Source organism: Mycobacterium asiaticum (assembly GCF_001673365.1).
GTDB classification, from domain to species: Bacteria; Actinomycetota; Actinomycetes; order Mycobacteriales; family Mycobacteriaceae; genus Mycobacterium; species Mycobacterium asiaticum_A.
This window is the reverse complement of sequence record NZ_LZLS01000132.1, coordinates 1-56,865: the sequence shown is the minus strand read 5'-3', so window position 1 is coordinate 56,865 and position 56,865 is coordinate 1. Positions and strand designations below refer to the sequence as shown.

58 protein-coding genes and 1 pseudogene (1 of these 59 only partly in view) are annotated in these 56,865 nt (G+C 65.2%); 36 read left to right on the top strand and 23 right to left on the bottom strand.

Features of this window, described 5'->3' with window-relative positions:
- A protein-coding gene (locus A5634_RS14255; RefSeq protein ID WP_065144685.1) for an N-acyl-D-amino-acid deacylase family protein crosses the window boundary here: on the bottom strand, window positions 1–278 show its beginning. It extends 1,459 nt beyond the left edge of the window; only the first 278 of its 1,737 coding nucleotides appear in the window; the start codon lies at window positions 276–278; its stop codon lies off the left edge, out of view.
- Window positions 279–324: 46 nt separating this feature from the next.
- On the opposite strand from A5634_RS14255, the gene A5634_RS14250 reads away from it, so the two are divergent.
- The 3 genes from A5634_RS14250 to A5634_RS14240 are packed head-to-tail and all read left to right on the top strand — an operon-like array spanning window position 325 to window position 2,107.
- Complete coding sequence (locus A5634_RS14250; protein WP_065144684.1) at window positions 325–699, top strand: VOC family protein; 375 nt, start codon at window positions 325–327, stop codon at window positions 697–699.
- Between the two features lie 19 nt (window positions 700–718).
- Window positions 719–1,240, top strand: a complete 522-nt coding sequence (locus A5634_RS14245) for a mycothiol transferase (protein WP_065144683.1) — start codon at window positions 719–721, stop codon at window positions 1,238–1,240.
- Window positions 1,241–1,249: 9 nt separating this feature from the next.
- Entirely contained in the window at window positions 1,250–2,107 is an 858-nt protein-coding gene (locus tag A5634_RS14240) for a hypothetical protein (protein WP_065144682.1), read from the top strand.
- A 12-nt stretch (window positions 2,108–2,119) separates the two neighbouring features.
- On the opposite strand, the gene A5634_RS14235 is transcribed toward A5634_RS14240, so the two are convergent.
- The 5 genes from A5634_RS14235 to A5634_RS14215 all read right to left on the bottom strand — a co-directional run bounded on the left by A5634_RS14235 (window position 2,120) and on the right by A5634_RS14215 (window position 7,722).
- Entirely contained in the window at window positions 2,120–2,827 is a 708-nt protein-coding gene (locus A5634_RS14235; protein ID WP_065144681.1) for an anti-sigma factor, read from the bottom strand.
- On the bottom strand, window positions 2,824–3,387 hold the full coding sequence (locus A5634_RS14230) for a sigma-70 family RNA polymerase sigma factor (protein WP_065144680.1): 564 nt from the start codon (window positions 3,385–3,387) through the stop codon (window positions 2,824–2,826). The genes A5634_RS14235 and A5634_RS14230 overlap by 4 nt, the downstream gene beginning before the upstream one ends.
- Before the next feature lie 33 nt (window positions 3,388–3,420).
- The gene (locus tag A5634_RS14225) at window positions 3,421–4,215 is read right to left on the bottom strand and encodes a DUF1295 domain-containing protein (protein WP_065144679.1); all 795 of its coding nucleotides are present in this window, start codon (window positions 4,213–4,215) and stop codon (window positions 3,421–3,423) included.
- Window positions 4,216–4,384: 169 nt separating this feature from the next.
- A complete protein-coding gene (locus A5634_RS14220) occupies window positions 4,385–7,216 on the bottom strand; it encodes an RND family transporter (protein ID WP_065144730.1) in 2,832 nt (943 codons plus the stop codon).
- 83 nt (window positions 7,217–7,299) lie between these two features.
- Window positions 7,300–7,722 (bottom strand): MmpS family protein, encoded by a 423-nt coding sequence (locus A5634_RS14215; RefSeq protein WP_065144678.1) that lies wholly within the window; start codon window positions 7,720–7,722, stop codon window positions 7,300–7,302.
- Window positions 7,723–7,979: 257 nt separating this feature from the next.
- Here A5634_RS14215 and A5634_RS14210 point away from each other — a divergent pair, with 257 nt between their 5' ends.
- The 3 genes from A5634_RS14210 (at window position 7,980) to A5634_RS14200 (ending at window position 12,250) form a co-directional block, all read left to right on the top strand.
- Entirely contained in the window at window positions 7,980–8,666 is a 687-nt protein-coding gene (locus A5634_RS14210) for a TetR family transcriptional regulator (RefSeq protein ID WP_065144677.1), read from the top strand.
- 201 nt (window positions 8,667–8,867) lie between these two features.
- Window positions 8,868–9,287, top strand: coding sequence for an MmpS family transport accessory protein (locus A5634_RS14205; protein WP_065144729.1), 420 nt, complete (start codon window positions 8,868–8,870; stop codon window positions 9,285–9,287).
- Between the two features lie 71 nt (window positions 9,288–9,358).
- On the top strand, window positions 9,359–12,250 hold the full coding sequence (locus tag A5634_RS14200) for an RND family transporter (protein WP_065144728.1): 2,892 nt from the start codon (window positions 9,359–9,361) through the stop codon (window positions 12,248–12,250).
- A gap of 10 nt (window positions 12,251–12,260) precedes the next feature.
- Here A5634_RS14200 and A5634_RS14195 read toward each other — a convergent pair whose 3' ends face one another.
- The 4 genes from A5634_RS14195 to A5634_RS14180 form a co-directional block, all read right to left on the bottom strand.
- The gene (locus A5634_RS14195; RefSeq protein ID WP_065144727.1) at window positions 12,261–12,584 is read right to left on the bottom strand and encodes a hypothetical protein; all 324 of its coding nucleotides are present in this window, start codon (window positions 12,582–12,584) and stop codon (window positions 12,261–12,263) included.
- A 320-nt stretch (window positions 12,585–12,904) separates the two neighbouring features.
- Window positions 12,905–13,378, bottom strand: a complete 474-nt coding sequence (locus tag A5634_RS14190) for a DUF5078 domain-containing protein (RefSeq protein ID WP_065144676.1) — start codon at window positions 13,376–13,378, stop codon at window positions 12,905–12,907.
- Between the two features lie 63 nt (window positions 13,379–13,441).
- Window positions 13,442–14,368, bottom strand: a complete 927-nt coding sequence (locus A5634_RS14185; RefSeq protein WP_065144675.1) for a crotonase/enoyl-CoA hydratase family protein — start codon at window positions 14,366–14,368, stop codon at window positions 13,442–13,444.
- A gap of 32 nt (window positions 14,369–14,400) precedes the next feature.
- Entirely contained in the window at window positions 14,401–15,030 is a 630-nt protein-coding gene (locus A5634_RS14180) for a DedA family protein (protein ID WP_065144674.1), read from the bottom strand.
- 129 nt (window positions 15,031–15,159) lie between these two features.
- Here A5634_RS14180 and A5634_RS14175 point away from each other — a divergent pair, with 129 nt between their 5' ends.
- Entirely contained in the window at window positions 15,160–16,533 is a 1,374-nt protein-coding gene (locus A5634_RS14175) for a DUF2254 family protein (protein ID WP_081290418.1), read from the top strand.
- Here A5634_RS14175 and A5634_RS14170 read toward each other — a convergent pair.
- On the bottom strand, window positions 16,530–18,587 hold the full coding sequence (locus A5634_RS14170) for a prolyl oligopeptidase family serine peptidase (RefSeq protein WP_253861622.1): 2,058 nt from the start codon (window positions 18,585–18,587) through the stop codon (window positions 16,530–16,532). The two genes, A5634_RS14175 and A5634_RS14170, sit on opposite strands and share 4 nt — an antisense overlap.
- A gap of 65 nt (window positions 18,588–18,652) precedes the next feature.
- Here A5634_RS14170 and exaC point away from each other — a divergent pair, with 65 nt between their 5' ends.
- The 5 genes from exaC to A5634_RS14145 all read left to right on the top strand — a co-directional run bounded on the left by exaC (window position 18,653) and on the right by A5634_RS14145 (window position 23,017).
- On the top strand, window positions 18,653–20,176 hold the full coding sequence (exaC, locus tag A5634_RS14165; RefSeq protein ID WP_065144671.1) for an acetaldehyde dehydrogenase ExaC: 1,524 nt from the start codon (window positions 18,653–18,655) through the stop codon (window positions 20,174–20,176).
- A gap of 132 nt (window positions 20,177–20,308) precedes the next feature.
- Window positions 20,309–20,587: a putative holin gene (locus tag A5634_RS14160; RefSeq protein WP_065144670.1), complete on the top strand. Its 279-nt coding sequence runs from the start codon at window positions 20,309–20,311 to the stop codon at window positions 20,585–20,587.
- A 148-nt stretch (window positions 20,588–20,735) separates the two neighbouring features.
- On the top strand, window positions 20,736–21,236 hold the full coding sequence (locus A5634_RS14155; protein WP_065144726.1) for a hypothetical protein: 501 nt from the start codon (window positions 20,736–20,738) through the stop codon (window positions 21,234–21,236).
- 106 nt (window positions 21,237–21,342) lie between these two features.
- A complete protein-coding gene (lpdA, locus tag A5634_RS14150; protein WP_065144669.1) occupies window positions 21,343–22,740 on the top strand; it encodes a dihydrolipoyl dehydrogenase in 1,398 nt (465 codons plus the stop codon).
- A gap of 4 nt (window positions 22,741–22,744) precedes the next feature.
- Window positions 22,745–23,017: a hypothetical protein gene (locus A5634_RS14145; protein ID WP_065144668.1), complete on the top strand. Its 273-nt coding sequence runs from the start codon at window positions 22,745–22,747 to the stop codon at window positions 23,015–23,017.
- Here A5634_RS14145 and A5634_RS14140 read toward each other — a convergent pair.
- On the bottom strand, window positions 23,014–23,586 hold the full coding sequence (locus A5634_RS14140) for a carboxymuconolactone decarboxylase family protein (protein WP_065144667.1): 573 nt from the start codon (window positions 23,584–23,586) through the stop codon (window positions 23,014–23,016). The genes A5634_RS14145 and A5634_RS14140 overlap by 4 nt on opposite strands.
- Window positions 23,583–25,001: an acetate metabolism transcriptional regulator RamB gene (gene ramB, locus A5634_RS14135; protein ID WP_065144666.1), complete on the bottom strand. Its 1,419-nt coding sequence runs from the start codon at window positions 24,999–25,001 to the stop codon at window positions 23,583–23,585. The genes A5634_RS14140 and ramB overlap by 4 nt, the downstream gene beginning before the upstream one ends.
- A 151-nt stretch (window positions 25,002–25,152) precedes the next feature.
- Here ramB and A5634_RS14130 point away from each other — a divergent pair, with 151 nt between their 5' ends.
- The 3 genes from A5634_RS14130 (at window position 25,153) to A5634_RS14120 (ending at window position 28,473) form a co-directional block, all read left to right on the top strand.
- Window positions 25,153–25,947, top strand: coding sequence for an acyl-[acyl-carrier-protein] thioesterase (locus tag A5634_RS14130; protein WP_065144725.1), 795 nt, complete (start codon window positions 25,153–25,155; stop codon window positions 25,945–25,947).
- A 285-nt stretch (window positions 25,948–26,232) separates the two neighbouring features.
- Window positions 26,233–27,519 carry an isocitrate lyase gene (aceA, locus tag A5634_RS14125; RefSeq protein ID WP_065144665.1) on the top strand — a complete coding sequence of 429 codons (1,287 nt, stop codon included), beginning with the start codon at window positions 26,233–26,235 and terminating at the stop codon, window positions 27,517–27,519.
- Window positions 27,520–27,618: 99 nt separating this feature from the next.
- Entirely contained in the window at window positions 27,619–28,473 is an 855-nt protein-coding gene (locus A5634_RS14120) for a 3-hydroxybutyryl-CoA dehydrogenase (protein ID WP_081290417.1), read from the top strand.
- Window positions 28,474–28,502: 29 nt separating this feature from the next.
- Here A5634_RS14120 and pcaA read toward each other — a convergent pair whose 3' ends face one another.
- Complete coding sequence (gene pcaA / locus A5634_RS14115) at window positions 28,503–29,366, bottom strand: cyclopropane mycolic acid synthase PcaA (protein ID WP_065144664.1); 864 nt, start codon at window positions 29,364–29,366, stop codon at window positions 28,503–28,505.
- A 142-nt stretch (window positions 29,367–29,508) separates the two neighbouring features.
- A complete protein-coding gene (locus A5634_RS14110) occupies window positions 29,509–30,225 on the bottom strand; it encodes a TetR/AcrR family transcriptional regulator (protein WP_065144663.1) in 717 nt (238 codons plus the stop codon).
- A gap of 146 nt (window positions 30,226–30,371) precedes the next feature.
- On the opposite strand from A5634_RS14110, the gene A5634_RS14105 reads away from it, so the two are divergent.
- The 6 genes from A5634_RS14105 (at window position 30,372) to deoC (ending at window position 34,575) form a co-directional block, all read left to right on the top strand.
- The gene (locus A5634_RS14105; protein ID WP_081290426.1) at window positions 30,372–31,721 is read left to right on the top strand and encodes a DUF445 domain-containing protein; all 1,350 of its coding nucleotides are present in this window, start codon (window positions 30,372–30,374) and stop codon (window positions 31,719–31,721) included.
- A gap of 86 nt (window positions 31,722–31,807) precedes the next feature.
- On the top strand, window positions 31,808–32,227 hold the full coding sequence (locus A5634_RS14100) for a helix-turn-helix domain-containing protein (protein ID WP_065144662.1): 420 nt from the start codon (window positions 31,808–31,810) through the stop codon (window positions 32,225–32,227).
- A 250-nt stretch (window positions 32,228–32,477) separates the two neighbouring features.
- Complete coding sequence (hbhA, locus tag A5634_RS14095; protein WP_065144661.1) at window positions 32,478–33,086, top strand: heparin-binding hemagglutinin HbhA; 609 nt, start codon at window positions 32,478–32,480, stop codon at window positions 33,084–33,086.
- A 107-nt stretch (window positions 33,087–33,193) separates the two neighbouring features.
- Window positions 33,194–33,484 (top strand): DUF2516 family protein, encoded by a 291-nt coding sequence (locus tag A5634_RS14090; protein ID WP_065144660.1) that lies wholly within the window; start codon window positions 33,194–33,196, stop codon window positions 33,482–33,484.
- A gap of 3 nt (window positions 33,485–33,487) precedes the next feature.
- The gene (locus A5634_RS14085) at window positions 33,488–33,913 is read left to right on the top strand and encodes a DUF2599 domain-containing protein (protein WP_065144659.1); all 426 of its coding nucleotides are present in this window, start codon (window positions 33,488–33,490) and stop codon (window positions 33,911–33,913) included.
- The gene (gene deoC / locus A5634_RS14080) at window positions 33,913–34,575 is read left to right on the top strand and encodes a deoxyribose-phosphate aldolase (RefSeq protein WP_065144658.1); all 663 of its coding nucleotides are present in this window, start codon (window positions 33,913–33,915) and stop codon (window positions 34,573–34,575) included. Before A5634_RS14085 ends, deoC begins: the two co-directional genes overlap by 1 nt.
- Window position 34,576: 1 nt before the next feature.
- Here the strand turns inward: deoC and A5634_RS14075 are convergent, their stop codons facing one another.
- The 3 genes from A5634_RS14075 to A5634_RS14065 are packed head-to-tail and all read right to left on the bottom strand — an operon-like array spanning window position 34,577 to window position 36,993.
- Window positions 34,577–35,617: an LmeA family phospholipid-binding protein gene (locus A5634_RS14075; RefSeq protein WP_065144657.1), complete on the bottom strand. Its 1,041-nt coding sequence runs from the start codon at window positions 35,615–35,617 to the stop codon at window positions 34,577–34,579.
- Window positions 35,614–36,435 carry a carbon-nitrogen hydrolase family protein gene (locus tag A5634_RS14070; RefSeq protein ID WP_065144656.1) on the bottom strand — a complete coding sequence of 274 codons (822 nt, stop codon included), beginning with the start codon at window positions 36,433–36,435 and terminating at the stop codon, window positions 35,614–35,616. Before A5634_RS14070 ends, A5634_RS14075 begins: the two co-directional genes overlap by 4 nt.
- Before the next feature lie 30 nt (window positions 36,436–36,465).
- Window positions 36,466–36,993, bottom strand: a complete 528-nt coding sequence (locus A5634_RS14065) for a DUF2505 domain-containing protein (protein WP_065144655.1) — start codon at window positions 36,991–36,993, stop codon at window positions 36,466–36,468.
- 40 nt (window positions 36,994–37,033) lie between these two features.
- Between A5634_RS14065 and A5634_RS14060 the strand changes: the two genes are divergently transcribed.
- Window positions 37,034–38,128 (top strand): UDP-N-acetylmuramate dehydrogenase, encoded by a 1,095-nt coding sequence (locus A5634_RS14060; RefSeq protein ID WP_065144654.1) that lies wholly within the window; start codon window positions 37,034–37,036, stop codon window positions 38,126–38,128.
- Between the two features lie 54 nt (window positions 38,129–38,182).
- A complete protein-coding gene (locus tag A5634_RS14055) occupies window positions 38,183–39,544 on the top strand; it encodes a L,D-transpeptidase (protein WP_155769546.1) in 1,362 nt (453 codons plus the stop codon).
- Here A5634_RS14055 and A5634_RS14050 read toward each other — a convergent pair.
- Complete coding sequence (locus A5634_RS14050) at window positions 39,541–40,281, bottom strand: SDR family NAD(P)-dependent oxidoreductase (protein ID WP_065144652.1); 741 nt, start codon at window positions 40,279–40,281, stop codon at window positions 39,541–39,543. The genes A5634_RS14055 and A5634_RS14050 overlap by 4 nt on opposite strands.
- A 181-nt stretch (window positions 40,282–40,462) precedes the next feature.
- Here A5634_RS14050 and A5634_RS14045 point away from each other — a divergent pair, with 181 nt between their 5' ends.
- The 6 genes and pseudogenes from A5634_RS14045 (at window position 40,463) to regX (ending at window position 46,678) form a co-directional block, all read left to right on the top strand.
- Window positions 40,463–41,779 (top strand): ROK family transcriptional regulator, encoded by a 1,317-nt coding sequence (locus tag A5634_RS14045; RefSeq protein WP_155769545.1) that lies wholly within the window; start codon window positions 40,463–40,465, stop codon window positions 41,777–41,779.
- Between the two features lie 66 nt (window positions 41,780–41,845).
- Window positions 41,846–43,180, top strand: coding sequence for a D-inositol-3-phosphate glycosyltransferase (gene mshA / locus A5634_RS14040; protein ID WP_253861620.1), 1,335 nt, complete (start codon window positions 41,846–41,848; stop codon window positions 43,178–43,180).
- Window positions 43,177–43,699: pseudogene (locus tag A5634_RS14035) on the top strand (YbjN domain-containing protein); the annotation flags it as partial. The gene mshA and the pseudogene A5634_RS14035, both read left to right, overlap by 4 nt.
- Before the next feature lie 150 nt (window positions 43,700–43,849).
- Window positions 43,850–44,605, top strand: coding sequence for a phosphoglyceromutase (locus A5634_RS14030; protein WP_065144650.1), 756 nt, complete (start codon window positions 43,850–43,852; stop codon window positions 44,603–44,605).
- 134 nt (window positions 44,606–44,739) lie between these two features.
- Window positions 44,740–45,975: a sensor histidine kinase gene (locus tag A5634_RS14025; RefSeq protein ID WP_155769544.1), complete on the top strand. Its 1,236-nt coding sequence runs from the start codon at window positions 44,740–44,742 to the stop codon at window positions 45,973–45,975.
- A 19-nt stretch (window positions 45,976–45,994) separates the two neighbouring features.
- Window positions 45,995–46,678: a two-component sensory transduction protein RegX gene (gene regX / locus A5634_RS14020; protein ID WP_065144720.1), complete on the top strand. Its 684-nt coding sequence runs from the start codon at window positions 45,995–45,997 to the stop codon at window positions 46,676–46,678.
- Between the two features lie 157 nt (window positions 46,679–46,835).
- Here the strand turns inward: regX and A5634_RS14015 are convergent, their stop codons facing one another.
- From A5634_RS14015 to A5634_RS14005, 3 genes are read right to left on the bottom strand one after another with little or no spacing between them, the layout of a single operon-like run.
- Window positions 46,836–48,713 (bottom strand): GMC family oxidoreductase N-terminal domain-containing protein, encoded by a 1,878-nt coding sequence (locus tag A5634_RS14015; protein WP_065144648.1) that lies wholly within the window; start codon window positions 48,711–48,713, stop codon window positions 46,836–46,838.
- Window positions 48,710–49,051: a hypothetical protein gene (locus tag A5634_RS14010; protein ID WP_065144647.1), complete on the bottom strand. Its 342-nt coding sequence runs from the start codon at window positions 49,049–49,051 to the stop codon at window positions 48,710–48,712. Before A5634_RS14010 ends, A5634_RS14015 begins: the two co-directional genes overlap by 4 nt.
- A complete protein-coding gene (locus A5634_RS14005; protein WP_065144719.1) occupies window positions 49,048–49,989 on the bottom strand; it encodes a hypothetical protein in 942 nt (313 codons plus the stop codon). The genes A5634_RS14010 and A5634_RS14005 overlap by 4 nt, the downstream gene beginning before the upstream one ends.
- 90 nt (window positions 49,990–50,079) lie before the next feature.
- On the opposite strand from A5634_RS14005, the gene A5634_RS14000 reads away from it, so the two are divergent.
- A complete protein-coding gene (locus tag A5634_RS14000) occupies window positions 50,080–50,799 on the top strand; it encodes a FadR/GntR family transcriptional regulator (protein WP_065144646.1) in 720 nt (239 codons plus the stop codon).
- A gap of 12 nt (window positions 50,800–50,811) precedes the next feature.
- On the opposite strand, the gene A5634_RS13995 is transcribed toward A5634_RS14000, so the two are convergent.
- Complete coding sequence (locus A5634_RS13995) at window positions 50,812–51,588, bottom strand: hypothetical protein (protein ID WP_065144645.1); 777 nt, start codon at window positions 51,586–51,588, stop codon at window positions 50,812–50,814.
- Window positions 51,589–51,715: 127 nt separating this feature from the next.
- On the opposite strand from A5634_RS13995, the gene A5634_RS13990 reads away from it, so the two are divergent.
- The 6 genes from A5634_RS13990 (at window position 51,716) to A5634_RS13965 (ending at window position 56,773) form a co-directional block, all read left to right on the top strand.
- Window positions 51,716–52,735: a Ppx/GppA family phosphatase gene (locus A5634_RS13990; RefSeq protein WP_065144644.1), complete on the top strand. Its 1,020-nt coding sequence runs from the start codon at window positions 51,716–51,718 to the stop codon at window positions 52,733–52,735.
- Entirely contained in the window at window positions 52,732–53,748 is a 1,017-nt protein-coding gene (locus A5634_RS13985; protein WP_065144643.1) for a hypothetical protein, read from the top strand. The genes A5634_RS13990 and A5634_RS13985 overlap by 4 nt, the downstream gene beginning before the upstream one ends.
- Before the next feature lie 27 nt (window positions 53,749–53,775).
- A complete protein-coding gene (locus A5634_RS13980) occupies window positions 53,776–54,618 on the top strand; it encodes a sugar phosphate isomerase/epimerase family protein (protein ID WP_065144642.1) in 843 nt (280 codons plus the stop codon).
- Complete coding sequence (locus A5634_RS13975) at window positions 54,618–55,463, top strand: thioesterase family protein (protein ID WP_065144641.1); 846 nt, start codon at window positions 54,618–54,620, stop codon at window positions 55,461–55,463. Before A5634_RS13980 ends, A5634_RS13975 begins: the two co-directional genes overlap by 1 nt.
- 31 nt (window positions 55,464–55,494) lie before the next feature.
- Complete coding sequence (gene proC, locus A5634_RS13970) at window positions 55,495–56,373, top strand: pyrroline-5-carboxylate reductase (RefSeq protein ID WP_172831697.1); 879 nt, start codon at window positions 55,495–55,497, stop codon at window positions 56,371–56,373.
- 139 nt (window positions 56,374–56,512) lie between these two features.
- A complete protein-coding gene (locus A5634_RS13965) occupies window positions 56,513–56,773 on the top strand; it encodes a cell division/environmental response transcriptional regulator (RefSeq protein ID WP_065144639.1) in 261 nt (86 codons plus the stop codon).
- The last annotated feature ends 92 nt before the right edge of the window (window positions 56,774–56,865 follow it).

The window sequence follows — 56,865 nt, the reverse complement described above, 5'->3', positions numbered from 1 at the left end:
TTGCCCACCACGACGGTGGTGACGCCGTGCGCCGACGAGGGTGTCAGCCGGTCCGACCAGATGGCCTGCCCGTCGTAGTGGGTGTGCAGGTCGACGAAGCCGGGGGTGACCAGTAGCCCGGTCGCGTCGATTTCCCGGCGCGCGCCGCCACTGACGCTGCCCGGCCGTCGCTCGATGGCGGCTATGACTCCGTCTTGCACCGCGACGTCGCCGACGTACGGGTCACCTCCGGAGCCGTCCACGATGGTGCCGTTGCGGATGAGCAGGTCATAGGTCATCTAATTAATCTACGACCGTGTCGGTGGGTCGTGCCAGGATCGACCCGTGATTGACCACATAGGCATCAACTGCGCCGACTACCCCAAATCCCAGCAGTTCTACGACACCGTGCTGGGTGTGCTGGGCTTCTCCAGGCAGCTGGATTACGGGGTGGCGATCGGCTACGGCATAGCTGGCAAACCAGACTTCTGGATCGCCGAGGGCGCCCAGATGGGTCCTAACAGGGAAGTTCACATTGCCTTCCAAGCCGCCGACGAGGCCGCGGTGCGGGCATTTCACGACGCGGCGGTGGAACTGGGCGCCGAGTCACTGCATGCGCCGCGGCTGTGGCCGGAATACCACCCCGGCTACTTCGGCGCTTTCGTCCGCGACCCGGACGGCAACAACGTCGAAGCGGTCTGGCACGGAGACGGTCCGTAGGGTCCGTAGGGTCGGTTGTATGGCTGATACAGATTCCGATGCTGCTGCCCGGGAGTTGCTGCGCGACGCTTTCACCCGGCTGATCGATCACGTCGGCGAGTTGACCGAAGGTCTCACCGACGAGATCGCCGATTACCGTCCAACCGCCGATGCGAACAGCATTGCGTGGTTGATCTGGCACAGCGCGCGGGTGCAGGACATTCAAGTCGCCCACATCGCAGATATCGAACAGGCCTGGACCCGCGACGGCTGGGTGGAGCGGTTCGGTCTCGACCTGCCGCCCGACGACACAGGCTACGGTCATGGGCCCGAGGAGGTAGCCAAAGTGCGGGCACCGGTCGACCTGCTGCTGGGCTACTACCACGCGGTCCACTTGCTCACGATGGAGTACGTCGGTGGCGTGACCGCTGGCGAACTGGCTCGGATCGTGGACACCAACTGGGAGCCACCCGTGACCGCCAGTGCCCGGCTGGTCAGCATCATCGACGACTGCGCGCAACACCTGGGCCAGGCCGCCTACCTGCGAGGCATCGCACAGTAGGTTTCAGGCGTGCGATTTTTGGGCGCGGTGCTGTGCTGGTTGATCGCCACCGCGGCGCTGGCGGTGGCCGTCCCGGCGACATGGGCGCAGCTCAACGTCGTCGACGAAGGCGGCTACACCGCGCTCGCCGAGCAAGCGGCCCACGACCCAGCGTTGCAGTCGGCGATGGCCGCCGAACTCACCACCCGCGCGATGGCGCTCATCAACGAGCATGGCCGCGGTGCCGCGGTCGACAGCGCGACGGTCCACGACGTGGCCGCAGCGTTCACGGCCAGTTCGGCATTTCCGCCGTTGTTCGCCGAAGCGAACCGGGCTGCCCATACCTGGTTGTTCAGCGAGCCGCGATCGGGCCAGAACGGTGAGCAGTGGGTGGTCGACCTCGCTCCGATGCTCAAAGACACCTCGATCCAGCAGCTGCTGGACACCTACCACGTCAAACCGCCCGCGACGCTGCAGGTTCCGCTGACGATGTCGGTGGGCCAGTCAGTGCGCCAAGGCCAATTGCATCGTGCAGCGGTATGGAACCCCTGGGTCAGCACCGGCGCGGTTGCTCTCACCGGCGTTTTCGCGGTGCTGACCCTGGTCGTGGCCCGCAGCCGCGGCCGCGCCCTGACCGCGCTGGGCGTTTCCGCGCTGCTCGTTGGCGCGGCAGGCTGGGTCGGGATCGAGGTGGGTGGGCGCGCGATAGGTGATGCGCTCAACGCCACCACCGGGGACATCAGAACGGTTGCCGACGCGATGGTCGGGCACGCCGAAGGCGACTTGCACCTCTGGCTGAACGTGACGCTGATCGCGGGCGCGGCTGTGGTGGTGCTCGGTGTGCTCGCCGCGATGCTGGGCAGCCTGTTCAGGAAAAAGACGGCCTAGCGATTTCGGGCGCTATCTGAGCGGCAGCTGAGCCAGGATCGGGGTGGTCGGCTGTGGCGATCCGGCGCCCGGTTCGACCGTGAAAGCCAGCATTCTGCCTGTGTCGAGGTTGCTTAGCGTCGCCATCGTGGTCGGCTGCACTGCGCCTGGGCCCATGGTCCCCGCGGACTTGGGGCCGTCGGCGCCGATCAGCCACATCTGGTAAACGGTGCCCGCCGACGGTGGCGGCACATCATTCATCACCAGCACGCCGGCATTGCGGTCGCGTGAGAACATCACGGTCGCCGTGCCCGGGCCCAAGGAACTGCTGACCGACCTCATATCCGGGGCGGACATCACCTGCTCGGCGACCGTTTGGGTGGTGTGCGGTCGAGCCAGCACGCCCAGGCCGAAGCCCGCCAACCCGATGGCAACTGCCGCTGCGGCAGCCAATACCGTTGTGCGCCAAGGTGATTTACGACGACGGCCCGGACTCGCCTGGTCGGCGGCGTCAGCGAGCACGGCCGCGCGTAGGTGCTCCGGCGGTTCGGCTGTGTTCGCCGCGGCCAGCACCGCCATCGTCTCGCGGACGGCGCGCACTTCATCGGTGAAGGCCGCGGCCACCGTCGCGGGAGCGGCCGCTACCCGCCGGTCAACGTCGGCGCGCTCCGCATCGGACATGGCGTGCAGCGCGTATGGCGTCGCCAGTTCCAGCAGCTCGAAGTCGGTCGGTTCGGTCATGACACGTCCAGGCAATTGCGTAGGCCGCGTAGCGCATCGCGCATGCGCGACTTGACCGTGGAAAGGTTGGCGGACAACCGCTGTGACACTTCGGCATACGTGAGCCCGCCGTAGTAGGCCATTTCGATGCACTGGCGCTGCGCGTCGGTCAGTGCCTCCAAGCATCGCAGTACCCGGCGGCGTTCGTCGCCGATGATCGCCGAGTCCGCGACGACGTCGACGTCCGGCTCGAGATTAGCTATGCCATAACGTGATTCGCGTTGAGTACCCGCCTGCTCGCTGCGTACCCGGTCGATGGCACGCCGGTGCGCCATGGTCAGCAGCCAAGCCTGCGCGGAACCCCGGGCGGAATCGAACTCCGATGCCGTCCGCCACACCTCGAGGTAGATCTCCTGGGTGGTTTCCTCGCTGTAACCGGCATCACGCAGCACCCTGGTCACCAGTCCGTACACGCGGGTTTTCGTCTGGTCGTAGAACGCGGCGAACGCGGCGTTGTCCCCGCGGGCGACCCGGCGCAGCAATGCGTCCAGGTTGCCGCTGGGCTGCGACGGTCCGGTCATCGATCGGTAGCCTAACGTCAGCTTGCGTGCCAGTCATGACCGACGTACCGATCCAGGCGGACGCGGTACGAAATATGCTGTACGCCTTTGGTATTCAGCGTAACCCGGGCGGCTCTTCAGGTACTTCTCGGTGAGCCGGGCTCCGCTGACGTCGACCAGGAAGTAGGTCATCACCAGTGGTGAGACCACCGTGGTCAGCGGCACCCACCCGGTGACGGTGATCAGCCACAACCCCCACCACACACAGGCGTCGCCGAAATAGTTGGGGTGGCGCGTCCAGGCCCACAGACTGCGGTCCATGATCCTCCCGCGATGGGACGGATCGGACTTGAACTTCCGCAACTGCTGGTCGCCCACCGCCTCGAAGATGAAACCGAGCAGCCAGACCGCCAGCCCCAGCGCAGTGACGGGAAGCAACGGTGTCGGGGTCGGGCCGGAGACCGCCGACAGCTGCAACGGGAAGGAAACGAACATCGTCAGGAAGCCCTGCAACAGGAAGACTTTGCGTATCACCTGGCCCACTGTGGCGCCGCGCAGTAAATCGGCGTAGCGGCGATCCTCGCCGGCACCGGCCGTCTTGCGGTGGATGTGCCGACTCAGCCGCAGGCCCCAGACCGATACCAGTGCCAACAGCACCCAGCGCCGGGTCGCGTCTCCGTTGCCGAGCAGGGCGCATACCGCTGCCACGGCGACGAAACCGACTCCCCACGCAATGTCGACGACGTTATAGCGGCCGATCTTGCGGCCGACTGCGAACGTGACCGCATGGACCGCGGCGACCGCCGCAAGGGAGCCCCCCGTCACCGCCAGGATGTCTGCTTCGCTCATCGCACACCCCTGCGCTCGACTCCGAACACCTCGTCAAACCCTAGCTGCATCAACTTATCTCGACGTAGCGCTGCTACCCGACGTCTGTGACTTTTGCTGCATACCTGTTATTCGGAGTGGCCCGCCGCTCGGACGGCGGCCAGCTTCAAGTTCGGCGCAAGGCGAGCGCCTAGCGTTCGCCGCTCAGCGCCAGCGATCGATCGGTGGGGTGTCGCTCGGGGGGTAGTGCCGGGTTGCGGGCGGGACGGGTGCGTACCCGCATCGGCCACCAGAACCACCGGCCGAGCAGTGCGGCGATGGACGGCGTCATGAACGCACGCACGATCAACGTGTCGAACAGCAGACCCAACCCGATGGTGGTACCCACCTGGCCGATCATCCGCGCGTCGCCGATGATCATCGACGCCATGGTGAAGGCGAACACCAGGCCCGCATTGGTCACCACTTTGCCGGTCCCGCCCATCGACCGGATGATCCCGGTATTGAGGCCGGCGTGTATCTCCTGTTTGAAGCGGGACACCAACAGCAAGTTGTAGTCAGATCCCACCGCCAGCAGCACGATGACCGACATCGCGAGCACCAGCCAGTGCAGGGGCACGCCAAAGATGTGCTGCCACACCAACACTGAGAGGCCGAACGAGGCGCCCAGCGAAATCGCCACCGTCCCCACGATGACCGCGGCGGCCACAAAAGCGCGCGTCAGGATCAGCATGATGATGAAAATCAGGCACAGCGACGAGATGCCCGCGATCACCAGATCCCATTTGGCGCCGTCGGAGATGTCCTTGAAGACGGCGCCCGTCCCAGCCAGGTAGATCTTGGCGTCCTCCAACGGCGTTCCCTTGAGGGATTCTTCTGCCGCGGTACGGATCTTGTCGATGCTGGCGATTCCTTCGGGGGAGGCCGGGTCGCCGCGGTGCAGGATGATGAACCGCGCCGCACGCCCGTCCTCGGACAGGAAGTTCTTCATCGCCCGCTTGAAGTCCTCGTTCTTGAACACCTCGGGCGGCAGATAGAACGAGTCGTCGTTCTTGGCGGCGTCGAACGCGTGGCCCATTGCCGTTGCGTTGTCGCTCATTTCGTCCATTTGGGAGAAGATGCCGGACATGGTGCTGTGCATCGTCAGCATCATGGTCCGCATGCTCACCATGGTTTCGATCATCGGCGGGAACGTCGCGATCATCTGCGGCATCAGCACGTCGAGTTGTTTGATGTCACCGACCAGAACGTTCAGCTTCTCGTCGATGGCGTCGATACCGTCGAGGGCGTCGAACAGCGACCGGAAGGTCCAGCAGACCGGAATATCGAAACAGTGCTTCTCCCAATAGAAGTAGGCGCGAATCGGCCGGAAGAAGTCGTCGAAGTTGGCGATCTTGTCGCGCAACTCGTTGGTGATCGCCTGCATCTCTTCGGTGTCGCCGACCATCTTGTGGGTGACCCCAACAAGTTTGGTCATCAGGCCGTACATCTGTTGCATCAGCCCGATCGTCTTGGTCATCTCGTCGGCCTGCTTGAGCATGTCGTCCATCCGCTCACGCTGATATCGCAGCGCTTGCATTTGACCGGCGTTTTGCATGCTCATCTGGAACGGGATCGAGGTGTGGTCCATCGTCGTTCCGTCGGGCCTGGTGATCGCCTGGACGCGAGAAATCCCCGGCACCCGGAAGATGCCTTTGGCCAGCTTGTCCAGTATCAGGAAGTCGGCCGGATTGCGCATGTCGTGATCGGACTCGATCATCAGAATTTCCGGCTTCATCCGAGCCTGGGAGAAGTGCCGGTCGGCGACCTCGAAGCCCTGGTTGGCGGGGATGAAGGAAGGCAGATAGGCGCGGTCGTCATAGCTGGGCCGATAGCCGGGCAGCGTGACCAGGCCGATCAGCGCGATCGCGAAGGTGACCGCCAGGATGGGTAGCGGCCAGCGAACCACCGCGGTGCCCACCCGTCGCCAACCCCGCACCGACAGCACGCGTTTGGGGTCGAAGACCCCGAACCGGCTGCCCACCACGAGGACGGCGGGGCCCAGGGTCAGCGCGACGATTACGGCGACCAACATGCCCACCGCGCAGGGAATGCCCAGCGTCTGGAAATAGGGCATCCGGGCCATGCTCAGGCAGAACGTCGCACCCGCGATTGTCAGACCGGATCCCAGGATGACGTGGGCGGTGCCGTGCCACATGGTGTAGAACGCCGACTCGCGGTCCTCACCGGCCTGCCGAGCCTCCTGATATCGGCCGATGATGAAAATTCCGTAGTCGGTCCCGGCCGCGATCGCCAACGAGGTCAGCAGGCTGACCGCGAACGTCGAAAGTCCGATCAGGTCGTTGTGCCCCAATACCGCCACGGCACCTCGCGCCGCCGCCAATTCGATGCCGACGGTGAGCAGCAGCAGGATCACGGTGAACGGTGACCGATAGATGAACATCAGCATGATCAGAATCACCAGGACCGTGGTGATGGTGATCTTGGCCATCGATCTGTCGCCGCTCTTATGCAGGTCGGCGGCCAGGGCCGAAGCCCCGGTGACATAAGCCTTGATGCCCGGGGGCGCCGGGACGCTGTCCACGATTGCGCGCACGGCTTCCACGGATTCGTTGGCCAGCTGCTCGCCCTGGTTGCCGGCGAGGATGACTTGGACCGTCACCGCCTTGGCGTCGTTGCTCTGCGCACCCGCGGCGGTCAGTGGATCGCCCCAGAAGTCCTGGATGCTCAGCACGTGTTTCTTGTCTTCGCGCAGTTTGCGAATCACGGTGTCGTAGTACCGGTGTGCGTCGTCGCCGAGCTGTTTGTCGCTTTCCAGGACGATCATCCCGAAACTGTCGGTGTCGCCCTCCTTGAAGGCGCTACCGATGTGCCGCAACGCCACAAACGACGGTGCATCCTTCGGGCTCAATGAGACCGCGCGTTGCTGGCCCACGATTTCCAGCGATGGGACGAACACGCTGAGCAGCACCACGACCACCAGCCAGAACAGGATGATCGGCACGGCGAGCGCATGGATCATCCTCGGGATGAACGGGCGGTGGGTTTGGCCTGCAGCGCTTTCGGGGCTTTCAGGGGCGGCGGGTGCGCCGTAATAGGTGGTGCTCACGCGGATTTCACCAGACAGAAGGTAAATGCGTTGACCTGGTTGGAGATTCGCTCGGCCTTGACCACGTCGTCGATCAAGATCCGGCACCCGATGCTATTGCTGTCGCCCTGGGCCATCAGATTGCCCACCATCGCCGCCTTCGTGGTGCTGATGTGCAGCGACCAGGGTAGAACTGCTCCGTCGACGTGCTGCGGGTCCGCATTGACGTCGAAATAGCTGATGTTCGCCACCGTCCCAGGGGGCCCGAACACCTCGTAGACGATCCGCTTCGGGTTGAACGGGTCAGGGTTTTTCAGGTTGCTGTCCGCATAGGACTCCCGCTTCTCCGAGCCGAAGTAGCCGTGGACGCGGATGACCACGAACGCGCCGGTGGCCAACACGACCAGCACGACGAGTGGGATCCACGTCCGCGACAGCAACTTGAAAATTTCAGGACCCTTTCAACCGGTTGGTCCGTTCGGAGCGGACGTTACCCGCCCCCGGAAGTCGTCTGGAAATTGTTCGATCGGTAGATCGCCGCACTGCGCGATGCGGCAGCGCACGGCAGGAACGCAACCAAGGCTTACCTAAGTAAATCACGGTTGCGACACGGCACCCCCGGCTCCTTCCATTCGGGACATGATTGTAACGCCCATCACGTGCGTAACAATCCGTTTGCGCCCACAAATCACGCCATGTGCGTTATCCTTCGCCGGTGGCGCAACTCAGCTTCCGGCGCGCCCGCACCGAGGAGAACAAGCGGCAGCGTGCTGCAGCGCTCATGGAAGCTGCCCGGTCCCTGGCGTCGGAAACCGGTGTCGCCTCGGTGACCTTGACCGCGGTCGCGAGCCGCGCCGGGATCCACTACTCGGCGGTTCGCCGCTACTTCACCTCCCATAAGGAGGTGCTACTGCACCTGTCGGCCGAAGGATGGGAGCGTTGGTCGGACACCGTATGCAGGCAGTTGGACGAGCCCGGTCCGATGTCACCGGCCAGAGTGGCCGAGACATTGGCCAACGGACTGGCGGCCGACCCGTTGTTCTGTGATCTGCTGGCCAACCTGCACCTGCATCTCGAGCACGAAGTCGACGTCGACCGGGTGGTAGAAGTCAAGCGGACGAGCACCGCGGCGGTACTCGCGCTCACCGAGGCGGTCGAACGCGCCTTACCGGTACTGGGACGGTCCGGTGCATTCGACATGCTGCTGGCGTCGTACTCGCTGGCCGCCACGCTGTGGCAGATCGCCAACCCCCCGGAGCGGCTCACCGATGCCTACGCCGAGGAACCGGAAGTGTTACCGCCGGAGTGGAATCTGGACTTCGCCTCCGCGCTCACCCGGCTGTTGACCGCCACCTGTCTCGGTCTGATTTCGGGGTCGCCATGACGCCACGGCGAGCGCCCCGCAGTGAACGGCACCGGATCGTAACTTGCGTCACGTTACCGGTGCGTCTTGAATGCTTAGTGCAGCAAAGCATTGCCTGGTGTCTGTGTTGCGGACGACTTCTTCTCCCGCAGTGGGGAACGGCGATCGCGCCCTTAGCAAGCGAAAGGTGATCGGGTGGCAAAGTTTTCGCCTGCCAACGCGGTGAAGCGAGGCTGGATCGTCCTGGTGATAGCGCTCGTGATCGCGGTCGCGGCGTTTTGCGTGCTTCGTCTGCGCACGGTTTTCGGCGAGCACGACAACCGCGGCATCACCAGTGGAGGCGCCGACGACATCAAGCCGTTCAATCCCAAAAAAGTGGTCTACGAGGTGTACGGGCCGCCGGGAAGCGTGGCCGACATCAACTACCTCGACATCAATGCCCAGCCCCAGAAGGCCAGCCACGTGCCGTTGCCCTGGACCCTTTCTGTCGTCACCACCTTGCCGTCGGTGAGCGTCAACGTGATTGCGCAGGTCAATACCGACCAGGTCGGCTGTCGGATCATCGTGAACGACGAAGTCAAAGATGAAAGGTCGGCGAGCGGAGTGAATGCGCAAACCTTCTGCATTGTGAAATCCGCATGAGCACCCTGCCGGACAGTGCGGCGCCGAACCCGAATGCGGAACTCCCGACGAGTCCGCGTTTCGCCCACGCGGTGTACAAGTTCGCCGGCTTGATCGTGCTGGCCTGGGTCGGGCTCATCGTGGTGCTCAGCATTTTTGTCCCGTCGCTCGACGTCGTCGGCAAGGAACATACGGTGTCGATGAGCCCCAAAGAGGCGGCATCGATGCAGGCGATGATGCGCGTGGGCAAGGTCTTCAACGAGTTCCACTCCGACAGCTCGATCATGATCGTGCTGGAGGGCGACAACCCACTGGGTGACGACGCGCACCATTACTACGACCAGTTGATCAAGAAACTCGAGGCGGACCACAAGCACGTCGAACACGTCCAAGACTTCTGGGGTGATCCCCTCACGGCGGCCGGATCCCAAAGTACCGACGGCAAATCCGCCTACGTGCAGGTCTACCTGGTCGGCAATCAGGGCGAAACCAAAGCCAACGAGTCCGTCAAAGCGATTCGCCAGCTCGTCGACGAGACCCACCCGCCGGCCGGACTGCACGTTTATGTCACCGGTGCGGCCGCACTCAACGCCGACCAGTCGTCCGCCGGCGAAAAAGGCGTCATCACGGTCACCCTCATCACCTTTGTCGTGATCATCGTGATGCTGTTGTGGGTCTACCGATCCATTATCACGGTGTTCATCACGCTGGTCATGGTGATCATCGAGCTGATGGCGGCCCGGCAGGTGGTGGCGCTACTGGCTCATAACGACATCATCGGGCTGTCGACGTTCGCGGTGAACCTGCTGGTATTGATGGCCATCGCAGCCGGAACCGACTACGCGATCTTTGTCCTCGGTCGGTACCAGGAGGCGCGAACCCTCGGCGAGGATCGAGAAACGGCCTTTTACACCATGTTTCACGGCACCGCGCACGTGGTGCTCGGGTCCGGATTGACCATCGCCGGGGCGATGTATTGCCTAAGCTTCACCAGGCTGCCCTATTTCCAATCACTCGGTGTGCCTTGCGCCGTGGGCATGCTTGTTGCCGTCCTCGCCGCGCTCACCCTCGGTCCGGCCATATTGGCCGTGGGCAGCCGTAGCCGTTTCCACCTCTTCGACCCCAAGCGCGCGATGCGTACCCGAGGCTGGCGGCGGGTCGGCACCGCGATCGTGCGCTGGCCCGGCCCAATCCTGGCGGTCGCGATCGGCATCGCCCTAATCGGGCTGCTCGCGCTGCCCGGCTACAAGACGCAGTACGACAGCCGCCCGTACCTGCCGGCGAGCACACTAGCCAACGTCGGGTACGACGCCGCCGAACGGCATTTCTCCAATGCTCGGATGAATCCGGAATTGCTGCTGGTCGAAAGTGATCACGACATGCGCAATCCCGCCGACATGTTGGTCATCGACCGGATCGCCAAGGCAGTCTTCCATCTGCCCGGTATCGCACGCGTACAGGCGATTACGCGCCCGCTGGGCAAGCCGATCGAGCACACGTCGATTCCGTTCCAGATCAGCATGCAGAACACCACGCAGGTGGAAAATCAGCAGTACATGCACAAACGCATGGACGACATGCTCAAGCAGGCCGACGCGATGCAGCAGTCCATCGACACGATGCAGCGGATGTACAACATCACCTCACAGATGGCAGCGGTCACCCACCGGATGGACGGCCTGACCAACGAGATGAACGACATCACCGCCAAGCTGCGCGATCAGATCGCCAACTTCGACGACTTCTTCCGGCCCATCCGAAGCTACTTCTACTGGGAAAGACACTGCTACGACATCCCCGTCTGCTACACGTTGCGGTCGCTGTTCGACGCTCTGGACGGCATCGATCAGCTCAGCGAAAAGATCGACCAGCTCGCTGAGCAGATCGACCAGCTCGATGTGTTGTTGCCGCAAATGCTGGCGCAGATGCCGCCGATGATCGAGACGATGAAGACGATGAAGACGATGATGCTGACGATGCACAGCTCGATGTCTTCGCTGTATGACCAGATGGACGTGATGAGCCAGAATTCCACGGCCATGGGGCAGGCGTTCGACGCCGCCAGAAACGACGACTCCTTCTACATCCCGCCGGAAGTTTTCGACAACCCCGATTTCAAGCGCGGCTTGAAGATGTTCCTATCGCCCGACGGGCACGCGGTGCGGTTCATCATCTCCCACGAGGGCGATCCCGCCACACCCGAAGGCATTTCGCATGTTGACCCGATCAAGAACGCGGCGAAGGAAGCCATCAAGGGGACTCCCCTGGAGGGCGCCAAGATCTACCTCGGCGGCACCGCTGCGGTCTACAAGGATATGCGCGACGGGTCCAAGTACGACCTGATGATCGCCGGCATCTCCGCAGCGAGCCTGATCCTGATCATCATGCTGATCATCACCCGAAGTCTGGTCGCCGCGATCACCATCGTGGGCACGGTGCTGCTCTCGTTGGGCGCCTCATTCGGGCTTTCGGTGCTGGTGTGGCAGGACATCCTGGGCTTCGAACTGCACTGGATGGTGCTGGCGATGTCGGTGATCTTGCTATTGGCGGTGGGATCGGACTACAACCTGTTGCTGGTCTCCCGGTTCAAGGAAGAAATACATGCCGGACTTAAGACGGGAATCATTCGTTCGATGGCGGGCACGGGCGCGGTGGTGACATCTGCGGGCCTGGTGTTCGCTGCCACCATGGCGTCATTCGTCTTCAGTCCGTTGATCGTGATGGGCCAGGTCGGTACGACGATCGGGCTGGGTCTGCTGTTCGACACCTTGATCGTGCGTTCGTTCATGATGCCGTCGGTGGCGGCGCTGATGGGTCGCTGGTTCTGGTGGCCAACGCAGGTTCGCACCCGCCCGGCCAGCCAGATGCTTCGACCGTTCGGGCCGCGCCCGGCGGTTCGTGCCTTGCTGGGGGAGAGCGGACAGCGTGATTCTGACACCGCGAACACGGATCGATTCCCGGCCGCCGCGCGGCCGCACTACTGAGCCGACGGCTCTATAGGTCCACCACGTCGCGCATGATGTCGCTGGCTTCGGACACCGGGGCTCCGCAGGTCAGGCAGTAGGCGTCCGACGTACGCCGGAGTTGGCCGACCTGGACCAGGACTTCGGCTTCGGCGCGCCACAGGCAAGCGATGCAGAGAATCTCGACGATGTTCCCGAACGGGTCGACGTGCGGACGATTGCATTCATCTACCGCGTGCCGATGGATGATGTGGGTCGCTCGGTTGTTGCAGCCGGTGTCGGATTGACAGGTGATCGTCTGCCAGTCGAGAGCCGCCAGCGTGCCAGGGATCCCGTTGCCAGTAGTTTGGCTCATGCGATGACCTCCAGCTTCCGGAACGCAGTCGCATCCATCGCTTTGCTCAATCAGCGAATGTTTGGCTGGCCGGAGGTCCATTATGGGTAGATTTGGCCCGCCGCGGCAAGGGCCGATTGCATGTATTTATCTGCGGTCGGGGGGTTATGGCACCCTAACAAAACCGTACTTTTGCGCGCTAGCAGTCGCTAATCTGCTGGTCATCGGTCCGACCTCTTCGCCAAACTGGCGCCGAACGGATGAAAATTTAGTCTCCATTCCGCGGACAAAATTCAAATAATCTGCTAGCTGCCGCGTCCGAGTGGCAGCCGGAGCGACGCTCAGCCGACCCAATCCCACACCGACATGTCGCCGGCGGGGTAGCCGTTGCAGACGTCGGTGGCCTTGGCGACCACGCCCTTGTTGTGGAAGAAAATCTTTGCCCAGTTGCCCCACTGACGGGCCATGCCCTCGTAGAAAACGTCCGTGGCGGTGTCTTCGGAGTACTGCCTGCGGTCGGCTGGGCTCAGCGAGTAGAACCAGTGGATCCGGTCGATCGCGCCCTGCTGGACGGCGGGCGGACGGTTGTGCATGTCGATCATGTACCGCTGGTAGTAGACGGGGCTGGTGTCACGGGCGGCCGCGAGGTACTGCTCGGCGTCGCAGGTGGTCGCGATCTGTCGGCGCGGAATTGGGAAGTCGTCGGTCGAGTCAGCTTTCGCGGCGGCCGGGAAGGTGGCGGCCACCAGGCCGAATGCAAACAAGAGCGCGACGAAAACAGCGCCCGCACGCAGGGCGTTACTCAACCGAGACATATTGATTACCGTAACACTTTCGCAGTTGTGACCAATGCCGGACAGAATCCCTAGCCGATCTTACTACCCATCGCTATCAGGAACTATCACGTGTGACGGGTTCGGCCGTAACTCTGGCGGAGCCTGGCTGTAGTCCCCGAACGGGCCGTCTCGGCGCTCGACGGCGGCCCGCACGCCGTCGGTTCCGGCCGTCCGGATGAAGTCGAGCGCGTCGGGGGTGTTGCGCATCAACCCGTCGAGGATGCCGCCCAGAAGTTGGGTGGAGGCAAGACCCATGTTCTCGTAGGCCTGGTTGACAATCAGCTTCTGCGCGCGCAGCTGCGACAACGGGATCTGGGCGAGTTCGGCAGCGATCTCAGCGACCCGAGCCTCCAGCCGGTCAAACGGCACCGCCTCGTTGATCAGCTCGACTTCGGCGGCCTGCACGCCGGTCAACGGACGACCGGTCAGCGAGTGCCATTTCACCTTGGCCAGGCTCAAACGGTAAAGCCACATGCCGGTCAGGTAGGCCCCCCACATGCGGCTGTACGGGGTCCCGATCACGGCATCCTCGCTGGCGATCACCAAGTCGGCGCACAAGGCATAGTCGCTGGCACCGCCGACACACCAGCCGTGCACCTGGGCAATCACGGGTTTGGACGCCCGCCAGATGGCCATGAACTTCTGGGTCGGCCCGGTCTCGCGGGCGCTGACCATCGCGAAGTCCTTGCCCGGATCCCACTGACCGTCGCTCATCATGGCCTCGCCCCAGTGCTGGAAGCCGCCGCCGAAGTCGTAACCGCCGGAAAAGGCCCGGCCGGCGCCCCGCAGCACAATCACCTTGATGTCATGATCCCGTTCGGCCAGCCCGATCGCCGCCTCGATCTCATCGGGCATGGGCGGAACGATCGTGTTGAGCTGCTCGGGGCGGTTGAGGGTGATGGTGGCCACCGGCCCGGCTGTGCGGTAGAGGAGGGTTTCGAAGTCGGGCTGCTGCTGGGGGATAGGCATAAGCCGAAGCGAAGCCGCGACGCACTCAGGTGTCAAGCCGCCTGCTGGCTGGCGCGGCGTTTGATCAGCCAACCGGCCAATGCGGCGACCACCACCACGACAAGTGCTGCCAGTACGTACTTCTCGTAGTGCTGGAACCACGCGTAGAGCCCGACGATGTGATTGCCGGCCAGATAGCCCGCCAAGACCCAGGCGCAAACCCAGATGGCGGACCCCAGCGCGTTGTAGGTCGAATACCGCCGCCACCCCATCTCGGCCAGACCGGCGGCGATGCCACTCGCTTGACGCAGTCCGTCGACGAACCGACCCAGCACCACTACCGTCTCGCCGCGGCGTTCGAAGAAGCGCTCGGTCGCGGCGAGCCGCTTCTCGGTGAAGAACACGTAGCGGCCGAAGCGCAGCACCAGCTCACGCCCGCCGAACCGGCCGATGGCGTAGCCCGTGTTGTCGCCTACCACCGCCGCCAAGAACCCGGCGATCAGCACCAGAACAAGATTCAGATGACCGGCTCCCGCGAAGATGCCTGCCGCGACAAGGGTCAGTTGGCCGGGAAGGACGATTCCGACGCCCTCGAGCCCGACCATCAACAGCACCGCTGCGTAGCCGTAACGATCGAGGGTGGGCGCAACCGACTGGAACACGCCGGGCAGCTGCGAGGACATATGTCTCAGGGTGCCCAAACTCGCTCGGCCTAGACGTTAAGCCTGTCACCCTGCCTGGTTCGCCGCGCCGCCGATCGGGTACTTGCCAAAGGCAACGCGTCCGCGCGGAGACAGGGGTGACGAGGGCTTATGCGTCGAACTTCGAGTCTGACGGGCCGCAGTAGCGGGGCGCGTCCCAGGCGCGAGAGCGGGTTGCGCCGGGCGTTGCAGGAGTTTCTGGCCGTGCCGCTGATGATCATCGTCGGCTTCATCGTGCTCTCGGTCGTCACCGGGGTGCTCGACGGTACCGATGTGGGATGGCTACAGCCGGTGCAGCGGGTGCTGGGCAAAATCGCTCCGCCCCAAGAGAACCAGTCGATGCTGCGCACGGTCGCTCCCGGAATGATCACCTTGATGACGATCACTTTCGTCTTGCTGCTCACGCTGGTCCACCGGATGTCCGACGTGTTCACCTGGGTGGTGGTGGAGCAGTTCCTGCGCCGCCGCGTCAACCAGACCTTCTTCGGCTACTTCGCCGGGCTGTCGACCTACTACGTCGTCGTGCTGACACTGGTGGACCCGGATGCGGCCGTGTTCAGCACCGTCGCCGCGCTGATTCTCAGCGTGCTCGCGCTGATCGGGCTGGTCGTATTCGGTTATCTGGTGCTCGACCAACTGCGTCCCCCGTCGGTGGTGGAACGAATCGTGCAACTGACCATCGCCACCCACGCCGAGCAGCTCACGTGGTTGCGGCGGGTCCGGACAGAACCGTTACTGGGGCACCTGCCGGCGGATACGGTGCGTGCCGAATGCACCGGCTACCTCGTCGACATCGACTTCAAAGCTCTCGAACGCGCGCTGCGCGACAGCGGTGACGAAGCCGAAATCGAGTTCACCGTTCGACTGGGCACCCACCTGGTCACCGGAACGCCGCTGGCCACAGTGCGTGCCGAGCGCGACGTGGAACGCAAGCGGTTGGCCGACGCTCTAATGGACGCCCTGCGCTGTGGCCGGGAACGGCAACTCGACCGCGAGCCGTCCTATGGCGTGCATCAACTCTCCAGCATGGGCTGGGCCGCTGCCACCCAACGGGATCCCGAAGCGGCCCTGGTGACGATCGACGGGCTGCACGCCCTGCTGGCCACCTGGGCCCGCGAGTCCGCGACGGGAGTTGTACCCGAGGCAGACCGGCTTGCACTGGTATACCGCGACCTCACCGTCGCCGAGGTGTTGTCGGCGTTGGTGAATATTGCGGTGGGTGCCGTCAACGGCGGCCAGCACCAGACCTGCGCCCAGGTGCTGAGCGTCTTTGCGATGTCCATCCCGACGCTGTCGCCCGAGCACCAGCGCACTGCGACGGCGCAGGTGCGGCGCACGCTGGCGACGTTGGACCACCATCCGCGCACCACCGCGCTCGAGCGTGCGTTGGCCGAATTGCGTGACGTGCTAGGCGAAACCGATGCCGACATAGCCGCAGAGCTCGATCAGGTCGAGTCGCGACTGAACGATCAACTGCCTGCCTAGCTTGAAGTGGCAACACCCGTCGCAGACAGCATTCGCCACAGGAACGAGTAGCTCAACGCCGACTTGAACGCCAACTGTTCGTTGTCGGCCGCACCGCCGTGTCCGCCCTCGATGTTCTCGTAGTACCAGACCCGGTGACCGGCGGCTTCCAGTGCAGCAGTCATCTTGCGGGCATGACCGGGGTGTACCCGGTCGTCGCGGGTGGAGGTGGTCAGCAAGATCGGCGGATAGCTGCGTTCCGCCGAAATGTTCTGGTAGGGCGAGTATTCGGAGATGAACGCCCAGTCGTCAGGATTGTCGGGGTCGCCATATTCGGCCACCCACGAGGCACCGGCCAGCAGCAGGTGATAGCGCTTCATGTCCAACAGCGGCACGCTGCAGACCAGTGCCCCGAACTTCTCCGGGTACTTGGTCAGCATGATTCCCATCAGCAATCCGCCGTTGCTGCCGCCCTGAGCGCCAAGTTGGCCGACGGTGGTGATGCCCCGCGCCACCAGATCGTCGGCGACCGCGGCGAAATCTTCGGCGACCTTGTGCCGGCCCTCTCGCATCGCCTGGGTGTGCCAACCCGGGCCGTACTCGCCGCCGCCGCGGATATTGGCCAGCACGTAGGTGCCGCCGCGGGCCAGCCACAGCCGCCCCAGCACTCCGCTGTAACCCGGCGTGTTGGACGTCTCGAAGCCGCCGTAGCCGTAGAGCAGTGTCGGGCCGGGTCCCTCGATTCCGGCGGGACGCACGACGAAGTAGGGGATGGACGTACCGTCCGCCGATGCCACGAAATGTTGTGCCACCGAGATGTTTTCGGCATCGAAGAACGACCGCGCGGACTTGATCGGTTCCAGGGCTCCCGGGCCGGTGCCGCGCAGCAGCCGGGAAGGTGCGGTGAAACCGCTTGAGTCCAGGAAGAACTCGTCGCCGGTGTCGTCGGCGGCGGTGACGACGGTGTTGGTCGATTCGGGCAGGTCCCGGACGGGTTCGCGGCGCCAGTCGCCACCTGGTTTGGGCGGCGTGACGATCTCGACGCGACTGGCCACGTCGGCCAGTGAAACGAGCAGCAGTCGGTCCTTGGTCCACGCGTAGTGGTACAGGCAGGTGTGTTCGTCGGGCTCGAATACTACGTGCAGATTCCTTGCACCGCTGAGGAATTCGTCGTAGTTGGCGGCCAGTAGCGAACCCGCGCGATACGTCGTTGTGCCCACTGTCCAGTCGGTGCGCAGGTCGATCAACAGCCATTCGCGGTGCACCGACATGCTGCTGACATCGGTGGGCACCTCGATCGGAATCAGTTCTGTGCCGCGCAATTCGTAGCGCTGCCGGTTCCAGAAGTCCACCGAACGGCCGACGAAGATGCGTTCGAAGCCTGGGGTGCGGTCTTTGCCGCCCCCCGCGCTGACATCGGTGCGTTCCCCTTCGAAGATCGTCTCCGCGTCGGTCAGTGGTGTGCCGCGACGCCACCGCTTGAGTATTCGGGGATAGCCGGATTCGGTCATCGAGTCGGGTCCGAAGTCGGTGCCCACCAGCACGGTGTCCGGATCGTCCCAGCCGATCTGCGACTTCGCTTCCGGCAGCTCGAATCCGTTCGCCACGAATTCCCTCGTCGCCATGTCGAATTCACGCACCACGACCGCGTCCGAACCGCCCGGTGAGAGACTGACCAGGGCGCGGGTGAGTTCGGGTTCGATGACGTCGGCGCCGGCCCACACCCAGTTCTTGTCGTCCGCGCGCCCGAGCTCGTCTACGTCGATCAGCACATCCCACTCGGGTGCGTCGGTGCGATAGCTCTCCAGCGTGGTGCGCCGCCATAACCCACGGGGGTTGGTGGCGTCGCGCCAGAAGTCGTAGAGATAGTCGCCGCGACGGCGCACGTAGGGGATCCGGGCGTCGGTGTCGAGTACCTCCAGCGCCTCGGTGCGCATCGTCTCGAACTCGCCCTGGCAGAACTCCGACTTGGTGGGCTCATTGCGTGCCCGCACCCACTCCAACGCCTCGTCGCCGGTGACGTCTTCGAGCCACAGGTAGGGGTCTTCGTCAGCCGCAGATGCCGTGAGTGCCATGGGTGACATTGTGGTCCCACAGGTAGTGTGAGCTGTATTACATGACCTAACGAGGAGCCGAGCAGATGCCTGTCTTCGCACGTCCCGGATCGTCCGGGGCATTGATGTCGTATGAGTCGCGGTACGGAAACTTCATCGGCGGCGAATGGGTTGCACCGGCGGCCGGACGCTATTTCGAGAACCCGACCCCGGTGACCGGGGAGGTGTTCTGCGAGATCCCGCGCTCGGACGAAGCCGACGTCGAAAAAGCGTTGGATGCGGCGCACGCAGCGGCACCGGCGTGGGGCAAAACCTCCCCCGCTGACCGGGCCGCGATTCTGAACAAGATCGCCGACCGCATCGACGAGCACACCCACGCCCTGGCGGTAGCCGAAGTGTGGGACAACGGCAAACCGGTCCGCGAGACGATCGGAGCCGACATCCCGCTGGCCGCAGACCATTTCCGGTACTTCGCCGCCGCCATCCGCGCCCAGGAAGGCGCGCTGTCGCAGATCGACGAAGACACCGTCGCCTACCATTTCCACGAACCGCTCGGCGTCGTCGGTCAGATCATCCCGTGGAACTTCCCGATCCTGATGGGCGCGTGGAAACTGGCGCCCGCGCTGGCGGCCGGCAACGCGATCGTGCTCAAGCCCGCCGAGCAGACCCCGGCCTCGATCCTTTACCTGATGTCGCTGATCGGTGACCTGCTGCCGCCCGGAGTGGTCAACATCGTCAACGGCTTCGGGACCGAAGCCGGCAAACCGCTGGCCTCCAGCAACCGCATCGCCAAGGTCGCTTTCACCGGTGAGACCACCACCGGGCGCCTGATCATGCAATACGCCTCGCAGAACCTGATTCCGGTCACCCTGGAACTCGGCGGGAAGAGCCCCAACATCTTCTTCTCCGACGTCATGGCCGCCAACGACGACTTCCAGGACAAGGCGCTGGAGGGCTTCACCATGTTCGCCCTGAACCAGGGCGAAGTGTGCACGTGTCCGTCGCGCAGCCTGATTCAGTCCGACATCCACGACGAGTTCCTGGAATTGGCCGCCATCCGCACCAAGGCCGTCCGGCAGGGCGACCCGTTGGACTCCGAGACCATGATCGGCTCACAAGCCTCTAACGATCAGATGGAAAAGATCCTGTCCTACATCGAGATCGGCAAGGGCGAGGGCGCCAAGGTGATCACCGGCGGCGAGCGCTCCGAATTGGGCGGCGATCTGTCCGGCGGGTTCTACGTGCAGCCGACCATCGTCACGGGCAACAACAAGATGCGCGTCTTCCAAGAGGAGATTTTCGGTCCCGTGGTGGCGGTGACGCCCTTTGATACCTACGACGACGCGATGGGCATCGCCAACGACACCCTCTACGGTCTGGGCGCCGGCGTGTGGAGCCGCGACGGCAACACGGCTTACCGCGCCGGGCGCGAAATCAAAGCCGGGCGGGTGTGGGTCAACTGCTACCACGTCTACCCGCCGCATTCCGCGTTCGGTGGTTACAAGCAATCTGGGTTCGGCCGCGAGGGTCACAAGATGGCGCTCGAGCACTACCAGCAGACCAAGAACATGTTGGTGTCCTACTCGGATCAGGCGCTCGGCTTCTTCTGACGCTCGCCGTGCTTGCTGGTCCGCTGAGACCGAAAGTGAACTGCCGCAAGCGACGTGTTGTGACCTGGGACTCGCAAGGCGCGCCGGGAACCTGCCCGACCCCGCCGCGCTGAGTTAGTAAGCTCGTACAGCGTGATTCCCCTGCCGCGTGCTTGGCTGCTGGCTTCGGCCATGCTCGTCGGAAGCGCGGTCGGTCAACTGCTCGCGGTAGCGTTTCGGTTGCTGATCCATACCCCGGTCCGTCCGGACTTCGCGATCGCGCTGGTGGTCGGACTTCCCGGCGTGATCGGACTGCTGGTGATCCTGTTCTCCGGACGTCGGTGGGTAACCATGGTGGGCGCCGGGATCCTCGCGCTGGGGCCCGGCTGGCTGGGCATGCTCGTCGCGCTGCAGGTGATGTCCAGTGGCTAAGAAGAAGGTGGACCAGGAACGCGAGTCGAACCCGGGCACCGAACCGTTCGTGCCGGACTTCGACAGCGGCGAGGTGCCCGTACACCGCGGCGATGCCAAGTTCGACGCCAAGTTCGACGACCCCAGGTTCGACGCCGGGGAGCCCTCGGTGCCGTTCGTGCCGGACTTCGACACCGACTCCCAGCCATTCCTCCCGTTGGTCGATCTCGACAAGCCGGCAAAGAAGTCCGAGCCGGCAGAAGACGAGCCGGCCGCGCCAGTGGTGGTGGAGCAGTCCGATTCCGGGACCGAGACGCCCGGCCCCGTCGCGGTCCCGGGTCGCTACCTCTACCTGAAATGGTGGAAGTTGGTGTTGGTGCTGTTCGGCACGTGGTTCTTCGCCGCGGTCTTCGGGCTGAGCCTGTTCTACTGGTGGTTCCACACCATCGACAAGACGCCGCCGGTGTTCGCGACGTTCGTGTACCTGGTGGCTTGCACCGTGGCCGGCCTGATCTTGGCGATGGTGGAAGCCAAACCGCTGATCGCCGCGCTGGCGATCGCGGTGATGTCGGCGCCGTTCGCCTCCGTCGCCGCGGCCGCACCCCTGTACGGCTCCTATTACTGCGAGCGCGCGACGACCCCGTGTCTCATGGGCGTCCTGCCCTATTAACTGCACCGCGCCCCGCTTCGCGGCGCTCGCGCCCAGCACGCGGCTCTGATGGTGACCCGCCGCGCCCCGCTTCGCGGCGCTCGCGCCCACCATTAGGGTAAAAGCCGTGACCCATTATGACGTCGTCGTTCTCGGAGCAGGTCCCGGCGGGTATGTCGCAGCCATTCGCGCCGCACAGCTCGGGTTGAACACCGCAATCATCGAGCCGAAATATTGGGGTGGCGTCTGTCTCAACGTCGGCTGCATCCCGTCAAAGGCGTTGCTACGCAACGCCGAACTGTCGCACATCTTCACCAAGGAAGCCAAAGTTTTCGGCATCAGCGGTGAGGTGACTTTCGACTACGGCACAGCGTTCGACCGCAGCCGCAAAGTGGCCGAGGGCCGGGTCGCCGGCGTGCATTTTCTGATGAAGAAGAACAAGATCACCGAGATCCACGGCTACGGCCGGTTCTCCGATGCCAACACCATCTCGGTCGAGCTCAACGACGACGGCGGAACCGAAGAGGTCACCTTCGACAACGCCATCATCGCCACCGGCAGCAGCACCCGGCTGGTCCCCGGCACCTCGCTTTCGGAGAACGTGGTCACCTACGAGAAGTTGATCCTGACCCGGGAACTGCCGAAGTCGATCGTGATCGCCGGAGCCGGTGCCATCGGCATGGAGTTCGGCTACGTCCTGAAGAACTATGGCGTCGACGTCACCATCGTGGAATTCCTGCCCCGCGCACTGCCCAACGAGGACGCCGATGCGTCCAAGGAGATCGAAAAGCAGTTCAAGAAGTTGGGCGTCAAGATCCTCACGGGCACCAAGGTCGAGTCCATCGAAGACAACGGCTCGGAGGTCACCGTCAGCGTCAGCAAGGACGGCAAGTCCGATGAGCTCAAGGCCGAAAAAGTGTTGCAGGCCATCGGTTTTGCCCCCAACGTCGAAGGCTACGGACTGGACAAGGCCGGGGTTGAGCTGACCGACCGCAAGGCCATCGGCATCACCGACTACATGCAGACCAGCACTCCGCACATCTACGCCATCGGCGACGTCACCGGCAAGCTGCAACTGGCACACGTGGCCGAGGCCCAGGGCGTCGTCGCCGCCGAAACCATTGCCGGCGCAGAGACATTGGCGCTCGGCGACTACCGGATGATGCCGCGTGCCACGTTCTGCCAACCCAATGTCGCGAGCTTCGGGCTCACCGAGGAACAGGCCCGCGACGAAGGCTATGACGTGGTGGTGGCCAAGTTCCCATTCACCGCCAACGCCAAAGCGCACGGCGTGGGTGACCCGAGCGGCTTCGTCAAACTGATCGCCGACGCCAAATACGGCGAGCTGATCGGCGGGCACCTGGTCGGCCACGACGTGTCCGAACTGCTACCCGAACTCACGCTGGCCCAGAAGTGGGACCTCACCGCCACCGAACTGGCCCGCAACGTGCACACCCACCCCACCATGTCCGAGGCGCTGCAGGAATGCTTCCACGGCCTGGTCGGCCACATGATCAACTTCTAGACGGATGCGAACCGAAACCGTTCTCGGCGCGATCGGCGGCCTGATCGTCGGCTACGTCCTGTGGCTGGCTGGCATCACCATCGGCGACGACATCACAACCGTGAGCCAGTGGAGCGTGGCGGTGTTGGTGTTGTCCGCGGCGCTGGCGATCGGGGCGGTTATCGGTGGCCTACTGATGCGCTGGCGGCGCAAAGACGGGTGGTCGGCGTTCGCGTTCGGTGTGCCGGTACTGCCCGTGGTGCTGAGTCTGGCACTGCTGGCCAACCTGTACCTCTAGGACTGCCGGGGGTTGTCCAGCGGGATCTGTAACGCCGTGATCGTCGCCGCCAACGCGTCGTATTGAGTTGCCAGCAAACAAAATTCGATCAACCGAGCCCTGTTGAGGTGGGTCGCCAGCTGCTGCCAGGTCGCGGCGGTGATGGTGCGGTCCTTGACCAGTTCGTCGGTGGCGTTGAGCAGTGCCTGCTGGCGGGCGCTGAGTACCTTGCGAGGGCCGTCACCGTCCGGCGGGTCCGGCCAAGCGAAGATCGAAGCCTGCGTCTGGGCATCCAGACCGGCCTTGCGTGCCATCCCGCGGTGGTGCTGAAGTTCGTATTCGCAGGACCGCAGGTGTCCCACCCGCAGGATCACCAACTCGGTGTCCATCGTGGGCAGGCGGCCCCGCATCAGCCGTCCCGAATAGATCGCCCACGTCCAGAACAGGGCCTGCCGGGAGCCCAGCGTCGTGAACAGATGCATCTCGGGTGCGCGCACCTTGCGCGCGGCCAACTTGGCCAGCACCCAGTTCACCGGCCCCAGTTGGCGAAAGCGTCCCGATGGAATGCGCGCGACCTGGTTGCCGGTCATGCTTGCTTCACCAGGTAGGGCGAGACGGTGCTGCGGTGCTCGTTGATGTCGAGTGCGCGTCCGAGCGCGGGGAAAGCACGCTGCGGACAGTTGTCTCGTTCGCAGACGCGACAGCCGGCGCCGATCGGTGTGGCGATATTGCCCGACAAGTCGAGTCCTTCCGAGTAGACGAGTCGGTGCGCGTGGCGAAGTTCGCAGCCAAGCCCGATCGCGAAGGTTTTACCGGGCTGACCATACCGGGCAGCGCGCCGTTCGACCGTACGGGCCACCCACATGTAGTTGCGACCGTCGGGCATCTGGGCGATCTGCACCAGGATCTTGCCCGGGTTGGCGAACGTCTCGTAGACGTTCCACAGCGGGCAGGTACCGCCGGTGGAGGAGAAGTGAAAACCGGTGGCAGACTGGCGTTTTGACATGTTTCCGGCCCGGTCGACCCGGACAAACGACAGTGGCACGCCACGCATCGAAGGCCGTTGCAGTGTCGAGAGCCGATGCGCGATGGTCTCGTAGCTGACCAAGTAGAACGCGCAGAGCCGCTCGACGTCGTAGCGGAAGTTCTCGGCGACGTCGTGGAACTGTCGGTAAGGAAGTACGACGGCCGCAGCGAAGTAGTTAGCCAATCCGAGCCGGGCCAGGGTGCGTGACTCGTCGCTGGTGAACTTGCCGTCTTCGACCAGCGTGTCGATCAGATCGCCGAACTCGAGGTAGGCAAGTTCGGCGGCCATCTTGAACACCTGCTGCCCCGAGGCGAGGTGGTTGCTCATCTCCAGGGTCTTGGTGGTCGGGTCATACCGGTGCAGGACGGTGTCGCCCAGATCGATGCGTCTGGTGATGTGCACCCCGTGGACTTCGGTCAGGCGCCGGGTCAACTCCCTGGCCAAATCGCCGTGGTGCATCCGCATTTTGACGGTCAGGTCCTCCGCGGCGGTGTCGAGCTCGTGCAGATAGTTCTGGCGCTCGTAGAAGTAGTCGCGCACCTCTTCGTGCGGCATGGTTATCGAGCCGCTGCCGCTGCTGCCGTCGAAGTAGCGCTCTTCAGTGGCCGTGGCCAGTTGGGCAGTGGTGATCCGGTAGCGCCGGTGCAGGTTGACCACGGCACGGGCCAAGCTGGGATGCGAGTTGACCACCTCAGCGAGCTCGCTCGGATCGACGTCGATGTCCAGGTCGCGGTCCATCGTCACTTCGCGTAGCTCGGCGACCAACCGGGTGTCGTCCTGGGAGGAGAAGAAGGTGGCGTCCACCCCGAACACCTCGGTGATCCGCAGCAGCACGGCAACCGTCAGGGGACGGACGTCGTGCTCGATTTGGTTGAGGTAGCTGGGCGAGATTTCGAGCAGCTGTGCCAGCGCTGCCTGACTGAATCCGCGCTCGCTACGGAGCTGGCGGACCCGCGCGCCGACGAAGGTCTTGGACACGTTGAGCAGCGTACTCGGTTTTGCGAAGGCGGTATTTGCAGACTTGGCATGTGGGCAAGATTGGTGTTTACCAAGTGTCGTTGGCATGATTCGCATCGAAATCTCTGGGCAATCCTGGGGTTCACACGAGGAGGAAACGGGGAGCAGCGCCGTGAGCCTGGACAAGACTTTGATGCCGGTGCCTGACGGTCACCCAGACGTGTTCGGTCGGGAGTGGCCACTGCGCGTCGGAGACATCGACCGCACCGGCCGGTTGCGGTTGGATGCGGCGTGCCGGCATATCCAGGACATCGGTCAGGACCAGTTGCGCGAGATGGGGTTCGAGGAGACCCATCCGCTGTGGATCGTCCGCCGCACCATGGTCGACTTCATCCGCCCGATCGAGTTCCAGGACATGCTGCGGTGTCGCCGGTGGTGCTCAGGCACCTCCAACCGGTGGTGTGAGATGCGCGTGCGCATAGACGGACGCAAAGGCGGCCTCATCGAATCTGAGGCGTTCTGGATCCACGTCAACAAGGAAACGGAAATGCCGGCTCGTATCGCCGACGACTTCCTGGCGGGTCTGCACAAGACCACCTCTGTCGACCGGCTGCGCTGGAAGGGTTATCTGAAGCCCGGTGCCCGTGAGGATGCGACCGAGATCCACGAGTTTCCCGTCCGAGTGACCGACATCGACCTGTTCGACCACATGAACAACTCGGTGTATTGGAGCGTGGTCGAGGACTACCTGGCGTCACACCCGGACCTGCTGAACGGTCCGCTGCGGGTGACCATCGAGCACGAGGCGCCGGTGGCGCTGGGCAACAAGTTGGAGATCATCTCGCACGTTCATCCGGCCGGATCGACCGACAAGTTCGGTCCAGGCCTGGCCGACCGCACTGTTACAACGCTCACATATGCCGTCGGCGACGAGACGAAAGCGGTCGCCGCGCTCTTCGCTATTTAACCGGACAAGCGTCCTGTTAAATAGTATGCTGACCTGCGGATTTTGGTTACCAGCCGGTAGCTTCTGAACCGGTTCAGTGAGTTTGCGGCTTCGCAAGATTTGCAAAATGACCGCAGGTCATAGCCGAAATTCGCAAGTGAAATGGGTAGACCTGCAGGAATGGGCTATGCCATCGTCGTGTTAGCACGTCAGTGAAGTCACAGTGGGAGTTGAGCCTTCAGCTCCTGCCGGATGGCGGTGGGCCATCCGCATTCGAGTCAAGAAATATTGTTAAGGAGCTGTCCAATGTCTGTCGTTGGAACCCCCAAGAGCGCCGAGCAGATCCAGCACGACTGGGACCACAACCCCCGCTGGAAGGGCGTCACCCGCACCTACACACCGCAGGATGTCGTCGCGCTGCAGGGCCACGTCGTCGAGGAGAGCACGCTGGCTCGCCGCGGTGCCGAGGTGCTCTGGGAGCAGCTGCACGAGATGGACTTCGTCAACGCGCTTGGCGCGCTGACCGGCAACATGGCCGTCCAGCAGGTGCGTGCCGGCCTCAAGGCCATCTACCTGTCGGGTTGGCAGGTCGCCGGCGACGCCAACCTGTCCGGTCACACCTACCCCGACCAGAGCCTGTACCCGGCCAACTCGGTTCCGCAGGTCGTGCGCCGGATCAACAACGCGCTGCTGCGCGCCGACGAGATCGCCAAGGTCGAGGGCGACCGCTCGGTGGACAACTGGCTCGCGCCGATCGTCGCCGACGGTGAAGCCGGCTTCGGTGGTGCGCTCAACGTCTACGAGCTGCAGAAGGCGATGATCGCCGCCGGTGTCGCCGGTTCGCACTGGGAGGACCAGCTGGCCTCGGAGAAGAAGTGCGGCCACCTCGGTGGCAAGGTGCTGATCCCGACCCAGCAGCACATCCGCACCCTGACCTCTGCCCGGCTCGCGGCCGACGTTGCTGACGTCCCCACGGTCGTCATCGCCCGTACCGACGCCGAGGCCGCCACGCTGATCACCTCTGACGTCGACGAGCGGGACCGTCCGTTCATCACCGGTGAGCGCACCAACGAAGGCTTCTACCGGATCCGCAACGGCCTGGAGCCCTGCATTGCCCGCGCCAAGGCCTACGCGCCGTACGCCGACCTGATCTGGATGGAGACCGGTACGCCGGACCTGGAGCTGGCCAAGAAGTTCGCCGAGGGCGTCAAGAGCGAGTTCCCGGACCAGATGCTGGCCTACAACTGCTCGCCGTCGTTCAACTGGAAGAAGCACCTCGACGACGACACGATCGCCAAGTTCCAGAAGGAACTCGGTGCGATGGGCTTCAAGTTCCAGTTCATCACGCTGGCCGGCTTCCACGCGCTGAACTACTCGATGTTCGATCTGGCCCACGGCTACGCCCGCAACCAGATGAGCGCGTACGTGGAGCTGCAGGAGCGCGAGTTCGCCGCCGAGGAGCGCGGCTACACCGCCACCAAGCACCAGCGCGAGGTGGGTGCGGGGTATTTCGACCGGATCGCCACCACCGTCGACCCGACTTCGTCGACGACGGCTCTGGCGGGCTCCACCGAAGAGGGCCAATTCCACTGAGTTAGGTTGAGCTAGTCTGCCGAGCAGACGCAGAATCGCACTTTTGCCGCCCAATTGATGCGATTCTGCGTCTGCTCGCGCGTATGAGAGGAGCCCTTGGTGGCGATTGAGCGGGTAGGCGTCGTGGGCGCCGGGCAGATGGGTTCCGGGATTGCCGAGGTGTCGTTGCGCGCCGGCGTCGGCGTGACGGTCTTCGAGACGACCGAGGCGCTGGTCACCGCGGGCCGCAACCGCATCGTCAAGTCGCTGGAGCGAGGTGTGAGCGCGGGCAAAGTCACCGAGCGCGAACGCGACCGGGCGCTGGGGCTGTTGACGTTCACCACCGACCTCGCTGACCTGGCCGACCGGCAACTGGTGATCGAGGCCATCGTCGAGGATGAGGCGGTGAAAGCTGGCATCTTCGCCGAGCTGGACCGGGTCGTCACCGATCCCGACGCGGTGCTCGCGTCGAACACCTCGAGCATCCCGATCATGAAGATCGCCGCCGCGACCAAGAACCCGCAGCGGGTGTTGGGCTTGCACTTCTTCAACCCGGTGCCGGTGCTGCCGCTGGTCGAGTTGGTCAGCACGCTGGTCACCGATCCTGCCGCCGCTGACCGCACCGAAGAGTTTGCCAGCGGCGTATTGGGCAAGCAGGTCGTGCGCTGTTCGGACCGGTCCGGTTTCGTGGTGAACGCCCTGTTGGTGCCTTACCTGCTTTCGGCGATCCGCATGGTCGAGGCCGGCTTTGCCACTGTCGAAGACGTCGATAAAGCCGTGGTAGCGGGCTTGTCGCATCCGATGGGGCCGCTGAAGCTGTCCGATCTGGTCGGCCTGGACACCCTCAAGCTGATCGCGGACAAGATGTACGAGGAATTCAAGGAACCGCTCTACGGCCCGCCGCCGCTATTGCAGCGGATGGTCGAGGCGGGTTTGCTGGGCAAGAAATCCGGACAGGGTTTCTACACCTACTGAGGCGTTATTTCGCCCCCCTATTTCGCCCGCTATTTCGCCAGGGTGAACTGGTCGACGTCGGTATATCCCTCGCGGAATAGTTTGGCGCAGCCGGTCAGATACTTCATATACCGCTTGTAGACCTTCTCCGACTGGATCGCGATCGCCTTGTCCTTCTCGGCTTCCAGCGCGGCGGCCCAGATTTCCAGCGTGCGCGCGTAGTGCAGCTGCAACGACTGGATCCGTTTCATCGTGAAGCCCGCATTCCCGGACTGCTCCTCGACGACCGGCACCGTCGGCAGGTCACCGCCCGGGAAGATTTCGGCCAGGATGAACTGGCTGAAGTGCACGATCTCGTGGGTCAGTGGCAATCCCCGCGCTCTGGCTTCCCGCATTGTCGGCCGCACGATGGTGTGCAGCAGCATGATTCCGTCGCTGGGCAGCACGTCATAGGCCATTTTGAAGAAGCGGCGGTAGCGCTGGCGGCCGAAGTGTTCGAACGCGCCGATGGACACGATCCGGTCGACGGGTTCGTGGAACTTTTCCCAGCCTTCGAGCAGCACCTGCCTGGTGCGCGGGGTGTCGAGTTCGTCGAACTTCCTCTGCACGTGCGCGGCCTGGTTCGCCGACAGGGTCAGGCCCACGACGTTGACGTCGTATTTCTCGATTGCGCGGCGCATGGTGGCGCCCCACCCGCAGCCGATATCCAGCAGAGTCATTCCGGGCTCGAGGTTCAGCTTGCCCAGAGCCAGGTCGATCTTGGCGTACTGGGCCTCTTCCAGAGTCATATCGTCGCGTTCGAAGTAGGCGCAGCTGTAGGTCTGGGTGGGGTCGAGGAACAGCCGGAAGAAGTCATCGGACAGGTCGTAGTGCGCTTGCACATTGCCGAAGTGCGGCGTGAGCTGCACTGCCATATCGATGTCAGCCTTTCTGTTTATCGCGGCGCCCGACGGTTTCATGCCACTCGTCGGCGTCCCGATGGATCCACTGAATGCTAGCTGCTGTTTCAGCCTCTAGTCGCACTCCTTGCTCGCCGGAGGTGCGATCAGTGGGTCTTTAACCCTCTTTACGTTGCTGTTCGCTTGGCGGCACGATAGGCGACGGATGGGGCTGGGCGCGGAACTTCTCCAGTGAGCCGCCGGCCTCTACGATCCCGCACAATGCGCTCCAGCTCAGCATCGTGAGGTAGTCGATCAACTCGTCGCTGGACATCCGCGGGTCCGACATCCACGAGTGGGTGGCCAACTGGACGCCACCGACGATCAGGTAGGCCCAGGGTTCCACGCCGCCCACGTCCATCCCGACCTCGCGCATGCGTCGGCGCAGCATGACCGCGATCATGCGGGCGATGATCCGCTCGGAATCCGCGATCACCTTGCTCTTACTACCCGAGCTGTTGGCCATCACGAAGCCGTACGGCTCCGGCTCGGCCGCCATGGTCTCGACGTAGACCCGGATGACTTCGCGGGTCAGGTCGTAGCCGTCGAGGTTGGAGGACAGTGCCGCGGCCATGTTGGGAATCAGCGTGGTCTGCGCAAAGCGCATCATCACGGCCGTCGTGAGGTCGTTCTTGTCGACGAAATAGCGGTAGAGCACGGTCTTGGAAACCCCGATCTCCGCGGCGATCTCATCCATGCTCAGAAAGCGGCTCTGGCGGCGAATCGCCTCGATCGTGCCATCTACCAACTCATTGCGGCGCTCCACCTTGTGTTGGTGCCAGCGCCGCTTGCGACCATCGGTTTTTACCGCGCGAGCCGGGATTTGCTGTGCCACTTCCGCCGATTCCCATTCACTACAGAGACGCATCGATACTACGGCGTGCTATTTGGCTTGGGTGGGACCGTTGGGCGGATCGGCGCAAGCGTGTGAGGCTTCCGAACAGTGTGGGTAACACTAACCGGTGCTTAATGAGCGTTGCCATGGCGGATGATGGTGGGGTGGCACACAGAGCCGAGCCCGCGGCGACGCCCAAGCCGGTAAACCGCACCTCGTTCGCGGAGTCATTCGCCGGGGCAGATTCGGAGGCCGACGCCGAGCGTCGGACGGCGCTGCGCCGGATGAAGGTGGTGGCGCTGAGCTTTCTCGTCGGCGCGACGGTGGTGTTTCTGCTGTGCCGGTGGGCGAACATGCATGGCGACGCCCCCGGGTGGGTCGGCTACGTCGGTGCCGCGGCGGAGGCCGGCATGGTGGGCGCCTTGGCGGACTGGTTCGCGGTGACCGCGCTGTTCAAGCATCCGCTGGGCATTCCGATCCCGCATACCGCGATCATCAAGCGCAAGAAGGATCAGCTCGGCGAGGGCTTGGGCACCTTCGTGCGGGAGAACTTCCTGTCCGCAGAAGTGGTGGAGACCAAGCTGCGCGGTGCCGAAGTACCCAGCCGGTTGGGCAAGTGGCTCGCCGAGCCCGCACACGCCCAGCGAGTGGCGGCCGAAGCGTCGACTGTGCTGCGGGTGCTCGTTGAGTTGTTGCGCGACGAGGATGTCCAGCAGGTGATCGACCGCATGATCGTGCGGCGTATTGCCGAACCACAGTGGGGCCCGCCGGTGGGCCGCGTGCTGCAGACTTTGCTGGCCGAGAATCGCCAAGAAGCGTTGATCCAGTTGTTGGCCGACCGAGCTTTCCAATGGTCGCTGAACGCCGGCGTGGTCATCCAGCGGGTGGTCGAGCGGGACTCGCCGACCTGGTCACCCCGCTTCGTCGACCACCTGGTGGGAGACCGGATCCATCGCGAGCTGATGGACTTCACCGACAAGGTGCGCCGCAATCCCGATCACGAGCTTCGTCGCTCGGCGACCCGGTTCCTGTTCGAATTCGCCGACGACTTGCAGAACGACCCCGACACCATCGCGCGGGCCGATGCCGTCAAGGAGCAGTTGATGGCACGCGAAGAGGTTGCCAATGCCGCAGCAACGGCATGGACGACGCTCAAGCGGTTGGTGCTCGAGGGTGTTGACGACCCGTCCAGCGCGTTGCGCACCCGAATCGCCGACACGGTGATCCGGATCGGGGAGTCGCTGCGCGACGACGCCGAGTTGCGCGACAAGGTCGACGGCTGGATGGTGCGTGCTGCCCAGCACCTGGTTTCGCAATATGGGGTAGAGATCACAGCGATCATTACCGAGACCATCGAGCGCTGGGATGCCGAGGAAGCCAGCCGCCGGATCGAGCTGCATGTAGGCCGTGACCTGCAGTTTATCCGCATCAACGGGACCGTCGTGGGCTCCCTGGCGGGGTTGGCTATCTACACGATCGCGCAGTTGCTGTTCTGAGACGGTGCTAACAAGTGCTTGCAATAGCAAGCACTCCTCCGTAGCCTGGTGGGCGTAAGCAAACAAGCCAACGCGAGGAGCGCACCATGTCGCCGGAGGAGAAGCTGGGCACCAAGGTGTCCGCTAAGGCCTCCGACGTGGCCTCTGACATCGGCAGTTTCATCAGATCGCAGCGCGAATTGGCGCAAGTCTCGATGCGCCAGCTCGCCGAGCGGTCCGGTGTCAGCAATCCTTATTTGAGTCAGGTTGAGCGCGGCTTGCGTAAGCCGTCCGCCGACGTCCTGGCCCAGATCGCCAAAGCGCTGCGGGTATCTGCCGAGGTTCTCTACGTCAGGGCGGGGATTTTGGAACCCAGCGAAACGAGCCAGGTGCGTGACGCCATCGTCACCGACACGGCGATCACCGAGCGTCAGAAACAGGTCCTACTGGACATCTACGCGTCCTTCACCCAGCAGAACGAAGCTAACCACCAGGAGTGTCCCAGCGAATCCGTCGACGCCAACTGATCAGTGATCCGCATGACGTTGTAGATCGCCATCAGGCCGGGTACCCAACAAGATTGCCGATAGCGCGGCGTTCTCCCCGGCCCCTCACCGACCGCCATCCGACCCGACCAACAGGAGGTTCCTGCAAGTCGCGTGCCAAAGTCAATCCGCGGGTCTTGACTTCTCCTGCGCACAGGAGCCGACACTTGCGCCAACTTCCAAACCCCATGGTTAATAAGCCCTATGTCGAAAACAAAGAAAGGAAACATCAATGGCTGAGAACACCAACATCGAGGACCTGAAGGCTCCGCTGCTTGCTGCGCTCGGTGCAGCCGACCTGGCCCTGGCGACCGTCAACGACTTGATCGCCAACCTGCGCGACCGCGCCGAGGAGACCCGCACCGACACCCGCAGCCGGGTCGAGGAAAGCCGTGCCCGCCTGACCAAGCTGCAGGAGGACCTGCCCGAGCAGCTGACCGAGCTCCGCGAGAAGTTCACTTCTGACGAGCTGCGCAAGGCCGCTGAGGGTTACGTGGAGGCCGCCACCAGCCGGTACAACGAACTGGTCGAGCGCGGCGAGGCTGCTCTTGAGCGCCTGCGCAGCCAGTCGGCTTTCGAGGACGCTTCGGCGCGTGCCGAGGGCTACGTCGACCAGGCTGTCGAGCTGACCCAGGAGGCGCTGGGCACCGTTGCGACGCAGACCCGCGCTGTCGGCGAGCGTGCCGCCAAGCTGGTTGGCATCGACCTCCCCAAGAAGGCGGAGGCTCCGGCCAAGAAGGCTGCTGCTCCGGCCAAGAAGGCCGCTCCCGCCAAGAAGGCCGCCCCGGCCAAGAAGGCGCCGGCCAAGAAGGCTCCCGCCAAGAAGGTCACCCAGAAGTAATTCCGGGACGGCGGCGTTAACCCGCCGAAAATAAGCACCACTCGACTCCGAGTCGCCGCAGGTTGGCGACTCGGAGTCGACGTTTTTGCGACGGCCCGCTTACTCTTATGGGCGTGCAGGCAGTGGGTACCGTCATGTGGATCTTGCGGGTCGCCGTCTTGGTGATGACGGTGTACGCGTTCGTGCACGCAGCGATGCAGCGCGCCGACGCCTACCCCGCCGCCGACAAGCTGACCAAACCTGTGTGGTTGGTGATCCTCGGCGGCGCGATTGCGTTGCTCACCGTGCTGTACCTCATTTTCGGCGTGATGGGACTTGCGCTGGCCGCCGTCGCCGCGGGCGTCTACCTTGTCGACGTGCGGCCCAAGCTGCTCGAAGTGCAGGGCAAGTCGCGCTGACGGATGAAACTCCTGATTTACGCGCCGGCGGCGGCGCTGGTGGCGCTGCTGAGTGCGCCGATCGCGACGGCCGATCCCGGGCTAGCCGACCCCGGGTCCGCACCGCACTTCGTCGAACACACAGAGTGGACGACCTGGGCGGCCGGCCTGTCCAGTTTGCGGGTCTATCCGACCCCGGCAGCGCGCGCGGCGGCGCTGAATCCCGGTACCCCGCAGGTTGCCGAACAAGCCTGGACCGAGGTGCTCGCCCGGTCACCCGGTGCCGACTCGCCGGGCATGCGCGCTCAGTTCTTCTGCCACTGGCAGCTCGCTGAACTGGTCCAGCCCGGCAAGACCAGTTGGAACCTCGAGCCGTGGCGCCCAGTTGTCGCCGACGCCGAAATGGTCGCCTCCGGCTGCAATCCCGGGTCCGCGGAAGAGCCGTTCTAATGCCGGACCGACCGACCCGGCAGCAGCTGGCCGCACTCGTCGACCACACCCTGCTCAAACCGGAGGCCACCGCGGCCGACGTGGCGGCACTGGTGGCTGAGGGCGTCGAGTTGGGTGTCTACACGGTCTGCGTCTCCCCGTCGATGGTGGCCGTCGCCATCGCGCAGGGCGGCGTGCCGGTCGCGGCGGTGGCGGGCTTCCCGTCCGGCAAGCACCTGCCCGCGGTCAAAGCGCAGGAGGCGGCAGCCGCAGTTGCCGCCGGCGCCAGTGAAGTCGACATGGTTATTGACGTCGGTGCGGCGCGGGTCGGCGACTTCGCCGCCGTGCGATCCGACATCGCTGCGGTCCGAGCCGCCACACCGGGGGTCGTGCTCAAGGTGATCGTGGAGTCGGCGCTGCTGGACGAGCGGACGCTTATCGCCGTGTGCCGCAGCGCCGAGGAGGCCGGTGCCGACTTCGTCAAGACCTCCACCGGCTTCCACCCTGCCGGCGGGGCCACGGTGCGGGCCGTCGAGGTGATGGCCGCGACCGTCGGCGGCCGACTGGGCGTCAAGGCCAGCGGCGGCATCCGCACCGCCGCTGACGCCGTGGCGATGCTGCACGCCGGGGCCACCCGGTTGGGCCTATCGGGGACCCGGGCCGTGTTGGACGAACTGCGTTAGCTCACAGATCCGCGAAGCAGGGGTCGGTTTCACCGGCCGGGATGGTCGCGTTGCGCGAGGCGAACTTCGCGGTCACGCTGCCGTCGGTGACGTCCACACTTTCCGCGCGGATACCGAGCGGGAATTTCTTGGTCAGGTTCGAGGTGTATTCGTCCAGCGTCGACTGCACCGACTCCTTCGGTAACGAGAAGCCGAGCGTATTGAAGCTGATGATCTGCAGTCTCAGGCCGCCGTCGGACACCACCGGCTTGGCGACGATGTCATTGAGCATGCCCTTCAATTCGACGGTCTGATCCTTGGGATGCGTCGTCACACTGCTGGTGACGAACTCACCCAGCACCGGAATCGCGTTCTGCACAGTCTCTTTGATGCCTTGTGCCGTCCAGGTGATGGTGGCGTCGATCGCGCCGATGGTGCCCTTGGAGTCTGGGGTGGCGTTGAGCTTGATGTCCTGAATGCTCAGCTGCAGCTTCATGCCTTTGGCGTCGCGGATCTGGTTGCCGGCCGTCTCGACCGAAATGTTGGTGTAGTGGTCGGTGATCACCTGCCAGGTCACCAGCGGCGTGACCCCGAACGAGGCACTGGCCTGGTCCTTGGTGATGCACGCGGCCGCGGCCGCGATCTTGTTGTTGGCCTCGTGGCGCACGTAGAGCTCGACACCGATCAGGGCCGCGACGACCAGCGCGACAACGATGATCAGGACCAATACCAGCGACAGGGGGTCGCGAAGTCGGCGCTTTTTCTTCTTGACCTCGCCCGGCTCCTCGGCCGGCTGACCAATCGGAGTAGTGCGGTCTGCGGCCAGGCCGGGCGGTTGTGAATGGATTCGTCTGGTGTCGGCGTTCGCAGCGGCCGCGTGGTCGGTCTGCTGCGGCGGCGGGGCCTGCGGAGGTTGGTATGGCCGCCCGCCGCGCGGGTCCCCGGGATGTAGACGTCCGCCGGAGGGATCCCCAGGTCCCGGTGATCGGCCGAGCGGTCCCTGATTGCCAGGGCGCGCCCAACCCGATGGGCCTTCGTTTGGTGGTCCCTGCGGAGTTGTCACCTTCGCGATTCTGCCTTATTTCCGGGAATGAAGTGCGAGCGGTTGCGCAGCACGGCGATGTTGTCTCGTGCCGAACCCACCTTGGTGAGGTCGAGGTCGGCGACCAGCAGTTCGGGGTCGGCGCCGGCTGAGACCACCACCTCCCCGAACGGGGACGCCAGCAGGCTGCCGCCCACTCCGGTCGGGGCGCCCGAGTCGCTGACGTCTTCGCCGGGATCGGCCTGTCCCACCGCGGCCACGAAGCTGGTCGAGTCCAGGGCCCGCGCCCGCGCCAGCAGCGTCCACTGCTCGAGTTTGCCCGGCCCTGACCCCCACGACGCGCAGACCACGATCAGCTGTGCGCCGCGGTCGGCGAGCTCGGTGTAGAGCGTCGGAAACCGGACGTCGTAACACAACGTCAACCCGACGCCGAGGCCGTCCACGGTGATGACTACCGGTTCGTCCCCAGGGGCGACGGTGCGTGACTCGGTGAAGCCGAACGCGTCGTAGAGGTGGATCTTGTCGTACCGGGTGCTGGGTATGTCCGGACCTGCCGCTATCAGCGTGTTGGTGAACCGGCCGTCCCCGGACGGGACGAACATCCCGGCCACCACGGTGATCCCGGCTTCGTCGGCGATTTGCCGGACACCGGACGCCCAGGGTCCGTCGACCGGCTCGGCGACCTGCCCCAGCGGGACACCGAATCGGCACATGGTCGCCTCCGGGAACACCACCAGCTTGGCGCCCGCCGCGGCGGCTCGGTGGCTGTACTCGCGCACCAGCTGCAGATTCGCGGCCGGATCGGTGCCGCTGAGGATCTGAGCCAACGCGATTCGCATGACGGCCAGCTTAGGCCCGGGCCGCTCAGGCTAGGAGTCGCCAGAGATCCACAGGGTGGTGAAGCGCTGCTCGATGGCCACCAGCTCGCCCAGTTCGTTGCCGATCATTCGTTCCAACTTGCCGCCGAGAAACGGCACGCGCACCTGGATGGTGAGTTGCACCGTGATCCGGGACGCGTCGGGCCCGCCGTGCGGCTGCAGCGCCATCGTGCCCCACAGGTGCACCGGCGCACCCACAATCGCGCCGGTGATCGACGCGGTCGCGACACCGTCGTCGTTGATCGGCCCCCATGTCTCCTCGCGCCGCACGCACAGGTCACCCCGGTGCAGTTGGGTGACCAGCGCGGGCAGATGGTGGCTGAGCATCGTCTGGTGGGTGATCACCTCGATGGTGCCGTCGTCCCCGGACTCTCCACCAATGCGCATCCGCTCCAAGCTGGCGACGTCGACGGGCGTTTCGGCCAGCCTGCCCTGCCAGTAGCCCACGTCATGGAAAGCCTGGTGAACCTGTTGCACACTGCCTTCGATGTCGGCCGACATGTCGAATGAACGCGGCATAATCGGCCAGGCTACCGTTACGGGCCATGAAGCGGGCCTCATGACCGAAGAAGCAGGCTCTGTATTTGCCGGCGCGCACGTCGCCGAGTCGGTGCCGCTCGCGCCGTTGACCACGTTGCGGGTAGGCCCGGTAGCGCGCCGCGTAATCACTTGTCACAGCACCGATCAGGTGATCGCGGTGTTGCGGCAACTCGATGCAGAAAACCGAGGCCTGGCGGGCGGTCCGGTTCTGGTGTTTGCTGGCGGGTCCAACCTGGTGATTGGTGACGCCGTTGCCGACCTCACCGTGGTGCGGCTGGCAAACACCGGCGTCGCCGTCGAAAACAACCTGGTGCGTGCCGAAGCCGGGGCGGTGTGGGACGACGTGGTAGCCCGGTCCATCCAGCACGGCCTGGGCGGTCTGGAGTGTTTGTCGGGGATCCCTGGGTCGGCCGGCGCGACGCCGGTGCAGAACGTCGGCGCGTACGGAGTCGAGGTATCCGACACCATTACCCGGGTCCGGCTGCTGGATCGACGCAGCGGCGAGGTGCGCTGGGTGCCGCCCGACGAGCTGCGGTTCGGTTACCGCACCAGCGTGCTCAAGCGCGACGACGGGCTCGAGCTGCCGGCAGTCGTCCTGGAAGTGGAATTCGCCCTGGATGAGTCGGGCCGTAGCGCGCCGCTGCGCTACGGGGAGCTGGCCTCGGCGCTGGGGGTGGCCAGCGGGGAACGGCGAAACCCGCAAGACGTCCGCGCGGCCGTGCTGGCACTGCGAGCCCGCAAGGGCATGGTGCTCGACGAAACCGACCACGACACCTGGAGCGTGGGGTCGTTCTTCACCAACCCCGTGGTGGCGCCGGAAGACTACGAACGGCTTGCCGCCGCGACGGACGAACCAGTGCCGCACTATCCGGCGCCCGACGGCGTCAAGCTGGCCGCCGGATGGCTCGTGGAGCGGGCCGGTTTCGGAAAAGGCTATCCAGGCGAGGACGCGCCGTGCCGACTGTCCACCAAGCACGCGCTGGCGGTGACCAACCGGGGTGGGGCCAGGACCGAGGACGTGATGGTACTTGCCCGGACGGTGCGCGACGGGGTTCGTGACGTGTTTGGTATCACACTGAAACCCGAGCCTGTCCTGGTCGGATGCGCCTTGTAGCTGCTGGTTTGATGCTCTGAAAACGTCGCAGTAGTCTCGTCGCGCGGCTTTGCCGTGGGGGAGTTGGCGTTTCGCCCGGTATCTTTGACGGTTGTGACCGCCTCCCAGACCCCGCCAAGCCAAGGGCCGATCAATCGGCGCAAGGCTCTGACGGCGCTCGGGTTGGGGGTGCTGGCACCCGGCGTCCTGGCCGCGTGCGGCGGCAAAGTCACCCAGCAGGCCGAGAAGAAAGCGCCCCCGGCGCCCCAGTTGAACTACCAGCCTGCCAACGCCACCGAGGACGTGGTGCCGATCGCGCCGATCAGCGTCGCGGTCAGCGATGGCTGGTTCCAGCGGGTCGCGTTGACGAACTCGGCCGGCAAGCCGGTCGCGGGCACGTTCAACCAAGACCGCACCGTCTTCATGACCACCGAGCCGTTGGGCTACGACACCACTTACACCTGGAGCGGGTCGGCAGTCGGCCATGACGGCAAAGCGATCCCGGTCGCGGGCAAGTTCATCACCGTCACGCCCAAGAAGAAGGTCGACGGTGGATTCCAACTGGCCGACGGCCAGACCGTCGGGATCGCGGCGCCGATCATCATCCAGTTCGACGCGCCGATCAGCGACAAAGCCGCTGTCGAGCGCGCGCTGAGCATCAAGACCAATCCACCGGTCGAAGGAAGCTGGGCGTGGTTGCCCGACGAGGCCCAGGGCGCCCGCATCCACTACCGCCCCCGCGAGTACTACCCGGCCGGCACCACCATCAACGTCGACGCCAAGCTCTACGGATTGCCGTTCGGTGACGGGGCATACGGTCTGCAGGACTTCTCGCTGAACATTCAGGTCGGCCGGCGACAGGTGGTCAAGGCCGAGGTTTCCTCGCACCGCATCCAGGTGGTCACCGATGCCGGCGTCATCATGGACTTCCCGTGCAGCTACGGCGAGGCCGACAAGGTGCGCAACGTCACCCGCAACGGCATCCACGTGGTCACCGAGAAGTACGCCGACTTCTACATGTCCAACCCGGCCGCCGGCTACAGCAACGTGCACGAGCGCTGGGCGGTACGTATTTCCAACAACGGCGAATTCATCCATGCCAACCCGATGAGTGCCGGGGCGCAGGGCAACAGCAACGTCACCAACGGCTGCATCAACCTGTCCAACTCGGACGCCGCCGAGTACTTCCAGACCGCCATCTACGGGGACCCGGTCGAGGTGACCGGCAGCACCATCCAGCTGTCCTACTCCGACGGCGACATCTGGGACTGGGCAGTGGACTGGGACACCTGGGTCGGCATGTCGGCGCTGCCGCCGCCGGCCGCCCACCCGCCGGGCACGCAGATCCCGGTCACCGCTCCGGCCACGCCGTCCACGGCGCCGAGCCTGTCAGGTACACCCACCACGACATCTCCCAGCTCCGGCCCGGGTCGCTAGACCCTGCGCGTGGCGCTGGCCTGGTCGCGCGGCCGGATGATGATCTGGTCCAGATTGACGTGCGAGGGTCGCGAGGCCACGAATCCGATCACCTCGGCAACGTCGGCGGCCACCAATGGCGTCATGCCGGTGTAGACGGCTTCGGCGCGCTGCTGATCGCCCTCGAAACGCACCAGTGAAAACTCGGTCTCGACCGCGCCCGGGGCGATTTCGGTGAGGCGCACCGGCTTGCCCAACAGTTCCCCCCGCAGCGTCCGGTGCATCGCGCCCTGCGCATGCTTTGCTGCCGTATATCCGGCGCCGCCGTCGTAAATCTCAAGTGCGGCAATGGAAGTGACGGTGACGATCAGCCCGTCGCCGGACTCGACCAACTTGGGCAGGAGTGCGCGGGTCACCCGGAGGGTGCCCATTACATTGGTCTCCCACATCCAACGCCAGTGCTCCAGGTCCGCATCGGCCACCGCTGCCAGGCCTTTTGCACCGCCTGCGTTGTTGATCAGCACGTCGACCCGGCTCAAGCTGCCGGCCAGAGCCGCCACATCCTGCTCGTTTGTGACGTCCGCCACAGCCGCGGTACCACCGATCTCGTCCGCCAAAGCGTTGATCCGATCCGCCCGCCTTGCCACCGGAACCACGTGAAAGCCTTGGGCGGCAAGCGTTCTGGCAGTCGCTTCGCCGATCCCGGAGCTGGCTCCGGTGACCACCGCAACCCGTTTGCGCGACTCGGGGGAACTCACCAGGACAACTCTAGTGAACAGTGCTAAGTTTTCGGTGTGTACTGCAGCGCCTTGAGCAACACGACCGCGTGTCTATACGCGGGCGCGTGTTGTTGCCGCGCACTCTGCCGCGCCTGATCCGACGCAAGTCACGAGGTGTGGCCAGGGACCCCGGCCAAGGAACTTCGGATAAGGACTGCCAGTGCACTCGACCACTCTCACCCACCAATCACACAGCCGTACCGGTCTTAACGGACAGTTGCGGACCTACCGTCAGGTCGTGCCGCCGGCATTGCACCTGTCGGACTCCGCGGCCGCATCGGTGTTTCGGGCCGTGCGGTTGCGCGGACCGGTCGGCCGCGACGTCATCGCCAACGTCACCTCGCTGAGCATCGCGACGGTCAACCGTCAGGTCATCGCGCTGCTCGACGCCGGGTTGCTACGCGAGCGTGCGGACCTGGCTGTTTCCGGCGCGATCGGACGTCCGCGGGTACCGGTGGAGGTCAACCACGAGCCGTTCGTGACGCTGGGCATCCACATCGGTGCGCGGACCACCAGCATCGTGGCCACTGACCTTTTCGGCCGCACACTGGACACGGTCGAGACCCCGACGCCGCTCAACGCGGCCGGGCCGGCATTGAATTCGCTGGCCCACAGTGCCAGCCGTTACCTGCGGCGCTGGCACCGGCGCCGGGCGTTGTGGGTTGGCGTGTCGATCGGTGGCACCGTTGACAGCGCCAACGGCCTGGTCGACCACCCGCGGTTGGGCTGGCGTCAGGCACCCGTCGGGCCGGTGCTGGCCGACGCGCTGGGCCTGCCGGTTTCGGTGGCAGCCCACGTGGACGCCATGGCCGGGGCCGAATTGCTGCTCGGCATGCGACGATTCGCCCCGGGCACCTCGACCAGCCTTTACGTCTATGCCCGCGAGACGGTGGGATATGCACTGGTGATCGGCGGGCGGGTGCACTGCCCGGCCAGCGGACCGGGCACCATCGCGCCGTTGCCGGTGCAATCTGAGTTGCTGGGCGGTTCCGGTCAGCTGGAATCGTCGGTCAGCGACGAGGCGGTGTTGGCCGCGGCCCGTCGGCTTCGGGTCCTGCCGGGCGTCGCTCCCGCCAACCGCACCGGCACGTCGACCACGGCGATGACCGACCTGCTCAAGGTCGCGCGCGCCGGCAACCAGCAGGCCAGGGCGCTGTTGTCGGAGCGGGCCCGGCTGCTCGGTGAGGCGGTTGCGTTGCTGCGCGATCTGCTCAATCCCGACGAACTGGTGGTCGGTGGGCAGGCGTTCACCGAGTACCCGGAGGGCATGGCCGGGGTGGAGGCCGCATTCACGGCGCGCTCGGTGCTGGCACCTCGCGACATCCGGGTCACCGCGTTCGGCAACCGCGTGCAGGAGACCGGAGCGGGCATCATCTCGCTGGACGCCTTGTACGCCGACCCGTTGGGGGCGATGCGCCGATCGGGCGCCCTGGGTGCCCGGCTGCCCGACACCGAAGCTGAGGCGATCGCCAAGTAGCGGCCTGACCTGCGCAATCGGTGCTTGCGAGCAAGCCGTGAGGGGCCGTGCTGTAAAGATGACATTGTGCGATATGTCGCCGATGACACGATTGCGGCCCCACGCCGGGTCGCTCTGTTAGCGGTACATACCTCGCCGCTGGCGCAGCCCGGCACCGGCGATGCCGGGGGGATGAACGTCTACGTGCTGCAGAGCGCGCTGCATCTGGCCCGCCGCGGCATCGAGGTGGAGATTTTCACCCGGGCCACCGCTTCGGCGGACCCGCCGACTGTGCGGGTCGAGCCGGGTGTGCTGGTGCGCAACGTGGTGGCCGGGCCGTTCGAGGGCTTGGACAAGTACGACCTGCCCACCCAGTTATGTGCCTTTGCTGCCGGCGTGCTGCGCGCCGAGGCCGCGCACGAACCGGGTTATTACGACATCGTGCACTCCCACTATTGGCTGTCCGGGCAGGTTGGCTGGTTGGCCCGCGATCGTTGGGCGGTGCCGCTGGTACACACCGCGCACACGCTGGCGGCGGTGAAGAACGCGGCGCTGGCCGAGGGTGACAGCGCCGAGCCGCCGTTGCGCACGGTGGGCGAGCAGCAGGTAGTCGACGAGGCGGACCGGCTTATCGTCAACACCGATGATGAAGCGCGACAGTTGATTTCGCTACACCATGCTGACCCGGCGCGAATCGACGTGGTGCACCCGGGTGTCGATCTGGACGTGTTCCGGCCGGGCGACCGAGCGGCGGCCCGGGCCGCACTCGGGCTCGAGCCCAACGAGCCGGTGGTGGCCTTCGTCGGGCGCATCCAGCCGCTGAAGGCGCCCGATATCGTGCTGCGGGCGGCGGCACGGCTGCCGGGAGTGCGCATAGTCGTCGCCGGCGGTCCCTCTGGCAGCGGTCTGGCCTCGCCGAACGGGTTGGCGCAACTCGCCGACGAACTTGGCATCGCATCGCGCGTGACGTTCTTGCCGCCGCAGTCCCGCACGGAGCTGGCGAGGTTGTTCCATGCGGCGGATCTTGTTGCGGTGCCGAGTTATTCGGAATCGTTCGGATTGGTCGCGGTCGAGGCGCAAGCATGTGGCACGCCGGTGGTGGCGGCGGCGGTCGGGGGATTGCCCGTGGCGGTGCGCGACGGGATCACCGGCACCTTGGTCTCGGGCCACGAGGTAGGACAGTGGGCCGAGGCCATCGACGACCTGCTGCGGGCCGGCGCTGGCCCGCGGGGATGGGCGATGAGCCGTGCCGCGGCCAAGCATGCGGCCACGTTCTCCTGGGAAAACACCACCGACGCATTACTGGCCAGCTACCGCCGCGCGATCGGCGACTTCACCGCCGAGCGGCAGCATCGGGTGCACGGGCTTGTCGCCAAGCGCAAACCCCGGCGCTGGTCGGCCCGTCGGGGAGTGGGCGCGTGAGCGTCGAGCAACTGATCGAGGACGCGCTACAGGCCAGCGAGCTGAACTACTCGAAACATGCCGGCGCGCATGGCGGGCTGCCAGGGCTGATCGTGGAATTGCCGGGCGAGCGGCGGCTCAAGACGAACACGATCTTGAGCATCGGCGAGCACTCGGTGCGCGTCGAGGCGTTCGTGTGCCGTAAACCAGACGAGAACCACGAAGGCGTCTACCGCTTCCTGCTCAAGCGCAACCGGCGTCTCTACGGGGTCGCCTACACCATCGACAACGTCGGAGATATCTATCTGGTCGGCCGGATGTCGTTGGCCTCGGTCGACGCCGAAGAGATCGACCGGGTCCTCGGGCAGGTTCTCGAGGCGGTGGATTCGGACTTTAATACGTTGCTGGAATTGGGCTTTCGGACTTCGATCCAAAAGGAGTGGGAGTGGCGGGTGTCCCGCGGTGAGTCGCTGAAGAACCTGGAGGCGTTCTCGCACTTGATCTCCGAGGACGACGATGCAGAGCGCGAAGCGCGATGAGGTGGGGGCACCTCCCGCTTGCGGGGGCGAGTTGAGGATCGAGCAACGCCGAAGACGACGATGCAGAGCGCGAAGCGCGATGAGGAGGAGTTGAGGATCGAGCAACGCCGAGGATGACGAATAGATCTGCCCGCGTGAGAGACTTGCCCGCATGGGTGACACCGCCACGCTGGTATTGCTCCGCCACGGCGAGAGCGAATGGAATGCGCGCAACCTGTTCACCGGCTGGGTGGACGTCGGGCTGACCGAAAAAGGCCGGACCGAGGCCGTGCGCGGCGGCGAATTGCTGGCCGAACAAGACCTGCTGCCCGACGTGCTCTACACCTCGCTGCTGCGACGCGCGATCAGCACGGCACATCTGGCGCTCGACGCCGCCGACCGGTTGTGGATTCCGGTGCATCGCAGTTGGCGCCTCAACGAGCGCCACTACGGCGCGCTGCAGGGCTTGGACAAAGCCAAGACGAAGGAGCGTTACGGCGAGGAGCAGTTCATGGCCTGGCGGCGTAGCTACGACACCCCGCCGCCGCCGATCGAACAGGGCAGCGAGTTCAGCCAGGACGCCGACCCCCGCTACGCCAACATCGACGGTGGTCCGTTGACCGAATGCCTGGCCGACGTGGTCGCTCGCTTCCTGCCGTACTACACCGACGTCATCGTCCCGGACCTGCGCACGGGTAAAACGGTGCTGATCGCCGCGCACGGCAACTCCCTGCGGGCTCTGGTGAAGTACCTGGACCAGATGTCTGACGAAGACGTCGTCGGGCTTAATATCCCGACCGGCATCCCGCTGCGTTACGACCTGGACGCCGAGTTGCGACCCGTCGTGCCTGGTGGTACCTATCTTGATCCCGAAGCTGCCGAGGCCGGAGCCGCCGCGGTGGCCAGCCAGGGCGCCGCGAAAGCCTGATTGCGGCCCGGGCGGGGACGGTTGCTAAACACCGCGTGAACTGCAGTCGAACACATGTGGCGGAGCATGTGACTTGTACGATTTTGGCCGCGCTCCGCTAGGGCTGCGTTCACCTGATTTGTAGGATTCCGGGTGTGACTGTGTTCTCGGCACTGTTGCTGGCCGGGGTCTTGTCCGCGGTAGCACTCGCCGTAGGTGTTGCGGCGGGGCTTTGGCTGTCGCAACGGGTCGGGCGGCGGCGCCAACAATCCACCGAGTGGACCGGCATCACCGTCGCTCAGATGCTGCAGCGGATCGTGGCTTTGATGCCGATGGGTGCCGCGGTGGTGGATACCCATCGCGACGTCGTGTATCTCAACGACCGGGCCAAGGAACTGGGCCTGGTACGCGACCGGCAACTCGACGAAGCAGCCTGGAAGGCCGCACAGCATGCGCTGGGGGGTGAGGAGGTCGAGTTCGACCTGGCGCCGGGCAAGCGGTCGGGCGGCCGGTCGGGGCTGTTAGTGCACGGGTATGCCCGGTTGTTGAGTGAGCAGGACCGCCGGTTCGCCGTGGTTTTCGTGCTTGACCAGTCCGATTACGCCCGCATGGAGGCCACCAGGCGCGACTTCGTGGCAAACGTCAGCCACGAACTGAAAACTCCGGTCGGTGCGATGGCCCTGCTCGCCGAGGCGCTGCTGGCGTCGGCCGATGACAGTGAGACTGTCCGCCGGTTTGCCGAGAAGGCGCTGATCGAGGCCAACAGGTTGGGTGACATGGTCGCCGAACTGATCGAGTTGTCCCGTCTGCAGGGCGCCGAGCGGTTGTCCAACATCACCGACGTAGAGGTCGACTCGGTTGTGTCCGAGGCCATTTCACGCCACAAGGTGGCGGCGGAAAATGCCAACATCGAGGTCAGTACCGACGCGCCCAGCGGTCTGCAGGTGCTGGGTGATCAGACCTTGCTGGTCACTGCGCTGGCCAACCTGGTGTCGAATGCGATCGCCTACTCACCGCGCGGGTCGTTGGTGTCGATCAGCCGGCGCCGGCGCGGCGACAACATCGAGATCGCGGTGACCGATCGTGGTATCGGGATCGCCCTGGAAGACCAGGAGCGGGTCTTCGAGCGGTTCTTCCGTGGCGACAAGGCCCGTTCACGGGCTACCGGCGGCAGCGGGCTGGGACTGGCGATCGTCAAACACGTAGCGGCCAACCACGGGGGCAGCATCGGTGTCTGGAGCAAGCCCGGTACCGGGTCGACGTTCACGCTGTCCATCCCCGTTTCGGATCTTGCAGCCACGTCGCAGGACCCTAGCGAGCAACCCGGCCAACCGTTGGGCCGTGAGGTCAGGCCCGGCAGGTCACAACGAGAGGAAGAGCTGAGTCGATGAGCGATGAGGAGTGGCGCAGATGACGAGCGTTCTTATCGTCGAGGACGAAGAGTCATTGGCCGACCCGCTTGCATTTCTGCTGCGCAAGGAGGGGTTCGAGGCGACGGTGGTGACCAACGGTCCCGCGGCGCTGGCCGAGTTCGACCGGTCCGGTGCTGACATCGTGCTGCTGGATCTGATGCTGCCCGGTATGTCGGGAACCGATGTGTGCAAGCAGTTGCGGGCTCGCTCTGGCGTGCCGGTGATCATGGTGACGGCGCGCGACAGCGAGATCGACAAGGTTGTCGGGCTGGAACTGGGTGCCGACGACTACGTGACCAAACCCTATTCCGCGCGCGAGTTGATCGCCCGGATCCGGGCGGTACTGCGCCGCGGCGGCGACGACGACACCGAGATCAGCGATGGAGTGCTCGAATCCGGACCGGTCCGGATGGATGTCGAGCGCCACGTCGTCTCGGTCAACGGCGACGCGATCACGTTGCCGCTCAAGGAATTCGACCTACTCGAATACCTGATGCGCAACAGCGGGCGGGTGCTGACCCGCGGACAGCTGATCGACCGGGTGTGGGGTGCGGACTACGTCGGTGACACCAAGACCCTCGATGTACACGTCAAGCGGCTGCGGTCCAAGATCGAGGCCGACCCGGCCAATCCGGTGCACCTGGTGACGGTACGGGGACTGGGCTACAAGCTCGAAGGTTAGCTCGTGCGGCGGCTCGGGTGGTGGCTCAAGTTGCCACTCGGTCTCCGAGGTGTGTGTCTGTTTGCCCGGCTCCGAGCGACAAGCCAGCCGACGGCTGACGGCTGTCGCGCAGAGCCGGGCAAAACAGATATGACCCAGGTCAGAGCGCCACAAACCCTCAGCGTGTATCGATGAGTTCCCCGGCCACCGCCAAAGCCATCGCCATGATCGACACCTGCGGGTTCACCTCGGGACAGCTCGGCAGGATCGACGCATCGGCAACCCAGACGCCGCGCACGCCGCGGAGCCGACCGCGCGCGTCGACCGGGCACACCTGATCGTTGGACCCGGCGGCAGCGGTGCCGGTCGGATGGAAGGCCGACAGGTGCAGATTCCTGGGATCAGTGCGCGTCAGCGCCTCCTGCAACTCGGCCTCCGACGACACCGTCATCGCACCTGGCAGACCGGTGAGCACCTCGACCGCGCCGGCGGCGAACAGCAGCCGGCCGATCGCCCCTAACGCAACGCGTAACTTGGCGACATCTGCTTGGGCGATGTCGTAGCGCACCACGGTCTCACCCCGCACCGACAGCACCGAACCGACGCCGTCGTCCGCCACCATCGCCCCGAACGTCGCAATCTGGGGTGCCTGGTCAAGCCAGTGCAGCAACTCGGCACCGTAACCGGGGTAGACGATCGAGCCCATCCCCGGAGGTGTCGATGTCGCCTCGATGAGCACACCGTCCGATTCGTGAAACTCGTGCACTGCCGCGCTCTGCAGCACCCCGCGCCAGGCGTACACGTCCTGCTCGAAACGTCCGGCGAGCATCGTCGCAGGATGTAGCGCGAGATTGCGGCCCAACCGTGGGTGCCCGCCAAGACCGCTGCGCCGCAACAGCATTGGTGTCTCGGTGGCACCCGCGGCAATCACCACGGTGTCGGCCAGGAGGTCGATCGCGGTGCCGTCGGGCCGACGGGCGCGCACCCCGCGAGCGCGACCGCCGCCGTGCAGCACCCGTTCGACACGGGCTTCGGAGATGATGCGTGCCCCGGCCGCACACGCCTGCGGCAGCGCGTTGAGGTGCACGCCGAACTTCGCGTTGTGTGGGCAGCCGATGGCACATTGGCAGCAACCTTCACAGCCGGGTGCGTTGCGCGGGATCGGTGCCGCCTGCCAGCCCAGCAAATCGGCCGCGTCCAACAGGAGGTTGCCGTTGCGGCCCATGACCTCGCGCGGCGCCGGCGCGACCTGCAGCGTGTGCTCGACGTCGTCGAGATGCGTTTTCAGACGATCCGGGTCGGCCAGGGACAGGCCGAACTCGTCGCGCCAGCGGCGTTGCACGCCCTCCGGAGGTCGGAAACAGGTGCCCGAGTTGACCACCGTGGTACCGCCGACCGCCCGGCCCATCGGCAGCACCACTGCCGGGCGCCCGAGCGCGACAGTCGCCCCGGCGCCCCGGTAAAGGCCGGCGTAACGGTCGATCGGGTGGGTGGTGCGGAACTCCTCGACCGTCCAGCGTCGCCCCTCTTCGAGCACGACGGCCTCAAGACCGGCTCGTGCCAGGGTTCGGGCCGCCATCGCGCCGCCCGCGCCCGACCCGACGATCACCACGTCGGTGGTGATGACGGACGGGCTGTCGGCGGACCGGGTGACGTCCAACTCCGCATCCGGACGCACCACGTCGTCAACCTGGGCGCGGGACAGCAATTCGGCGGCGTAGGTGTCGGCGCCGTTGGCCAACAGCCCGATTACCTTCATCCCCTCGACCGCCGCGCTGGCTTCTGGGTTCAGCGCGGCGATTCGGTGCAGCACCCGTTCGCGCTCGGCGGGATCGAGCCGCGCGAGCGATCGGCCGGTGGTGAGGTAACTCGCCGCGGCCAATGAGAACAGTCCGGCGCGCACTGCCAGCCTGGAGGTGGCCGGCAGCCGCGACAGGTACCGGTCGACGCGTTCGACGAACTCCGCGGTACTCGGACCGCCGTGCTCCTGAGGCAGCAGTGCCGTTCCGAACGAGGCGATCGAGGAGCGCCCGACGCGGTCTGTCAGCCGGGTCATGCGCGGGCCGGAACTCGTCGTCCCAGTGCCCGACCGAGCTTGAGGAAGAACGGGTAGGTGGCGAAGATGCCGCCGGCGGCGGCGTGCGCGGGCCAGTCCAGTTCGTCGGTCTCCAGGCTGAAAGCGCCGCTGTTCCACATGAAGTCGCGGCCGTTTCGAGCGCGGAACGGACGCCACAGAAAGCCGAGCCCCGGCACGTTGTTGTAGAGGCCGAACGAACCTGCGAAGAACACGCCCAGGACTGCGGCCTCGATAACATCGCGACGCTCCGGCGGAACCCGGCGCTCGATGAGCAGTCCCGAGGCGAACAGCAGCGGCGGATCGAGGGCGAAGCTCACGACGGGGTCCTTTCGTTGACAGGTGGTGCCTGGTCCCCGCGCAACCCAACCTCGGCGTGGCCGGTGCCCTGCACCGACCACTGCCGGTCGCCGAGTTCGACGTAGATGTCGGCTTGTTCGGTGTTGGTGCACACGCACCTGCCGCCGTCGGGGTCGATGTATTCCAGGCTCACGCAACGTTGCGGCGGCTGGTCGACACGAATCAACACCTCGCGGCGACCGATGCGCCCTTCGAGCTGCCAGTGCTGCAGGCCGAGTGTCGTTTTCATCCGTAGTGACGGTAAAGGGCTTGTGGGCCAGTCCTTTCCGTCGATGCGGAAGCGGACGAAGGCCAGTGGCGCCAGGCGGCGCAGGCCCGGTTTGTGCGAGACCGCGGTGACGGCCTCCAGCACGTCGCCGTCACCGAGGTCGGCGTGGATCCAGGCCCAGCGCTTGGCATTGCCGTGTCCGTAGATGTGGGCGAGATTGCCGCGCCAGCGGTCGATCGACACGGCAGCACCGTCGACGGTCAGCGAACCGGTGAAGTCGGCGGTTGGGGCGGGCACCACCTGCGCGCCGGGCAACAGTTCGCGCTCCCACGCGACGCGGGGAAACGTCCACAGGGGTGCGCCGGTATCCTTCCAGGACAGGTCCCAGGCCAAAGAACCCGCGCGCCCGACCAGCTTTTCGGGTTGCACCGAAGCGCCCGCCGCCTTAAACCAGGCCACACCGCTGGCGGGTTCGACGGGCTCGGGGCCGAATCGTTCGGTGCGGGGAGATCCCTCGGCGGGGAAGTAGGTCGCCCAGCCGTGCGCGTAGGGGGCCCCGCCGGCTGTCGGCGCCACCGTCTCGCAGTGGACCCACAGTGCGGCCTTGCTCACTGGATCGGACAACGTGGCGTACCAGACCTCCAGCCGCCCGGGTGCGCCCCGCCAGCGCGGCGCGACGGCCGATCGCATCTCCGAGTCGTCTTGCACTGCGTACCTCCGATTGGGGCGAATCCCTGGTTCCGGGCGTCTACCGATTAGTCTACAATATTGGTTGAGCCAATGAACCAGTCAAGTCCGATACCCCCGCCAGATCGCCAGCGCGTCGATGAGCAGATCGCCGCGTCGATCGCCGACGCCATCCTTGACGGCGTCTTCCCGCCGGGGTCGACGCTGCCGCCGGAGCGGGAACTGGCCGAACAGCTCAATGTCAACCGCACGTCCTTGCGTCAAGGCTTGGCCCGGTTGCAGCAGATGGGACTGATCGAAGTGCGGCACGGCAGCGGCAGCGTGGTTCGCGACCCCGAAGGCCTGACCCATCCGGCCGTGGTCGAGGCCCTGGTGCGCAAGCTGGGGCCCGAATTCCTGGTCGAGCTGCTCGAGATCCGGGCGGCGCTCGGGCCGGTGATCGGCCGCCTGGCTGCCGAGCGCGGCACGCCCGAGGACGCCGATGCGTTGCAGGACGCCCTAAGCACGGTACGGGAGGCGGCGACTCCCGCGGCTCGGCAGACCGCCGACCTCGCCTATTTCCATGTGCTAATCCACAGCACGCGCAACCGCGCGCTGGGCTTGCTGTATCGGTGGGTCGAGCACGCCTTCGGCGGCCGCGAGCACGAGCTCACCGGTGCCTACCGGGACGCCGAGCCCGTCGTGGCCGATTTGCAGGCAATCACCGACGCGGTGCTGGCGCACGACGCGACGGCGGCAGCCGCGACGGTCGAGGCATACCTCAACGCGAGCGCACTGCGCATGGTCATGGCATACGCCGATAGCGCCAAATAGCGACGCCGGTGGCTATTCGGCCGCCCGCGTGGCCGGGTGCACCGCAATAAGACCTAACTGACTGCGGCGCTTACACATTGCCGCCAATTCGGCATACGCCTTTTCGCCCAGTAGCTCGGTGAGTTCGTCGGCCAGGCTCTGCCACACCTGCTTGGCGCCGACGTGTGCGGCCGGGTCCCCGGTGCAGTACCAGTGCAGGTCGGCGCCCCCGGAACCCCACCCGCGCCGGTCGTACTCGGTGATGGTGGTCTTGAGTATCTCGCTTCCGTCGGGCCGGGTCACCCAGTCCTGGCTGCGCCGGATCGGCAACTGCCAGCAAACATCGGGTTTCATCGTCAGCGGCGCGACCCCCAGCTTCAGCGCTTTACTGTGCAGCGCGCAGCCGACGCCGCCGGCAAAGCCGGGGCGGTTCAAGAAGATGCACGCGTCCTTGTGCTTGCGGGTGCGGTACTGGGGTTCGCCCTCGTGTTCGTCGAGTTCCAGATAGCCCTTACGGCCCAGGCCCTTCTCCCGGAACTGCCAGTCCTTTTTGGTCAGCTGGCGCACCGCGTCGTCGAGCCGGGCGCGGTCGTCGTCGTCGGACAGAAACGCGCCGTGCGAACAACACCCGTCATGCTCACGGCCCGCGACGGTGCCTTGACAGGCCGGAGTGCCGAAAACGCACGTCCACCGCGACAGCAGCCACGTCATGTCTGCCGCGATCAGGTGCTCTGGGTTGTCCGGGTCGTAGAACTCCACCCACTCACGGGCGAAATCCAGTTCGACCTCTTGTCCGGGCGAGTTAGCCACGGGTGCAACGTTAGTCCACGATTCTCGCCGCTACCGGGTGCGTCGCCCAGTGCGAGTCGACGTCCTGACGCCGATGCTGCAGGACACCGGGCAGCGGGCACCGATACGTCCCAGCTAGTTTGTTTTCGTGCGCTTGGGTGTCCTGGACGTGGGTAGCAACACCGTCCATCTGTTGGTCGTCGACGCCCACCGTGGTGGGCATCCGACGCCGATGAGTTCGACCAAGTCCACGCTGCGCCTGGCTGAGGCCACCGACAGCTCGGGCAAGATCACCCGGCGCGGTGCCGACAAGCTGATTTCCACCATCGACGAGTTCGCCAAGATCGCGGTCAGCTCCGGCTGTGCCGAGCTGATGGCATTCGCGACCTCGGCCGTCCGCGACGCCGAGAACTCCGACGACGTACTGGCCCGGGTGCGCAAAGAGACCGGCGTCGCGCTGCAGGTGCTGCGGGGCGAAGACGAGTCGCGGCTGACCTTCCTGGCGGTGCGGCGGTGGTTCGGGTGGAGCGCGGGCCGCATCATCAACCTCGACATCGGCGGCGGCTCGCTGGAGTTGTCCAGCGGGGTGGATGAGGAACCCGAATGCGCGATGTCGCTGCCGTTGGGCGCCGGACGGCTGACCCGGGAATGGTTGCCGGATGATCCGCCCGGTCGACGCCGAGTGGCGATGCTGCGCGATTGGCTGGACGCAGAGCTGGCCGAGGCCACCGCGGCCGTCCTCGAAGCCGGTGAACCCGACCTCGCGGTGGCGTCATCGAAGACGTTCCGCTCGCTGGCACGGCTTACCGGCGCCGCGCCGTCTGCCGCCGGGCCACGGGTGAAGCGGACGCTCACAGCAAACAGCCTCAGACAACTCATATCATTCATCTCTAGGATGACGACCGCTGATCGGGCCGAACTGGAAGGAGTCAGCGCCGAGCGGGCGCCGCAAATCGTGGCGGGTGCTTTGGTGGCGGAGGCAAGTATGCGAGCGCTATCGATCGAAGCGGTGGAGATCTGCCCGTGGGCGCTACGGGAAGGTCTCATCTTGCGCAAACTTGACTCCGAGGCGGACGGAACCGCTCTGGTCGAGACGTCGGTGCGGGATGCTGGAGGTCAGGCGGGCGAGCGGAACGCGCCCAGCCGACCGAGAGGCAACAAACCATGACCGGAGCAGACTCCGACGCGGAGGACACCAAGCAGGTTACGGTGGCCGAGCTACTGGCCAGGAATGGCAGTGTCGCTCCGGCCGTGACCCGGCGGCGTCGGCGCCGCCGCGGTGACGACTCGGTTTCGGTCGCCGAGCTCACCGGCGAGATCCCCGTCGTGCGCGATGACTATCCCGCGGACGCCCCGGCGCAGTCATCTGCCCCACCACAAACGCAGGTGCCCGAACCGGCGCCGCCAGTGGCCGCCGAACCCCCCGCCCCCGCGCCTGCCGAACCCGAGGTTGAGCTCGAACCCGAGCCGAAAAGCGTGTACTGGGCCGAACCCGAGCCCCGGTGGCCCAAGTCGGAACCGGTAGCAAAGCGCAAGTCCGGACCCGAGCGCAGCGAATACCCGCGACCGTTGCGTCAGGCCGGGGTGAACGATGTCGACGGGCAGCAGTCCGGTGCCGAGGGGATGAGTCCGGATCCGGTCGGGCACTACACCGACGCCTCGGTGGACGTGATGGACAGCGAAGTGCGCGAGGCGGAGACCGCGGTCGAGGATTCGGCGTATGTGCGCTCGTATCTGCAGAGCCCGGAAAGCGATTCAGAGCACACGCTGTTCGGCGGCCAGTCCATTGCCGACGAGGTGGCCCGTCGGCGTGGCGGCCAGTACTCCGACGACCTCGAGCCCGGCCTTGAGCCCGGCGGCTTCGACGCCGAGGACTTCGAATCGGAGGCGGCCGCGCCCCGCTCCTCACGCGAGAAGCTGACGGCGGTTGGCCGAGGCCTGCTGACCGTGCTGCAGTCGATCCTGGCCGTCGTGTTCGGTGCCGGGCTGTTCATTGCGTTCGATCAACTATGGCGGTGGAATGCCATTGTGGCCCTTGTGCTTTCGGTGCTGGTTATCCTCGGACTGGTGGTTGGTGTCCGGGTGGTCCGCAAAACCGAGGACATTGCCAGCACGTTGATTGCGGTCGCGGTGGGTGCGCTGATCACCCTCGGACCGATGGCCCTGTTGCAAACGGGTTAGGCGCCGCGGACAGGCCCCAGACAGACAGTGCGCCCAGCAATCAAAGTCGGCTTGTCAACAGCCTCGGTGTACCCGCTGCGGGCCGAGGCCGCATTCGAGTATGCGGCCAGGCTCGGCTACGACGGGGTCGAGCTGATGGTCTGGAGCGAATCGGTCAGTCAGGACATCGAAGCCATCGGCAAGCTGTCGCGGCGCTACCGGGTGCCGGTGCTGTCGGTGCACGCGCCCTGCCTGCTGATTTCACAGCGGGTGTGGGGTGCCAATCCGATCGTCAAGCTGGATCGCAGCGTGCGCGCCGCCGAACAGCTGGGTGCGCAGACGGTGGTTGTGCATCCGCCATTCCGGTGGCAACGGCGTTACGCCGAAGGCTTCAGCGAACAGGTGATCGCCCTGGAAGCCTCAAGTGAGGTGATGGTGGCGGTGGAGAACATGTTCCCGTTTCGGGCGGACCGGTTCTTCGGCAGTGACCAGACCCGGGAACGGATGCGCCGACGCGGCGGCGGCCCGGGTCCGGCGATTTCGGCGTTCGCACCGTCCTACGACCCGCTGGACGGCAACCACGCGCACTACACGTTGGACCTTTCGCACACCTCGACCGCGGGGACCGACTCGCTAGAAATGGCACGACGGATGGGATCTGGACTGGTGCATCTGCATTTGTGTGACGGCAGCGGGTCACCCGCCGACGAGCATCTGGTGCCCGGTCGCGGCACGCAGCCGACGGCCGAGGTGTGCCAGATGTTGGCCGCCAGTGACTTCACCGGGCATGTCGTGCTGGAGGTGTCCACCTCCGGAGCCCGTTCGGCCGTCGAACGCGAAGCGATGCTGACCGAGTCGCTGCAGTTCGCCCGCACCCACCTGCTGCGCTGATGGGCGCCCTATTCAACGAGGCCATGGCGCTGCGCCAGCTCGACACGGCGGATTCGGGGTGCCTGGTCTTCGAAGGCGAGCTGAATGAGCACTGGACGATCGGACCCAAGGTGCACGGCGGGGTGATGATGGCGCTGTGCGCCAACGCCGCCCGCACCGCTCATGGCGGTGACGTCCTGCAACCGGTCGCCGTGTCCGCGAATTTCCTGTCCGCGCCCGACCCGGGCCCGATGCGCCTCGAGACGAGGATCCGCAAACGCGGCCGCCGGATCAGCGTCGCCGATGTCGAGCTGATGCAAGGCGACCGGACCGCGGTGCACGCCGTCGTCACGCTTGGTGAGCCTGAGCATCACCTCCCGGGGGAGACCGAACCGCTGTTGTCGGCCAATCCCGTCGTGGACCTGATGCCCCCCGAACCCCCCGAGGACTTGGCGCCGATCGGCCCCGATCACCGGCTGGCCGGATTGGTGAATCTGGGAGCGGGCTGCGACATCCGCCCGGTGTTGTCGACTCTGGAACCCGCTGGCGACGGCCGGCCGCCGGTGATCCAGATGTGGGCGCGCCCGCGCGACGTAGCCCCGGATGCGCTGTTCGCGTTGATGTGCGGAGACCTCTCCGCCCCGGTGACGTTCGCCGTGGAACGTACCGGCTGGGCACCGACGGTTCAGCTCACCGCGCTGTTGCGCTCCCTGCCCGCCGACGGCTGGTTGCGGATCATCGCCACGTGTCTGGAAATCGGGCACGACTGGTTCGACGAGGACCACATCGTCGTCGACCGGTTAGGCCGGCTGGTAGTGCAAGCACGTCAACTAGCCCTGGTACCGCCCAAGCCGCCTGCCGGGTAGCCGAGCCGCGCTGTCTGGGATGCTTTCGGGCATGGCGAGAATCGCGATCATCGGCGGCGGCAGCATCGGGGAAGCACTGTTGTCGGGTCTGTTGCGGGCGGGCCGGCAGGTCAAAGACCTCGTGGTGGCCGAACGAATGCCGGATCGGGCCAAATACCTGTCGAACACCTACGGCGTCCTGGTAGTGGCGTCGGCCAAGGATGCCGCCGAGAACGCGACGTTCATCGTCGTGTCGGTCAAGCCGGCCGATGTCGAGAAGGTGATCGACGATCTGGCCGATGTGGCCGTGGCCGCCGAGCATGACAGCGCCGAGCAGGTGTTCGTCACCGTCGCGGCGGGCATCACCCTCACCTACTTCGAGTCGAAGCTGCCGGCCGGGACGCCGGTGATCCGGGCCATGCCCAACGCTGCGGCGCTGGTTGGGGCGGGGGTGACTGCGCTGGCCAAGGGTCGCTTTGCCACCCAGCAACATCTCGACGAGGTGACTGCGGTGTTCGACGCGGTCGGCGGCGTCCTCACGGTTCCCGAGCAACAGATGGACGCCGTCACGGCGGTCTCGGGTTCTGGTCCGGCGTATTTCTTCCTGCTGGTCGAGGCGCTGGTAGATGCCGCTGTGGCCGTGGGGCTGAGCCGTCAGGTGGCCAGCGATCTGGCCGCACAGACAATGGCGGGGTCGGCGGCGATGCTGTTGGAACGGATGGACGAGGAGCGGCGTCCGGCCGACGGCGAGCCGATCGGCTTGCGGGTAGACACCTCGCCAGCGCAGCTGCGGGCTTCGGTCGCCTCGCCAGGCGGGACTACCGCGGCCGCGTTGCGTGCGCTCGAGGCGGGTGGATTTCGGGTGGCCGTCGACGCCGCTGTCCAGGCCGCTAAAAGCCGCTCTGAGCAGCTAAGAATTACATCGGAATAATTAAAGTTTTTTGAACTGATTGTCTCTCACCAGTACCAGTAACCCCACTAGTCCCGCTATTCTCCTTGTGTATGCACGTGTGGGTGCCAGCGGAGGGGAAGCCGCTGGCATTGCGCGGGCCTGACACGATTGGGTAGCGATGACGTCTACGAATGGGCCATCAGCTCGGGATTCTGCAGGTAAAGGGGCACGAGACGGCGGCTCGGCCGACGCCGGACAGTCCCGGACGCAATTTCTCACCGTCGCTGAAGTCGCGGCGTTGATGCGGGTGTCCAAGATGACGGTGTACCGGCTGGTGCACAACGGCGAGCTCCCCGCGGTTCGGGTGGGGCGGTCCTTCCGGGTTCACGCCAAGGCGGTGCACGACATGTTGGAGACCTCCTACTTCGACGCCGGCTGACCGCCACTGCGCGCGAGCAATAGCTCCTATGTCAAGCCGCGGCGGTTTGGGGTGGTGATTGGCGGGCCTTTTCGTCGGCGATGAGGTGGCGG

Coding starts and splice junctions, on each gene's coding strand:
- A5634_RS14245 (WP_065144683.1), top strand. CDS start 719: ATGGCTGATACAGATTCCGATGCTGCTGCCCGGGAGTTGCTGCGCGAC.
- A5634_RS14235 (WP_065144681.1), bottom strand. CDS start 2,827: ATGACCGAACCGACCGACTTCGAGCTGCTGGAACTGGCGACGCCATAC.
- A5634_RS14230 (WP_065144680.1), bottom strand. CDS start 3,387: ATGACCGGACCGTCGCAGCCCAGCGGCAACCTGGACGCATTGCTGCGC.
- A5634_RS14225 (WP_065144679.1), bottom strand. CDS start 4,215: ATGAGCGAAGCAGACATCCTGGCGGTGACGGGGGGCTCCCTTGCGGCG.
- A5634_RS14220 (WP_065144730.1), bottom strand. CDS start 7,216: ATGATCCATGCGCTCGCCGTGCCGATCATCCTGTTCTGGCTGGTGGTC.
- A5634_RS14195 (WP_065144727.1), bottom strand. CDS start 12,584: ATGAGCCAAACTACTGGCAACGGGATCCCTGGCACGCTGGCGGCTCTC.
- A5634_RS14190 (WP_065144676.1), bottom strand. CDS start 13,378: ATGTCTCGGTTGAGTAACGCCCTGCGTGCGGGCGCTGTTTTCGTCGCG.
- A5634_RS14185 (WP_065144675.1), bottom strand. CDS start 14,368: ATGCCTATCCCCCAGCAGCAGCCCGACTTCGAAACCCTCCTCTACCGC.
- A5634_RS14180 (WP_065144674.1), bottom strand. CDS start 15,030: ATGTCCTCGCAGCTGCCCGGCGTGTTCCAGTCGGTTGCGCCCACCCTC.
- A5634_RS14175 (WP_081290418.1), top strand. CDS start 15,160: ATGCGTCGAACTTCGAGTCTGACGGGCCGCAGTAGCGGGGCGCGTCCC.
- A5634_RS14170 (WP_253861622.1), bottom strand. CDS start 18,587: ATGGCACTCACGGCATCTGCGGCTGACGAAGACCCCTACCTGTGGCTC.
- exaC (WP_065144671.1), top strand. CDS start 18,653: ATGCCTGTCTTCGCACGTCCCGGATCGTCCGGGGCATTGATGTCGTAT.
- A5634_RS14145 (WP_065144668.1), top strand. CDS start 22,745: ATGCGAACCGAAACCGTTCTCGGCGCGATCGGCGGCCTGATCGTCGGC.
- A5634_RS14140 (WP_065144667.1), bottom strand. CDS start 23,586: ATGACCGGCAACCAGGTCGCGCGCATTCCATCGGGACGCTTTCGCCAA.
- aceA (WP_065144665.1), top strand. CDS start 26,233: ATGTCTGTCGTTGGAACCCCCAAGAGCGCCGAGCAGATCCAGCACGAC.
- pcaA (WP_065144664.1), bottom strand. CDS start 29,366: ATGGCAGTGCAGCTCACGCCGCACTTCGGCAATGTGCAAGCGCACTAC.
- A5634_RS14105 (WP_081290426.1), top strand. CDS start 30,372: ATGGCGGATGATGGTGGGGTGGCACACAGAGCCGAGCCCGCGGCGACG.
- A5634_RS14100 (WP_065144662.1), top strand. CDS start 31,808: ATGTCGCCGGAGGAGAAGCTGGGCACCAAGGTGTCCGCTAAGGCCTCC.
- hbhA (WP_065144661.1), top strand. CDS start 32,478: ATGGCTGAGAACACCAACATCGAGGACCTGAAGGCTCCGCTGCTTGCT.
- A5634_RS14090 (WP_065144660.1), top strand. CDS start 33,194: ATGGGCGTGCAGGCAGTGGGTACCGTCATGTGGATCTTGCGGGTCGCC.
- A5634_RS14085 (WP_065144659.1), top strand. CDS start 33,488: ATGAAACTCCTGATTTACGCGCCGGCGGCGGCGCTGGTGGCGCTGCTG.
- deoC (WP_065144658.1), top strand. CDS start 33,913: ATGCCGGACCGACCGACCCGGCAGCAGCTGGCCGCACTCGTCGACCAC.
- A5634_RS14070 (WP_065144656.1), bottom strand. CDS start 36,435: ATGCGAATCGCGTTGGCTCAGATCCTCAGCGGCACCGATCCGGCCGCG.
- A5634_RS14065 (WP_065144655.1), bottom strand. CDS start 36,993: ATGCCGCGTTCATTCGACATGTCGGCCGACATCGAAGGCAGTGTGCAA.
- A5634_RS14060 (WP_065144654.1), top strand. CDS start 37,034: ATGACCGAAGAAGCAGGCTCTGTATTTGCCGGCGCGCACGTCGCCGAG.
- A5634_RS14030 (WP_065144650.1), top strand. CDS start 43,850: ATGGGTGACACCGCCACGCTGGTATTGCTCCGCCACGGCGAGAGCGAA.
- regX (WP_065144720.1), top strand. CDS start 45,995: ATGACGAGCGTTCTTATCGTCGAGGACGAAGAGTCATTGGCCGACCCG.
- A5634_RS14015 (WP_065144648.1), bottom strand. CDS start 48,713: ATGACCCGGCTGACAGACCGCGTCGGGCGCTCCTCGATCGCCTCGTTC.
- A5634_RS14005 (WP_065144719.1), bottom strand. CDS start 49,989: ATGCGATCGGCCGTCGCGCCGCGCTGGCGGGGCGCACCCGGGCGGCTG.
- A5634_RS14000 (WP_065144646.1), top strand. CDS start 50,080: ATGAACCAGTCAAGTCCGATACCCCCGCCAGATCGCCAGCGCGTCGAT.
- A5634_RS13985 (WP_065144643.1), top strand. CDS start 52,732: ATGACCGGAGCAGACTCCGACGCGGAGGACACCAAGCAGGTTACGGTG.
- A5634_RS13975 (WP_065144641.1), top strand. CDS start 54,618: ATGGGCGCCCTATTCAACGAGGCCATGGCGCTGCGCCAGCTCGACACG.
- proC (WP_172831697.1), top strand. CDS start 55,495: ATGGCGAGAATCGCGATCATCGGCGGCGGCAGCATCGGGGAAGCACTG.
- A5634_RS13965 (WP_065144639.1), top strand. CDS start 56,513: ATGACGTCTACGAATGGGCCATCAGCTCGGGATTCTGCAGGTAAAGGG.